Here is a 57,671-nt window from a genome sequence, read left to right as displayed (position 1 = left end):
CTCCGGCAGCGGCAGGGTCGACGGGACGACGACCGCGCGGCGGCAGAGGTCACCCGCGGTGGCCGTCGGGACAGCCTGCGCGGGTTGTTTTTTCAGCGCGTACGACCACTCGAGAAGGTCGTGGAGATGGACCACGCCGAGAACTTCGTCGTCACCGGCGACCGGGTACCGGGTGTGCCCGGTACTCATCAGAGCGAGTACCTCGGAGGCGGGCAGCGACGCGTCCACCTGATCGGTGTGCGGACGCGGGATCATCGCGTGTTCGGCTGTGCGTGTGGGGAACTCGAGCACGCGGTCGAGCAGCACGGACAGGTCTTCGGGAAGCTCACCGGCGTCGCGCGACTCGGCGACGATGTGTTCGAGGTCGCGGACCGACGCGGAGTGTTCGACGTCGTGGACCGGCTCGATCCGCAGTGCGCGCAGCAACAGGTTCGACGCCTTGTCGAACAACGCGATCAGCCAGCCGAACACGGCGAGGTAGATCGCTGTCGACCGGGCGAGCCAGAGCGCGACCGGTTCCGGCCGGGCGATCGCGAGGTTCTTGGGGAAGAGTTCGCCGAAGACCATCTGCACGACGGTGGAGAACAGGATCGCGATGACCGTGCCGATCGCGACACCGACACCCACCGGGATGCCGACGTTGCTCAGCAGGTCACCGACCCCGGAACCGATCAGCGGTTCGGCGACGTAACCGACGAGCAGGCCGGTGACGGTGATGCCGAGCTGGGCACCGGACAGCATGAACGAGGTTCGCCGGGTGACGGAGAGGGCGCGCTTCGCTGCGGCGTCACCGGATTCGGCGCGGGCCTTCAGGCGGGAGCGGTCGACCGCCATGAAGCCGAATTCCTGGGCCACGAAGTAGCCGGTGACGGCGGTGATCGCGAGGACGACCAGGATTCCCAGGAAGATTCCGAGAACGGTCAGCATGTCGCCATCCGATCAGCGTCGACGCCTGGGACGTCGGGATGGATCTCGCAGTGGACTGCGTGTCCGGAACGCGGGTCAGGGCCCGGTTCGGGGCAGGGTGCGGACGGGTGTCGTCGGCGTTTTCGGCGCTTTGCGCGTCTCATCGTCTCTCTCGCTGGTACTCGATTACCCCTACAGGGTGCCGAGTGTTCGGGGGTGTACGCAACCTCGTTGCGATGGGGTCACAACGAATCACCGTTCCGCGCGGTTCCGGGACGTGACCCACCACACGGCGTCGGGGACGCGTTCAGTCCCGCGTCGAACCGTAGTAGCGGCGCAGGAACTCGTCCCGGTACTCGACGTACGTGCCGTCCTCGATCGCCTGTCGTGCGCGGTCGACGAGCGTGACGATGAACGACACGTTGTGCAGGGTCGCCAGCGTCGGGCCGAGACCCTCCTTCGCCTTGAACAGGTGATGCAGGTAGGCGCGGCTGTACTGCGAGGTGTAGTTCTCGATCTCGGGATCGAGCTGCCGGAAGTCGTTGCGGTACTTCGCATTCGTGATGTTGTATCGACCGTCGAGCGAGTAGATCGCACCGTTGCGGGCGACGCGCGTCGGCGATACGCAGTCGAAGGTGTCCACACCGTTCTCGATGGCGGTGAAAATGTCGTCGGGTTCGCTGATGCCCAGCAGGTGCTTGGGCGCGTCCTCGGGCAGTTCGTCGTTGACCCAGCCGACGATGGTGCCGAGGTTGTGCTTCTCGAGCGCGCCGCCGATGCCGTAACCGCCGAAGCCCTTGCCGCCGGCCTCGCGATCGGCCTCGCTCAGCGCGACGAGATCGCGGGACGCCTTGCGCCGCAGATCCTCGTACTGGGCACCCTGGATCACACCCCACAACGCCTGCTGGGGCCGATGTGCACGCTCGACACTCAGTCTGTTGTGCTCGGCCAGGCACCGGATTGCCCACAGCCGGGTACGCTCCAGCGAATTCTCCTGGTACGCACGGGTGTTCATCAACGTGGTGAGCTCGTCGAAGGCGAAGATGATGTCGGCACCGAGCTGGTGCTGAATCTGCATCGACACCTCGGGGGTGAAGCGATGCGACGAACCGTCGAGGTGCGACTTGAAGGTCACCCCGTCGTCGTCGACTCGCGACAGACGTTCCTTGCCCTCGGCGATGAGCGAGTCGTCGGGGCTGACCTCCATCGCGATGACCTTCTTGAAGCCGGCGCCGAGCGACATGACCTGGAATCCGCCGCTGTCGGTGTAGGTCGGGCCCGACCAGTTCATGAAGGCACCGAGCCCGCCGGCCTGATCGATGATCTCGGGGCCCGGCTGCAGGTACAGGTGGTACGCGTTCGCGAGGACGGCCTGCGCACCCAACTCGGCCACCGACTCGGGCAGAACGGTCTTCACCGTCGCCTTGGTACCCACCGGCACGAAGGCGGGGGTCTGGATCGCGCCGTGCGGGGTGCTGATCACCCCGGTGCGGCCGCGGGTGCCGGGCAGGGTGGTGCCGACGGTGTAGGCGGGGTCGGCGACTTCGGTTCCGGTACTGCTCACCGGTGCATCCTCCCAGGTCGGTGGCCTCCACCCAAACCGACGACGCCGCCGTCGGCCCCGTCTGCGCCCTCGACGACCTATCGCTCCGGCGTTCCGGCATTCGATACGGTGGGGACCATGTCGTGCAGAACGCGCCGCGCCATCGCCTCCGGGGCCAGGGTCGCCACCACCGCACTCGGCCTGTCGTTGGCCCTGTTCACACTGTCCGCGTGCGGTTCGGAACAGGATGTCACCGACACCTCCGCGAGCGGCGGGAACGGCGCTGTCGCTTCGGCGGAGCAACCCGCCGACGCCCCGTCGACCTCCGCACCCGTCGTCCCGGGTCGCAAGCCCGCGTCGGCCCGTCCCAACTCGGTCACCTCTGGTGCCGACGCGGACGAATCGACTCAGGGCGGCCCCGGCACCACCTGCGGCAGCATCCCCGGCCCCGACGGCGCGCTGCGTGTTCTGGTCCTCGCCGGCGACGTCGACTGCGACCAGGCGAAGTCGATCGCCGACGAGTACGGCCCCAAGATCGTCACCGGCACGCAGCAGTCGGTGGGCGGCTGGACCTGTGGGCCGTCGGCGCTACAGGGCGTGCTCGCCGCCTGCCAGAAGGACACGACGGTCATCGGTTTCGCTCCCTGACCCCAACTCGCTTGACCCTCACGCGACGTCAGACCCCAAGGTTGCTCATGTGAGTGAAGAGAAGCACCACCCGCTCCGCACTCCTGCGTCGGACCTGACCGTTGGCGTCGTCGCGGGGATGGTCGGAGTCAGTGTCCGCACACTGCACCACTACGACCAGATCGGTCTGGTGACGCCGTCGCGCCGCACGCCTGCGGGATACCGCGTCTACGACGACGCCGACGTCGCACGGCTCTACCGTGTCCTCACCTATCGCGAGCTGGGCTTTTCACTCGGGCGGATAGCGACCCTGCTCGACGATCCCGATGCTGACGAACTGCATCAACTCCGCGCGCAGCACGAGCTGCTCACCGACCGGATCGATCACTTGCACCGGATGGTCGCAGCGGTGGAGGAGATGATGATGTCGAAGAAGCAGGGGATCCAGCTGTCGGCGGCCGAGCAACGGGAGATCTTCGGCGACGACTGGCGCGGCGAGGAGTACGCGGCGGAGGCCGAGGAACGGTGGGGCGAGACCGCCGCGTGGCAGGAGAGCCGCAAGCGCGTCGCCCGGTTCTCGAAGGAGGACTGGCGGCAGATCAAGGCCGACGCCGATGACCTCGAACGGCGCCTCGCCGACGCGATGCTCCGCGGACTCACACCCGGTTCCGCCGAAGCCGATGCCCTCGCCGAGGAGCACCGCGCACAGATAAGCCGGTTCTACGACTGCACCCACGAGATGCACGTCGGGCTCGCCGACATGTACGTCGCCGACCCGCGTTTCACCGCGCACTACGACGAACAGGCGCCCGGGCTCGCCGTCTATCTGCGCGAGGTCATCCGGGCCAATGCCGAGAAACGGATCTGATCGACGCCGCCCGGTGTCTGCTCACTCGTCCAGATAACGCTTCCGGAGCGCTTCCGGCACAGCGGGATCCAGTCCCAGTCCGTCGCGGAAGTAGCCCTCGATGTCGCCGAACTGTGCGGTCATCTCCTCGAACGCCCCCTCGAGGTAGTTCCGCTGGACGCCGAGGATCGGCTTCAACACCTCGGGGTCGCCGCCGGCCGCCTGGAACGCGGCGAAGACCGGGTGCAGTGCCGGGATGAGCTCGTCGTTGGTGAGCAGGTAGTCCTCGAACACCTCGTCACGTCCGACACCGAGCACAGAGAGGAAGGTGGCAGCGGCCCAGCCGGTCCGGTCCTTGCCGGTCGTGCAGTGGAAGAGTGCCGCACCCGGCTGCGCGGGCTCGGCGAGCGCAGTGAACAGCCGGTGGTACGCAGCATGGGCGCTGGGCAGGCTCAGGATCTGTCGGTAGGTGCCCTCCATCAGCTCCGCCGCCTTACCTCCCCCGAGTGCCTCGCTCGCTGCAGCGACCGCGGCCGGATCGGCGACCACCTCGTTGAGGCGTGCCGGGATCGCGGTCGACGAGTCGGCCAGCACGTCGAGGGGAACCTCCACGACACCGGGCAGGGCCGGGTCCGGCGCGGCCGAACGCTCGGCAACCGTGCGGAGGTCGTAGACGGCCGTGATCCCCAACGCGTCGAATTTCGTGAGGTCATCACCCGCCAACCGGTGGAGCTCGGTGGACCGGAACACCAGACCGGACCGCACACGGCGTCCATCGGCGGTCGTCCACCCACCGAGGTCCCGGAGGTTCGGAACGGTGGAAAGGGACACGGCGTGGGCGTGGGTGAGATCGGTCATGACGAAAGATTCTGACAGGCCGATCCGAGTGGCCCCCGACAACGACTGGGTCCAGTGACCGAAATGTGCCACCGATTCACATACGACAAACCTGATGAGGCACTCCGGTGGCGTCGCGACGACGAGAAGTTATCCCGATCTTTGGCGTTACTCGCAGGTAACGGCAATATCGTGCCGTCTTCGGGGATTGCCCTGGCCCAGCGCTTCTTTCCCCCGGAAATGGGACCACGAAACCCAGTCCGTGGGATTCAGGACACATCATGAGGATTACAGCCGTTCACCCCAAACGTGCTGTTCGCGGACCCAGCGGGCACCTCGAACCGGACCCGGAGCCGTTACAGGTTGCCGGGGCGAATTTCGTGCCAGATTCGCCCTCTGTGACCTGCGCGTTCGCATTGAAATGCCGGATATGCCTGAGCTAAGTTCCAATGTATGTCCAGCAAAGTGACTGTTCACGGTCGCACAATCATCCGAGACACTCGGGTATTCGACGGGACGTCCGAAGGACTGATCGAGGGCACAGACCCACTCATCGAGGGCGACGCCGCGCGAATCTTAAAGAACCTCTGAATTCACCCCCAGCCTGTCGTACTGCTCACCGGCGGTACGGCAGGCGAGTCGGTTATGCCGACACAACGACAGAAAGTTGGACGATGTGGTCTTCGGATCGGGCGGCAGCGATGCGTGATGCCCCGGAGCCTGGCGGCACCCCCTCTGACGCGACCCTGATCGAAGGCCACGGACTCTCCGTGGATGCTTCGTGGGGCCACATCTACGGCCCGGTCGATCTCCGGGTCCGCACCGGCGGGGTCACGGTCCTCGCCGGGCCGGAGGGCCGAGGCCGTACCGCACTGCTCCTCACCCTCGCAGGTCGCATGAAGCCGACGAAGGGTGAGCTGGTCGCCTTCGACCGCTCGAACGACGCCCACCACCTGTTCGAGAACGCGGCCGTCGCGTGGATCGACGAGGTCGACGGGATCGAACAGACCATCCGTGTCAGCGACGTCATCACCGAGCAGATCCGGTGGTCGGCGCCTTGGTACAAGTGGGTCACGCCCGCGCGCGAGGAAGACCTCGAGCGCATCTGCCGGCCCGTCTTCGGCCCCTACCCGCTTCCCGCGATGGAATCGTTCGTCGAGGAACTCCCCGAGCTGACCGCGGCTCTCTTCCGGATCGCCGTGGGCAACCTGCGCCGTCCGCCACTGCTGGTCGTCGGCGGAGTGGACAACCTGACCCGGCGCGAGAACCAGGTCCATCTCATGGAGCGCCTCGTCGACCTGGGCCGTACCCAGACGGTGATCACCGCCGACATCAACGCCGTGTCCCCGGCCGGCGGCGTCCGTGACGTCATCCCCGTCGACAACCTCACAGATGGCCAGTTCATCGGCCTCGAGCACGAAGATCGGACGTAGGAACATGTTTGCCGCATTCTCGCCGGGCAGCGACATCAAGCGCTACTACCGGGGCCGGATGCCCCGGCTGGCGCTCGTGGTCATCATGCTCATGCCGCTCCTCTACGGCGCGATGTACCTGTGGGCGTTCTGGAATCCGTTTGCCGCCGCCGACAAGATCCCCGTCGCACTCGTCAACGAGGACACCGGTGCAGTCGTCGAAGGGCAGAAACTCGACGCCGGCTCCCAGGTGGCGGCCGGACTGATCGAGTCCAAGCAGCTCGATCTGCACGAGGTCTCCGCCGCCGAGGCCGCCGACGGTGTCGCGCACGGCAAGTACTACTTCTCGATCACGCTGCCCGCCGACTTCAGCAAGGCGATCGCCTCGCCCACGAGCGACAAGCCGCGTTCGGCGCCGCTGGTGTTCACCTACAACGACGCCAACAACTACCTGGCGACGATCATCGGTCAGGACGCCGCCCAGCAGGTCGTCAACAAGGTCAGCGCACAGGTCGGCGCGCAGACGTTCGAGATCGTCCTCAACGAGGTCGGGGACCTCACGCCCAAGCTGACGGAAGCGGCCGACGGCGCGAACGAACTTGCCGCCGGTCTGAAGACCGCCGACTCGGGCGCTCAGGAGCTCGCGTCCGGTCTCGGCCAACTCGACTCCGCACTGATCAAGGCCACCGATCCCCTGCTCAACGCACTCGGCGCCGACCAGACCGGTCTGTCCTCAGCCGAGGTGAATGCGGCCGCAGATCGACTCGCCCGCAATGCCGGAGCGGCGTCGAACGAACTCACGACCGCCGCGAATCAGCAGTCGCAGGCCAGCAAGGGCCTCGACTCGGTCATCGCCCAGCTGAGTTCGTCGCCGGATCCCACGATGCGATCTCTCGCCAATGCCCTTTCCCCCGCACAACAGTTCCTGCGCACCAGCGGACTCGGACCGGACGCGAACAACCAGCTCACCCAGCTGAACAACGACGCCAACCTGCTCTCGCAGCAGCTCGGCAATCCGAACAGCCCCCTCCGCCTCGGACTCACCCTCGTCGAGAACGGCGGCCTTCGCAACGACATCCTCGCCGCACGCGGTGCCGCCAACGAACTGAAGAGCGGCTCAGCCGAACTCAGCTCTGGCCTCGGTGAGCTGAGCGCGGGTGCCGACGAACTGGCGTCCGGTCTGGAAGAAGGGGTCAAGGCCATCCCGTCCTGGACCAACCAGGAGAAGACGGAGATCGCCAAGACGTTGGCACAGCCCGTCGCACTGCAAGAGGACTACACACACGAGGCCCCGACCTTCGGTACCGGCTTCGCACCGTTCTTCATGTCCCTGGCACTGTTCGTCGGCGGCATCATCACCTGGATGTTGTTGACGCCGTTGCAGTCCCGCCCGATCGTCCAGGGCTTCTCGTCGCTGCGCGTCGTATTGGCCTCGTACGCACCCGCTTTCGCCATCGGCTTCATCCAGGCGACCGTCCTGTACACGGTGGTCACCTTCGCGGTCGGGCTGCGTGCCGAGTACCCGATAGCCACGTTCCTGTACCTGTTGCTCGTGGTCGCGACCTTCATGGCGATGATCCAGATGTTCAACGCGGTCTTCGACGTCGCGGTCGGACGTGTTGTGACACTGGCGTTCCTGATGATCCAGCTGGTGTCCGCGGGTGGTATCTATCCCGTGCCGACCACGGCCACGCCGTTCCAGTACATCCACTACGTGGACCCGATGACCTACACGGTGGAGGGCCTCCGACAACTCACGGTCGGCGGCATCGACTACCGACTGTGGCTCGCCATCGGTGTCCTCAGCGGAATCACCCTGGGCTGCCTGGCCATCTCGTCGTGGGCCGCCCGTCGAAACCGCCAGTACACGATGGACCGTCTGTATCCGCCGGTGGAAGTCTAGGGAGGTCGAGACAGGCAAGCCCCCGTGACTGTCGTCTACCTCGAGTAGATCGCTTCAACCGCCCCATTTCCGGTATTGAGCGCCTTAGCATCTGAACACCAGGAGGAATACATGACACCCAAATCGAACTCGCAGGCCCGCGCCACGACCAACATCGGCGACAACCTGAATCTGCGGACCGTCTTCACCCGCCCGGGCGAGGCCACCGATCTGCCCAAGTTCTCGATGGCCGACGACATGCTGCTGCCCGAGACCGCCTACCAGATCGTCCACGACGAGGCGATGCTCGACGGCAACGCGCGCCTGAACCTGGCGACCTTCGTGTCGACCTGGATGGACGACGAGGCGAAGAAGCTCTACTCCGAGACCGTCGACAAGAACATGATCGACAAGGACGAGTACCCGCAGACGGCCGCCATCGAGGACCGCTGCTGGAAGATCCTCGCCGACCTCTGGCACAACCCGAACGTCGACAACGCCATCGGCACCTCGACCATCGGTTCGTCGGAGGCCTGCATGCTCGGCGGCCTGGCCCTCAAGCGCCACTGGCAGGCCCGCCGCAAGGCCGAGGGCAAGTCCACCGAGACCCCGAACCTGGTGCTGTCCACCGCCGTTCAGGTCTGCTGGGAGAAGTTCTGCAACTACTTCGAGGTCGAGCCCCGCTGGGTGCCGATCAGCCCCGACCACATGGTCCTCGACGGCCACGAGCTCGAGAAGTACGTCGACGAGAACACCATCGGCGTCGTCGCCATCATGGGCCAGACCTACACCGGCATGTACGAGCCGGTGAAGCAGATCGCCGCCAAGCTGGACCAGATCCAGGCCGACACCGGCCTCGACGTGAAGATCCACGTCGACGGCGCGTCGGGCGCGATGATCGCTCCGTTCTGCCAGCCCGACCTGGAGTGGGACTTCCGCGTCGACCGCGTCGTCTCCATCAACACCTCGGGCCACAAGTTCGGCCTCGTCTACCCGGGTGTCGGCTGGATCGTGTGGCGCGACACCGAGGCGCTGCCGGAGAGCATGGTCTTCCACTGCAGCTACCTCGGTGGCGACATGCCCACCCTGGCTCTGAACTTCTCGCGTCCCGGCGCCCAGGTGCTGCTGCAGTACTACCAGTTCCTGCGCCTCGGCCGTGAGGGCTACCGCCAGGTCCAGCAGGGTTCGCTCGACGTCGCGCAGTGGCTGTCGTCGGAGATCGCCAAGATCGACGCCTTCGAGCTCGTCAGCAAGGGCGACACCATCCCGGTCTTCGCATGGCGCCTGAAGTCGGGCCACACCGACAACTGGAACCTCTACGACCTGTCTGATCGCCTGCGCATGAAGGGCTGGCTGGTCCCGGCCTACCCGATGGCCGACGACCTCGCCGACCTCACCGTCCAGCGCATCGTCGTCCGCGCCGGCCTGAGCCACGACCTCGCGCGTGCCCTCATCGCCGACATCCAGACCGAGGTCGACTTCCTCGATCGTCTCGAGGGCCCGATCCCGGCCGAGGGTGAGCGCTCGCACTTCCACCACTGATCGCCGAGATCGTCGCGATCCCCTGATGTGTCCCCGGCCTGGCATCCCTTCCAGGCCGGGGACGCATCGTCGCATTCACAGACAGGTAGAAAATGAGTATTGCCGCGTCAGCCCCCAGACGCAGCACGGTCTTCATCCCGACCCTGAACAAACAGTGTTGGGGCTTCATGATCGGATCCGCACTCTTCGCGTTGAGCGCGGCGCCGGGCTTCGGCAGCTCGGCTGGATCGTCGGCCGTCAATCTCTGCTGCTTCGTCGGGGCGTGGTTCTTCACCGCCGCCGGCCTGATCCAGCTGATCCTGAGCGGCCCCGTGACGACCAAGGTCGACTACGGCAGCGGCATCATGGTGCGCGCCGACTGGCTCGCGGCGTCGACCCAGTCGTTGGGAACGATCCTGTTCAACGTGAGCACCACCGCGGCACTCACCGCGCATTCGATCCCCTCCCAGAGAGAGTTCGTCTGGTCGCCGGATGCCGGCGGATCGATCCTCTTCCTCGTCAGCGGCTTCATGGCCGTTCGCGGCTACCGGCACGCACACAAGTTCTTCGACCCGGGTTCGGCCGGCTGGTGGTCGGTGCAGATCAACCTCATCGGATGCATCGCCTTCGGCGTCGCCGCGGTGGGCGCCTACGTGTCCCAGGGCGGAGTCACGGTCGACACGGCGATGGCGAACTGGGGAACCTTCATCGGAGCGATCTGCTTCTTCATGGCGTCCCTCGTGGTCCTCCCGGCCTGGAACCGGAACTCGTCGGGTGAGTCGGCATGACCGGATCACGTACACAACCGGATCCCGGCGGGGGCGCACCGGCACCGGGGAGCCGGGGATGACCGAGTTGTTCCGGAACGAGGTCTCGTCGGCACCCCTGCCCCCGAAGGTGATCGAGACGTGGGAGCGCCGTGTCGGCGTGCACCGCAGCAACATCCACGCCGAGCCGATCCGACTCACCGGACCCGACGGAATGCGCCACTACGGGCAGCACGTCGAGGTACGGACCGATGACCCCGGTTCGTTCGACTCGCTGATGTACGTACGTCAGCTCTCGATGATCGGCACGTTCTGCAGCCTGCACACCCCGCTCGAGGTGTCGCGGAACCCGCGCCTCATCTCCGAACAGCCCTCCGAAGACCTGGTCATCGGGGTGCACACCCTGGAGGGCAAGCACATCATCCGCCAGGGGTCACGCGATTTCGCCTACGGCCCCGGGCAACTCGCCTTCGTCAGCAATGCATCCCCCTACCTCGAGCGGACCTTCGAGATCAATGACCCTGCGGGCCTGGTGATCCCGCTCGAACTCCTCGGGAACCAGCGCCGCGTCGCCGAGCAGGCCCGCCGGCCGGTCGCCTCTCACACCCTGCTGGCGCGCGCCACCGCATCGTTCATCCTTCAGTTCGCGTCGGACACCGCGGTCGGCGTGACCGAACCCGGCCCGGACACGGAGATGGCCGCCATCGAATTGGTTCGCGCTGCACTCGGACAGCTCGACTACGACAATCGACAGATCACCGACAACGCCCTTTTCGTGCGGGAGGCGGTCTCCGACCTCATCGAGCGTCACCATCGCGATCCCTCGTTCACCCCGAACGCGATCGCCCGCTACCTGCACATCAGCCGCCGTCAGCTGTACCGGCACTTCGAGGACACCGAGGACTCGTTGGCCGCACGCATCGCCGACCGCAGACTCAAGACCGCCTGCGAGTTCCTCCGGACACGTCCGGACATGGCGGTCTCCGAGGTGGCCAGGATCTCCGGCTTCCCGTCGAGTCCCACGATGCGCAACCGCTTCCGGGCCGAACTCGGGATCGGCCCGAGCGAGTACCGCGCCCGCGCGGCCGCCGAGGCCGACCCCGTGGAGAACTGGGAATCACCGACCGCGTGACACGCGGCCGGCCCGGACCTCAGCTCAGCAGGGCCTGCGCCACCCGCTCCAGTGCGGCGACGCGACTTCCTTTGACCAGTACCGCATCTCCTCCGGCGAGGTCGCCGAGTGCGGCAACCGCTTCGTCGACGCCGGAGGTGTGGCGCGCGGTGTCGCCGTAGTCGGGTTCGTCGACCGCGATGACCTCGATGCCGAGTTCGTGTGCCTCGAGTGCGATCGCGTGATGCTGGGCCGGAGAGTCCGATCCGAGTTCTGCCATGGTGCCGAGAACGGCGACGCGTCGTCCCGCGGGCAGCGCGGCGAGCGACTTCAGTGCCGCCGACATCGACGTCGGGTTCGCGTTGTAGGCGTCGTTGAGCACGATCGTGCCGTCGGCGTTCTTCGCGAGTTCCATTCGCAGACCGGACAATTCGGCGGCAGACATACCATTGGCGATGTCCTCGACGGACACTCCGAGACCGCCGCCGGCCGCCGCGGCCGCGAGCGCGTTGGGGACCTGGTGCTCACCCCGCGCGCCGAGGCGCACGTCGGTCGAACCCCACGGTGTGTGCAGCCGGAACGATGCTCGCAGCTCGTCGTCGACGACGATGTCCGACGCGTACACGTCGGCGTCCGGCGACAGGCCGTACCGCAGCACCCGGGCCGAGGTGCGATCCGCCATCGCCGCGACGTACCGGTGATCGGCGTTCAGAACCGCGATCCCGTCGGCCGGAAGGGACTCGACCAGCTCACCCTTCGCGCGGGCCACCGATTCGATGTCCCCGAACAACTCGAGGTGGACACCTTCGACGCGCGTGATCACGCCGACGGTCGGGCTCGCGATGGAGCACAGCAGGTCGATGTGGCCGATCCCGCGCGCACCCATCTCGAGGACCACGGCTTCGACGTCGTCGGCCGCGCCCGCCAGGGTCAGCGGAAGGCCCAGTTCGTTGTTGAAGGACTTCTCGCTCGCCGCGGTGCGGTAGGTGGTCTGCAGGACCCCGGCCAGGAGGTCCTTGGTGGAGGTCTTGCCGACCGAGCCGGTGATGCCCACGACGCGGTCGGGAATACGGCCGCGGACCGCACGCCCGAGATCAGCGAGGGCCAGGGCGGTGTCGGGGACGCGAATGGCGGTGCCGCGAGAGACCTCCGCGCGCGCGGTGAAGTACGCCGCCGCGCCGCTCTCCAGGGCCGACGGGATGAAGTCGTGACCATCCCGCTCGGCGACGATCGGCACGAAGAGCTGACCCGGCCGGACATTGCGCGAGTCGATGCTCGCCCCGTCGATCTGCACGTCGGGACCGATCAACTCGCCGCCGACGGACGCTGCGACCTCACTCGCCAAGAAATGCACGACCTCACGCTAGCCGACGTCCGCGGACCGGCTTCCCGAGCCGTCTGCGCTGCTGGTCGAGCCGTGTCGAAACCCACAACCGGCCACGCCACCCCGAGAACTCGGTTGCCGGGGGCCGTATCGTGACATGCATGTCTTCGCGGCTCCTGCGTCTTGTGGTCCTCTATGGCGGGGTGTCCGCCGAACATGATGTGTCACGGGTCACAGCCGCGCATGTTCTCGCCGCCGCTGACCGGGCCAAATACGACCTGGTCCCCATCGGCATCGCCAAGGACGGCACCTGGCTGCGCAACGACAAGGCCATCGCCGCGATCGCCGACGGCACCCCGCTCCCGGACGTCCTGGAGGTGGCCGGCACCGTCGTCGACCCGCTGACCGAACTCCGCGGACACGCCGACCAGGCGATCACCGTCGTCCTGCCGCTGCTGCACGGTCCGCACGGCGAGGACGGCACCATCCAGGGGATGCTCGAGCTGTTCAAGCTGCCCTACGTCGGCGCCGGGGTGCTCTCGTCGGCGGTGTGCATGGACAAGGCAATGGCGAAGATCGTCGCCGCGCAGGCCGGCATCCCGCAGTGCCGCTGGGTCGAGTTCCGCGACGGCGTCGACGACCCGGACACGATCGTCCCGCGGGTCGTCGAGGAGCTGGGGCTCCCGGTGTTCGTCAAGCCCGCGAACCTCGGATCGTCGGTCGGCATCACCAAGGCGCACGACAAGCGTGAGCTGGACGCCGCGATCAACCTGGCCCTGCGCTACGACAACGTGGTGATCATCGAGGAGAACGTCACCGGTCGCGAGATCGAGGTGGCCGTCCTCGGCGACACCGCCCCCGAGACGTCGGTGCCCGGCGAGATCGAACCCGGCAGCGAGTTCTACGACTACGAGGACAAGTACGTCACCGGCGCGGCGAAGCTCGTCATCCCGGCGGTCCTCCCCGACGCCGCGATCGCCGAGGTCAAGGAGCTCGCGGCCCGGACGTTCACGGCGATGCGCTGCACCGGCATGGCCCGTGTGGACTTCTTCTACGAGGCCGACGGTCGCGGCTGGCTGCTCAACGAGGTCAACACCATCCCCGGGTTCACCCCCGGTTCGATGTACCCGAAGCTGTGGGAGGCCACCGGGGTGCCCTACGCCGATCTCATCGACCAGCTCGTCGCCTTCGCGCTCGAGGTCCACCGGCGCCGCGCCGGCTTCTCGACCGAGCACTGAGCCACCCGACGACCGACGCGCGGGTCAAGTCACCCGAACCGGACGTCGAACGGCGGTAGCATCGCACGCGTGACCCACACCCAGGCTGCCCGGTCGCTGCGCGTGCTGGTCTTTTCCGACGATTCGGAGACCCGGGCCCAGGTCATCGGTGCGCTCGGTACCCGGCCGTCCCAGGGCATCCCCGAGCTCAGCTTCATCGAAGTCGCCACGGCTCCAATGGTCTTCGCCCAGCTCGACGCCGGCGTGGTCGATGCGGTGATCGCCGACGGCGAGGCCTCCCCGGCCGGCGGGATGGGGATCGCCAAGCAGATGAAGGACGAGCTGGACCCGAGCCCACCGGTGCTCGTACTGCTCGGCCGCGCCGACGACCGGTGGCTCGCCGAATGGTCGCGGGCCGATGCCGTCGCCACTCTCCCGGTCGATCCGATCGCCCTCGCAGAGGCCTTCGTCGAGATGGTCGAGAAACGCCGAACTGCCTGAAACGGGTGACTCCCGCGGGACGACCACCTAGGCTTGTGGTGTAGCTCACAACCGCGTCGGGAGGTTCTGACCGAACCCCTGGCACGGGCAGGACAATCGCCGAGCCGGAATCGCCCACCAGGTGTTTCGGCCGCCCGGAGCGAGGAGGAGTCCACGCTTTGAACGCCTACGTCCCGATCATGATCCTCGGGGCAATCGGCGTGGCGTTTGCCGTTTTCAGCGTCTTCATCGGTATCGCGATCGGCCCGAAACGGTACAACCGCGCCAAACTCGAGGCGTACGAGTGTGGCATCGAGCCGGTCGGCCAGAGTCTCCTGACTCCCGCCTCCCGTCGCGGGGGCGAGGGCCCCACGTTCAGCGGCCCGATCCAGCGGGTGCCGGTCAAGTACTACCTCACCGCGATGCTGTTCATCATCTTCGACATCGAGATCGTCTTCCTCTACCCCTGGGCCGTCGCCTTCGACTCCTTCGGCTGGTTCGGCCTCGCGGCCATGCTCTTGTTCATCGTCAACGTCTCGGTCGCCTACGCCTATGAATGGCGTCGTGGCGGACTGAGCTGGGACTGAGGACTTTTCACCCGGTCACCGTCTGCAAGGAGGTCAGTCATGGGACTCGAGGAACGGCTCCCCAGCGGTTTCCTGCTGAGCACCGTCGAAGATCTCGCCGGCTTCATGCGCAAGGGTTCGTTGTGGCCCGCCACCTTCGGACTCGCCTGCTGCGCAATCGAGATGATGTCCACCACGTCGGGCCGCTACGATCTCGCCAGGTTCGGCATGGAGGCGTTCCGTGCGTCTCCGCGGCAGGCCGACCTGATGATCGTCGCCGGCCGCGTGAGCCAGAAGATGGCGCCGGTGCTGCGGCAGATCTACGACCAGATGGTCGAACCCAAATGGGTTCTGGCGATGGGGGTCTGTGCATCGTCCGGCGGGATGTTCAACAACTACGCGATCGTCCAGGGCGTCGATCACGTCGTGCCCGTCGACATCTACCTCCCGGGTTGTCCTCCTCGTCCCGAGATGTTGCTCAACGCGATCCTCAAGCTGCACGAGAAGATCCAGGAGATGCCCCTCGGGGTGAACCGCGAGGAGGCCATCTGGGCGGCGGAACGCGCTGCCCTGCAGTCGACTCCGACCATCGAGATGAAGGGGCTGCTGCGATGACCGACCTCGGCATGCCCGACCCGAAACCGCCCGATCCCGAGGTCATCGGCGTCCGGCACGGACTGTTCGGCGCACCGGGCACCGGCGACACCTCCGGATACGGGGGTCTGATCGATCCGATCACCCTGCCGCCCAGCTCTTCTCGACCCTACGGCAGCTACTTCGACGAGATCGCCGATCTCCTGGAGGCCGAACTCGGCGACTCCTACGACGCCGCGGTCGAGAAAGTGGTCGTCTTCCGCGACGAGATGACCGTCCACGTCGCGCGAGAGCACCTCCCCGCCGTCGCGCTGACCCTCCGCAACGCACCCGGATTGCGCTTCGAACTGTGCCTGGGCGTCAACGGGGTCCACTATCCCGGCGACACCGACCGGGAACTGCACGCCGTCTATCCCCTCGCCTCCCTGACCCACAACCGGCGCCTGCGCCTCGAGGTGTCGGCACCCGACACCGATCCGCACATCCCGAGCCTCTGCGACATCTACCCCACCAACGACTGGCACGAGCGCGAGACCTACGACTTCTTCGGCATCGTCTTCGACGGCCACCGATCACTGACGCGTATCGAGATGCCCGACGACTGGGAAGGCCATCCGCAGCGCAAGGACTATCCGCTCGGCGGAGTGCCCATCGAGTACAAGGGAACCCGCGTCGACCCACCGGACCGGAGGAGGTCGTACAGCTGATGACCGACACAGCCACCGGATCGTCGAAACCCCGTTCCACGAGGCCACGCGAGGAGACCCCGACCCGCACCTACACCGTCTCCGGACAGGACTGGGACTCCATCGTCTCCGACGTCCGCACCCGCGCCGAACAGCAACCCGGCGACGAGCGCATCGTCGTGAACATGGGCCCCCAACACCCGTCGACGCACGGCGTGCTGCGGCTCATCCTGGAGATCGAGGGTGAGACGGTCACCGAGGCGCGCTGCGGAATCGGCTACCTGCACACCGGGATCGAGAAGAACCTCGAGTATCGCAACTGGACGCAGGGCGTCACGTTCGTGACCCGGATGGACTATCTGTCACCGTTCTTCAACGAGACCGCCTACTGCCTGGGCGTCGAGAAGCTCCTCGGGATCACCGACGACGTCCCGGAGCGGGCCACCGTCATCCGCGTCATGCTGATGGAGCTGAACCGGATCAGCAGCCACCTCGTGGCCCTGGCCACCGGCGGAATGGAGCTCGGCGCCGTCACCGCGATGTTCCTCGGTTTCCGCGAGCGAGAACTGATCCTCGACCTCTTCGAGCTCATCACCGGCCTGAGGATGAACCACGCCTACATCCGACCCGGCGGCGTCGCGCAGGATCTGCCGCCCGACGGGCCGGAACAGGTCGCCGAGGTTGTCGCCCAACTGCCCGGCCGCTTGGACGAGCTCGGAGATCTGCTGACCGACAACTACATCTGGAAGGCGCGCACCCAGAGCGTCGGTTATCTCGACCTGACGGGCTGCATGGCTCTCGGCATCACCGGACCGGTGCTGCGGTCGACCGGTTATCCGCATGATCTGCGGAAGACGCAGCCGTACTGCGGGTACGAGACCTACGACTTCGACGTCATCACCACCGACACCTGTGACTCCTACGGCCGCTACCTGATCCGCGTCAAGGAGATGCGCGAGTCGATTCGCATCGTCGAACAGTGCCTGGAGAGGCTCCGGCCCGGCCCGGTCATGGTCGCCGATCGCAAACTGGCCTGGCCGGCCGATCTGGCCCTCGGTCCCGACGGTCTCGGCAACTCCCCCGAACACATCGCCAGGATCATGGGGACGTCGATGGAGGCGCTGATCCATCACTTCAAGCTGGTCACCGAGGGCATGCGGGTGCCGGCCGGACAGTGCTACGTCGCGGTCGAGTCCCCACGCGGCGAGCTCGGCGTCCACCTGGTCAGCGACGGCGGCACCCGACCCTATCGGGTCCACTTCCGCGATCCGTCGTTCACGAATCTGCAAGCGGTGGCGGCGATGTGCGAGGGCGGCATGGTCGCCGACGTGATCACGGCCGTCGCCAGTATCGACCCGGTGATGGGAGGCGTGGACCGATGACCGATCCCGTGTTCGTGGAGCTCTCCACCTCACCGCCCACCGAGGACGCCGCGCCGGTCCCCGGCACCCCGGCGCCGACCATCACCTTCGGCGGCCCGTCGGCGTACACGGCCGAGGTCACCGAACGTCTCGCCGAGCAGGCGGCACCGGTCATCGCGCGCTACCCGCAGTCGCGGTCGGCCCTTCTCCCCCTGCTTCATCTGGTGCAGTCCGAGGACGGCTACATCACCCGCGCCGGCGTCGAATTCTGTGCGGCGCAGCTCGATCTGACCGCCGCCCAGGTCGCGTCGGTGGCCACCTTCTACTCGATGTACCGCCGCTCACCGACCGGTGAATACCTCGTCGGGGTGTGCACCAACACGCTCTGCGCCACTCTCGGCGGCGACGACATCCTCCGCGCGGTCTGCGACCACCTCGGTGTCCGGCCCGGGGACACCACCGCGGACGAACGCATCACGGTCGAACACGTCGAGTGCAATGCCGCCTGCGATTTCGCGCCGGTGGTGATGGTGAACTGGGAATTCTTCGACAACCAGACCCCGGAGTCGACGATCGAACTCATCGAGGACCTCCGCGCCGGCGTCTCGGTCGAGCCCGCCCGCGGCACCGGGAGCGTGTGCTCCTTCCGTCGGACCGAGCTCGAGCTCGCCGGGGCCGCGCCCTCGCCGGCCGACCCCCACCTCCCGACGGACCAGACGACCAGCGAACCTGCTGAACCCGAACCCCCGGACACCCCGGTGCTGTCCCGGCATTGGCACGAACCCGAGTCCTGGTCCCTGACGAACTACCTGCGCCACAACGGATACCGCGGCCTGCGCACCGCGCTCGACACCCCACCCGACGACGTCATCGAGATGGTCAAGGCTTCCGGCCTCCGGGGGCGCGGCGGCGCCGGCTTCCCGGTCGGGATGAAGTGGTCCTTCATCCCGCAGGAGAAGTCCCCCGGCGCCGAGCCCTCGATTCCGCACTACCTCGTGGTCAACGCCGACGAATCCGAGCCCGGTACCTGCAAGGACATGCCCCTCATGCTCGCGACGCCGCACACCCTCGTCGAGGGGGTCGTCATCGCCGCGTATGCGATCCGCGCGCACCACGCGTTCATCTACGTCCGCGGGGAGGTCGCCTCGGTCCTGCGCCGTCTGCGTACCGCCGTGGACGAGGCTTATGCCGCAGGCTATCTCGGGAAAGACATCCTGGGCTCGGGCTTCGATCTCGAGCTCGTGGTGCACGCCGGCGCGGGTGCGTACATCTGCGGTGAGGAGACGGCGCTCCTCGACTCACTCGAGGGCCGTCGGGGCCAGCCGCGCCTCCGCCCGCCCTTCCCGGCGGTCGCCGGCCTCTACGCCAGCCCGACCGTGGTCAACAACGTCGAATCGATCGCGAGCGTGCCGTCGATCATCCGGAACGGCGTCGACTGGTTCCGGTCCATGGGCACCGAGAAATCACCGGGGTTCACTCTGTACTCCCTGTCCGGCCACGTCACTCATCCAGGCCAGTACGAGGCACCTCTCGGAATCACCCTTCGGCAACTACTCGAACGCGCCGGTGGCGTCCGCGCCGGACACGAACTCAAGTTCTGGACCCCGGGCGGGTCGTCGACGCCGCTGCTGACGCCGGATCACCTCGACGTCCCACTCGACTACGAGGGCGTCGGCGCCGCGGGATCGATGCTGGGCACCAAGGCTCTCCAGATCTTCGACGAGACGACCTGTGTCGTCGGTGCGGTGCTGCGCTGGACCGAGTTCTACGCGCACGAGTCGTGCGGCAAGTGCACGCCGTGCCGGGAGGGCACCTACTGGCTGGTGCAACTACTCCATCGGCTCGAGCACGAGGGCGGCACCGCCGCCGACCTCGACACTCTCTCCGATGTCACCAACAGCGTCGTCGGAAAGTCGTTCTGCGCGCTCGGCGACGGTGCGGGCAGTCCGATCGTGTCCTCGCTCGAGTACTTCCGCGACGAATACCTCGCCCATCTCGATCACGGTTGCCCGTTCGACCACTCGCTGTCGACCGTCCTGGGTTCCGAGCCGATGGGAGACGCCCGATGACCCTCACACACGGCAGTGATCCGGCGACCCAGGCCGACAACCTGGTCGGCATCACCATCGACGGCGTCGAGCTCCGGGTACCCAAGGGCTCCTTGCTGATCCGCGCCGCCGAACAGATCGGCATCACCATCCCCCGCTTCTGCGATCACCCGCTGCTCGACCCGGTCGGCGCCTGCCGCCAGTGCCTCGTCGAGGTCGAGGGTCAGCGAAAGCCCCTGGCATCGTGCACCACCACGGCCACCGACGGAATGGTCGTCCGGACACAGCTCAGTTCGCAGATCGCCGCGGACGCGCAGCGCGGCGTGATGGAGCTGCTGCTGATCAACCATCCGCTCGACTGTCCGGTGTGCGACAAGGGCGGCGAGTGCCCGCTGCAGAACCAGGCCATGTCGGCCGGTCGCAGCGAGTCCCGGTTCGACGGCGTCAAACGCACGTTCACCAAGCCGGTCCCGCTGTCCTCGGAGGTCCTGCTCGACCGGGAGCGATGCGTACTGTGCGCCCGGTGCACGCGGTTCTCCACACAGGTCGCCGGCGATCCACTCATCGAACTGGCGGATCGCGGTGCGCTGCAACAGGTCAGCATCTACTCCGACGAACCCTTCGACTCGTACTTCTCCGGCAACACCGTCCAGATCTGCCCGGTCGGCGCGCTGACCGGCGCTCAATACCGTTTCCGTGCACGGCCCTTCGACCTCGTCTCGACGCCGAGCGTGTGCGAGCACTGCGCGAGCGGATGCGCCCAGCGCACCGATCATCGGCGAGGCAAGGTGCTCCGACGCCTCGCCGGCGACGACCCCGAGGTCAACTCCGAGTGGAACTGCGACAAGGGACGGTGGGCCTTCGCCTATGCGACCAAGGCCGACCGCCTGACGTCTCCGCTGATCCGCGACCGGCACGGCGAACTGCGGGAGGCGTCGTGGGCCGACGCCATCCGCGTTGCCGCCGCGGGACTCTCGACGGCCATCGGCAACGTCGGCGTCCTCGCCGGTGGACGCCTCACCGTGGAGGACGCCTACGCCTACGCACGGTTCGCCCGAACAGTCCTGAAGTCGGACGACATCGACTTCCGTGCCCGGGTTCACAGCACCGAAGAGGCGTCCTTCCTTGCGAGCCGGGTGGCCGGGCGCGGTCTCGACACCACCTACGACGATCTGTCCGCCGCCCCGGCGGTACTCCTCGCGGGTTTCGAACCCGAGGAGGAGTCCCCGATCGTCTTCCTGCGTCTTCGCCGGGCGGTGCGGACGAACCGGCAGCGGGTGGCCACCCTGGCCCCGTTCGCGAGCCGCGGCGCACAGAAGCTCGATGCGCGACTGTTCCCCACCACGCCGGGCGCAGAGACGGAGATCCTCGCCTCCGACGAGGTGACCGACCATCTGCGCGAAGCGGGTTCGGTGATCATTGTCGGGGAGCGACTGGCCGGGGTTCCGGGGGGACTGCGGGCGGTCGCCGACCTCGCTGATCGCACCGGCGCGCGGATCGCCTGGATCCCGCGCCGGGCCGGTGAGCGGGGCGCACTCGAGGTCGGCGCGCTCGCCGGGCTGTTGCCGGGCGGTCGGCCGATCACCGACAGCGCGGCGCGCGGCGCGGTGTCGGAGGTGTGGGGCCCCGGCATCCCGACGCTGCCCGGTCGGGACACCACCGGAATCCTCGATGCGGCCCGCTACCACGGACTCTCGCTGATCGTCGCCGGCGTCGACCTCGATGATCTCCCCGATCCCGCGGCCGCGCAGGACGCACTGGCCGCCGCACCCTTCGTCGTGAGTCTCGAACAGCGGCAGTCGACGGTGACGCCGCATGCCGACGTGGTGTTCCCGGTGGGGACGGTCGCCGAGAAGGAGGGCACGTTCGTCGACTGGGAGGGCCGTCCGCGCAGTTTCACCGCCGCGCTGACCGAGTCGGGACAGATTCCCGACCATCGGGTCCTGGACGCACTCGCACGGCGGCTCGGCGTCGAACTGCGCTGCGATGGACCGCAGACCATCCACATGGACCTGCGCCGCATCGGAGCGTGGTCGGGTGAACGCCCGGCCGTCGTCGCCCATGAGCGTCCCCAACGCGCACCGGAGTCCGGCCAGGCCGTGCTCGCCACGTGGCACATGCTGCTCGACCTGGGGCGTCTGCAGGACGGTGAGCCGCACCTCGCCGGGACCGCACGCCCGCCGGTTGCGCGCATGTCTCCGACGACCGCCGCCGAAGCCGGGGTCGCGGTCGGCGGTCGCGTGCGGATCAGCACCGCCGACGGGGAGATCGCTTTGCCCGTCGAGTATGCCGAGATGCCCGACCGCGTCGTGTGGGTCCCGCTCAACTCCCCCGGCTCGCGAGTGCACGCCGACCTCCGGGCCCGGGCGGGCGATCTCGTCGCGCTGTCGCCGGCCTCGTCGGCGGACGTCGCCGGAGGTGTTCGATGACAACTCTCGCCACCGATTTCCCCGACCTCGCCGACTTCGGCCACGACCCCATCTGGCTCATCGTCGTCAAGGCTGTCGCCGTCTTCGCGTTCCTCGTCGTCAACCCGCTGGTCGCGATCCTGCTCGAGCGCAAGATCATGGCGCGCATGCAGACCCGGATCGGACCCAACCGCGTCGGGCCTCGCGGAATTCTCCAGAGTCTCGCCGACGGTGTGAAACTCGCACTGAAGGAGGGCATCATCCCGTCCGGCGTCGACAGGGTGATCTACCTCCTCGCACCGATCATCGCGGTAGTGCCCGCGGTGATGGCGTTCGCGGTGATCCCGTTCGGGCCGATGGTGTCGGTGTTCGGCCACGAAACCCCGTTGCAGCTCACCGATCTGCCGGTCGGGGTGCTCTACGTCCTCGCCGTGACCTCGGTCGGCGTGTACGGAATCGTGCTGGCCGGTTGGTCATCCGGCTCGACCTATCCCCTTCTCGGCGGACTCCGTTCCACCGCCCAGGTGATCTCCTACGAGATCGCGATGGGACTCACGTTCGCGGCGGTGTTCCTCGATGCCGGGACGATGTCGACCTCGGGAATCGTTGCGGCGCAGGAGCACCATTGGTATTTCCTGCTGTTGCTCCCGTCGTTCGTGATCTATGCGATCTCCATGGTCGGCGAGACCAACCGCGCTCCCTTCGACCTGCCCGAGGCCGAGGGCGAGCTGGTCGGCGGCTTCCACACGGAGTACTCGTCGCTGAAGTTCGCGATGTTCATGCTCGCCGAGTACATCAACATGGTGACGGTCTCGGCCCTGGCCACCACGATGTTCCTGGGGGGTTGGCAGGCGCCGTGGCCGCTGAGTGCCTTCGACTGGGCGAACTCCGGTTGGTGGCCCGTCCTCTGGTTCACCATCAAGGTCTGGGCGTTCCTGTTCGTGTTCATCTGGCTCCGGACCAGCCTGCCGCGGTTGCGTTACGACCAGTTCATGAACCTGGGCTGGAAGGTGCTCATCCCGATCTCGCTGACGTGGGTGATGGTCGTGGCGATCATCCGCGCCTCCATCGGCGACGACGCAGGCCTCATCCGGCCGCTCGTCTCTGCGGGCGCAGGTCTCGCGGTGACGGCACTGATCGCCTACGCGATCTGGCGGATGATGCGGGTACCGGATCTGCCGGAGGCCCCGGCCGAACCGGAGAGCCCGGCCGAGTTCGATCCCATGGCCGGAGGGTTCCCCGTACCGCCCATGCCGTCGACGGATTCCAGATCCCAGCCCGTCCGTATCGATCCCGAGCCGCCCCTTCCCGCCGATCAGACGCCGAGCAGGGAGACCACCGATGCCTGATTTCCTCAAACCGGTCAGTGGATTACGCGTCACCTTCGGTGGCATGTTCCAGCCGAGCATCACCGAGCAGTATCCCGAGGAGAAGCGGCCGACCGCGCCTCGCTATCACGGTCGGCACCAACTCAACCGTCATCCCGACGGCCTGGAGAAGTGCATCGGCTGCGAGCTGTGCGCGTGGGCGTGTCCGGCCGATGCCATCTACGTCGAAGGGGCCGACAACACCCCGGACGAACGGTACTCGCCCGGTGAGCGGTACGGCCGCGTCTATCAGATCAACTATCTGCGTTGCATCGGCTGCGGACTCTGCATCGAAGCCTGTCCGACCCGTGCCCTGACGATGACCAACGACTACGAGCTCGCCGACGACAACCGAGCCGACCTCATCTACGAGAAGGACCGACTGCTGGCGCCACTGGCACCGGACGTCGAACCACCACCGCACGCCATGGCGCCCGGTTCGACCGAGGAGAACTACTACCGCGGTGAGGTCACCTCCGACGGCCGGGTGACGCCGCTCCCGACACCGACGGTTCGCGAGGGTGCCCGGGAGCCGCGACCATGACGCCCGGGCCGATGACCACGACACTGGCCGACGAGGTGATTCGCACCTCGACCGGTGAGGCCGTGCAGTTCTGGGTGCTCGGAGTGATCGCGGTGGCCGGCGCGCTCGGCGTCGTCTTCGCCACCAAGGCCGTGTACTCGGCGATCTTCCTGGCCACCACGATGATCGTCCTCGCGGTCTTCTACGTGGCACAGGGTGCGCTGTTCCTCGGCGTGGTGCAGGTGGTCGTCTACACCGGCGCGGTGATGATGCTGTTCCTCTTCGTGCTCATGCTCATCGGCGTCGACTCCTCCGACTCCCTGAAAGAGACCCTGCGAGGGCAACGAGTCGCCGCGATGATCATCGGGGTCGGGTTCGGCGTCCTGCTGATCGCCGGGATAGGCAACGCCACCATCGCGGTCACCACCGGCGCGACCGCCCCCGGCGCGCTGGCCGACGACAGCGACTACGGTATCGAGGCCATCGCCGAGCTCATCTTCGTCCGGTATCTCTGGGCGTTCGAGCTCACCGGGGCACTGCTCATCGCCGCGACCCTCGGCGCGATGGTGCTGGCCCACCGGGAGAAGTTCGGTCCACGCCTCACCCAGAAGGAGCTGTCGCAGGCGCGATTCCGCAGCGGCATCAACATCACCCCGCTCCCGAGTCCCGGTGTCTACGCCCGGCACAACGCGGTCGACGTCCCGGCACGACTGCCCGACGGCAGTCCCTCCGACCTCTCGGTGAACGCCATCCTGGCCGCCCGCACCCTGCGCCAGAAAAATCCGCAGGCTCCGGAGAACCCGGGTGGGGCTCGATCATGAATCCGGAGAACTACCTCTACCTCGCGGCACTGCTGTTCACCATCGGGGCCGCCGGAGTGCTGCTGCGACGCAACGCGATCGTCGTGTTCATGTGCATCGAACTCATGCTCAACGCCGCGAATCTCGCCTTTGTCACCTTCGCCCGGATGAACCAGTCCTTCGACGGGCAGGTGATCGCCTTCTTCACGATGGTCGTCGCCGCGGCCGAAGTGGTCGTCGGGCTCGCCATCATCATGACCATCTTCCGATCGCGCCGCTCGGCGTCGGTCGACGACGCGGATCTGCTGAAGCGGTAGAGGAGGATTGGTGAACGCCGAACTGACCGCGTCACTGCTCTGGTTGGTCCCCGCGCTCCCGCTCGCCGGTGCGGTGATCCTCCTCCTCGGTGGTCGGACCACCGACCGCTGGGGTCATCTGCTCGGTACCGCCGCGGCGATCGCATCGTTCGTGGTCGGGCTGGTGATGTTCGCCGGGATGGTGTCTCGTCCCGCCGACGACCGCGGCGTGACCGACACCCTTTTCAGCTGGGTTCCGGTGGGAGAACTACAGGTGGACTTCGGTTTCCGCCTGGACCAGTTGTCCATGTGCTTCGTCCTGCTCATCACCGGCGTCGGATCGCTGATCCACGTCTACTCGATCGGCTACATGGCCGACGACCCCGACCGTCGACGATTCTTCGGCTACCTCAACCTGTTTCTCGCAGCGATGCTCGTCCTCGTCCTCGCCGACAACTATCTCGGCCTGTACCTCGGTTGGGAGGGCGTGGGCCTCGCGTCGTACCTGCTGATCGGCTTCTGGCAGTACAAGCCGACCGCGGCGACCGCGGCCAAGAAGGCCTTCGTGGTCAACCGCGTCGGCGACATCGGGCTGGCCGTCGCACTGATGATCATGTTCGCGACCTTCGGGTCGGTGGCGTTCACCGCGGTCTTCGACGGCGCTCCCCAGGCCGGCGAAGGAACCCTCACCGCACTGGGTTTCGTGCTCCTGCTCGCCGCCTGCGGCAAGTCGGCCCAGGTACCGCTGCAGTCGTGGCTCGGTGACGCCATGGAGGGTCCGACCCCGGTGTCCGCGCTGATCCACGCGGCGACGATGGTGACCGCCGGCGTGTACCTGATCGTGCGCTCCGGCCCCATCTTCGACCTGGCACCCACCGCCCAGGTCGGGGTCGTGGTCGTCGGTGCCGTGACGCTGCTGTTCGGCGCGATCATCGGTTGCGCCAAGGACGACATCAAGAAGGCGCTCGCGGCGTCGACGATGAGCCAGATCGGATACATGGTGCTCGCCGCCGGCCTCGGCCCGGCCGGTTACGCATTCGCGATCCTGCACCTCCTCACCCACGGCTTCTTCAAGGCCGGTCTGTTCCTCGGCGCCGGATCGGTGATGCACGGGATGAACGACGAGACCGACATGCGACGGTACGGCGGACTCCGCACACTCATGCCCGTCACCTTCGTGACGTTCGGGGTCGGCTACCTCGCGATCATCGGTGTCCCACCGTTCGCGGGCTTCTACTCCAAGGACCACATCATCGAGGCCGCCTTCGGCGCGGGCGGCGCGAAGGGTCTGATCCTCGGTGGTGCAGCGCTTCTCGGCGCGGGCATCACCGCGTTCTACATGACCCGCGTGATGCTGCTGACCTTCTTCGGCGAGAAGCGCTGGCACGACGGCACCGATGCCCCCGCACCGCACCCGGACGAGTCACCCCGGGTGATGACCGGGCCGATGGTCCTGATCGCACTGGGTTCGGTGGCTTCCGGTGGCCTGCTCGCGATCGGCGGTTCGCTCGAGCGCTGGCTCGAACCGGTGGTCGGCGAACACACCGCCCACCACCTGATCCCGGTCTGGGCGATGACCGCGATCATCCTTCTGGTCGTGGCGGTCGGCGTCGCGATCGCCTACCGGCAGTACGCCACCCGGCCGGTTCCCGTCGTCGCACCCGAGGACGTGTCGGTGCTGACCGTCGCAGCACGACGCGATCTGTACGGCGACACGATCAACGAGGAACTACTGATGCGTCCCGGGCAGCGCGTCACCGCCGGCCTGGTCGCCGTGGAATCCGACGGTGTCGACGGGCTGACGAGCGGGGTCGGCGAGACCGTGACCCGCGCATCACGCCGAATACGCGGGTGGCAGAACGGTTATGTACGGTCCTACGCGCTGTCGATGTTCGCCGGGACGACCCTGATCGTCGCACTCGTGATGGCGGTGAACGTGCTGTGAACATCCCCTGGCTGACGATCCTCTGGCTGGCCCCCGCGGTGGGCGCGGCCCTGGTCCTCGCGATTCCCGCGAGCCGTCCCGCGGTGGCCCGCTGGTTCGCCTTCGCGGTCACCGTCGGTGTTCTCGTCCTGGCCGTCGGTCTCGCGGTCGGTTTCGATCCTGCCGGGCAGCGATACCAGTTCACCGAGGACGTGAGCTGGATTCCGGCCCTGGGGACCCGGTATGCGTTGGGGCTGGACGGAATCGGATTGGTCCTCATCCTGCTGACCGCAGCTCTCCTGCCGTTGCTACTGCTGGCCGGCTGGCACGACGCCGACTCCGACGGTTCCCTGGACCATTCGGGTAGACGGGCACAAAAGGGCCCGCACATCTATCTCGCGCTGTTCCTCGCGACCGAGGCGATGGTGCTGATGAGCTTCGTCGCCCTGGACATCCTGCTGTTCTACATCTTCTTCGAAGCCATGCTCATCCCGATGTACTTCCTCATCGGCGGCTTCGGCACCGGCCCCAACCGCTCCGGTGCGGCGGTGAAGTTCCTGCTGTACAACCTGTTCGGCGGGCTGCTCCTGCTCGCCGCGGTGATCGGCCTGTACGTCGTGTCCGCACAGAACGGCGTCGGGGCCGATGGCGGCGGGACCTTCGCACTGGGAGACATCGTGGCCGCGGTGTCGAGCGGACAGATCGACGACACCACCGGCCTCGCGAAACTGCTGTTCCTCGGCTTCATGTTCGCGTTCGCGGTGAAAGCCCCGCTCTGGCCGCTGCATTCGTGGCTTCCCGACGCCGCGGTCGCGGCAACCCCGACGTCGGCGGTGCTCATGATGGCCGTGATCGACAAGGTGGGGACCTTCGCGATGCTGCGGTTCTGCCTACAGCTGTTCCCGGATGCGAGCCAGTACTTCGCCCCGCTGATCTGCGGGCTGGCGGTCGTCAGCATCATCTACGGCGCGGTCCTGGCCATCGGGCAGACCGATGTGATGCGTCTGATCGCCTACACGTCCATCTCCCACTTCGGTTTCATCATCCTCGGCATCTTCGTGTTGACCGACCAGGGACAGACCGGGTCGACGCTGTACATGGTCAACCACGGACTCTCCACGGCCGCACTGTTCCTCATCGCGGGGTTCCTGGTGTCGCAGCGGGGCAGTCGCCTCATCGCCGACTACGGCGGTGTCCAGAAGGTCGCCCCGGTCCTGGCCGGGACCTTCCTCGTCGCGGGTCTCGCGACCCTGTCGCTGCCCGGACTCGCCCCGTTCATCAGCGAGTTCCTGGTCCTCATCGGCACATTCACGCGCTACCCGATCGCGGCCGTCCTCGCGTGCTCGGCCTTGGTGCTCTCCGCCATCTACATCCTGTGGACCTACCAGCGGATGATGGGCGGACCGGCCAGGCCCGACGACGAGCGGTCGACGCCGATACGCGACCTCGCCGGCCGCGAGCTGGCCGTCGTCGTCCCGCTTCTCGCCCTGCTCATCGCCCTGGGGGTCTATCCCAAGCCGATGATCGACCTGATCGATCCGGCCGTGCAGAGCACGCTGACGACGGTCGGGGTCACCGATCCCGAACCCGCGGTGGCGGACCCCGCCCATGACCGGCCCGCCGGCTCGACCCCTGTCGCGGAGGCTCACCGATGACCACGTCTCTCGTCGCCCTGAGCACGACGCCGCTGGCCGCGATCGAAGCCCCGAGCGTCGAGTATGCGGCGCTGTCCCCCATGCTGATCGTGTTCAGTGCGGGAGTCATCGGGGTCCTCGTCGAAGCCTTTGCCCCGCGCAGGTTGAGGTACGCACTGCAACTGGCACTTTCGCTGGGCGGCCTCGTCGTCGCTCTCGCCGCGCTGGCCACCGTCACAACCGCACAGACCGCGGACGGCGCGAACGGTCAGTTCGCGATGTCGGGGGCCGTCGTGATGGACCGCCCGACACTGTATCTGCAGGGACTCCTGCTGATCATCGCGATCATCGCGGTGGGTTTCATGGCCGAACGGCGGCTCGAGCGGGTCGTCGCGCCGGTCACCATGCGTACTCTCGCCGGCGCCGAGGTCGGCGACGATCAGTCCGGCAGGACAGGTCTGAACGGCGGTGGAGTAGACGCGGACATGTTCACGCCGTCCGGTGCGTCGGTGCCCAACACCGACGCCGAGTTCGAGGCGACCCGTGCCGGGGCCGTGACGACCGAGGTGTTCCCGCTGGCCCTTCTCGCGGTCGGCGGCATGATGCTGTTCCCCGCCTGCGGCGATCTGCTCACCATGTTCATTGCGCTGGAGGTCTTCTCGCTGCCGCTCTACCTGCTGTGCGGACTGGCGCGGCGTCGTCGGCTCATCTCGCAGGAGGCGTCGCTCAAGTACTTCCTGCTGGGCGCCTTCTCGTCGGCCTTCTTCCTGTTCGGTGCGGCATTCGTCTACGGCGCGACCGGCTCGCTGAACCTGTCGACGATCGGAGCGTCGCTCACCGATGTCGCCGGTACCGGCGGCGACACCACGCTGGCGCTGATCGGGCTCGCGATGCTGGCCGTCGGGCTGTTGTTCAAAGTCGGTGCGGTTCCGTTCCATTCCTGGATTCCCGACGTCTACCAGGGCGCCCCGACCCCGGTCACCGCGTTCATGGCATCGGCGACCAAGGTCGCCGCATTCGGTGCGCTACTGCGCGTCTTCTACGTCGGTTTCGGTGCGCTGCGCGATCAATGGGAGCCGGCGCTGTGGGCAGTGGCGATAGCGTCGATGGTCATCGCGTCGGTGATGGCGGTGACCCAGAACGACATCAAGCGCATGCTCGCCTACTCGTCGATCGCGCACGCCGGTTTCATCCTGCTCGGCCTGATCGCCTTCGACGACGCCGGTCTCGGCGCAACGCTCTTCTACCTGGCGGCCTACGCGTTCACGACGCTCGGCGCCTTCCCCATGGTGGCGGTGATCCGCGAACCCGACTGTGACACGACAACTTCGGACACCAGCACTTCGGCACGCACGGCCGCGATCCACGGCACCGCGGCGACGGTCCGCAACCCGCACTTGTCCGGCCGCGAGGCCACCGACCTCACCCAGTGGTCGGGTCTCGGCCGTCGGTACCCCTTGGTCGGCGCCATGTTCGCGGTCTACCTGCTGTCCTTCGCGGGCATCCCGCTGACAAGCGGTTTCATCGCCAAATTCGACGTCTTCGCCGCAGTCGCCGGCAACGGCGGCGGAGTCCTGGTGGTCATCGGCGTCATCAGCAGCGCGATCGCCGCCTACGTCTACATCCGCATCATCGTCGCCATGTTCTTCGACGACGTCCCCACCCACGACGCACCGCACGTCGTGAAGCCGAGCATCCTCACCACCACGGGCATCGCGATCTGCACCCTGGCCACCGTCGTACTCGGCATCTTCCCGCAACCGCTGCTCGACCTCGCCGACGCGGCCGCGACGTTCCTGCGCTGACCGTCGCAGCCTCTCCCCTTTTCCGTATACCCGCCCCCGCTCGACGGGGTGGGTATACGGAAAAGGGGTGGGTTGCGAGGCCGGTCGACGCCGCCGTGCCATCCTGGAACCCGTGGATCTCGTCAGGCACCTGCGGTTCTTCGTCGCCGTCGCCGAGGAAGGCCACTTCGGGGACGCGGCTGCTCGGCTGGAGATGACGCAGCCACCGGTGTCGCAGGGGCTGAGACGCCTGGAGAAGGAGCTCGGGGTCCAGCTGATCCGACGCACCTCCCGCGGCGCCGAACTCACCGACGCGGGCCGCGACCTGCTGCCCCGCGCACGTCTTCTCATCGACGACGCAGCGCGGTTCCTCGGTGAAGCCCGACACCTTCACGACGGATCCGAGGTGCTGCGTTGGGGTGCAGTGCCTCTCGCCGGTGCCGCGGCAATTGCGGCAGTCGCACAACGTCTCGGTGACGTGTCCTCCGGCCAGGAGATGCTGAGCGCAACTGCGGTGAGTCTGGTCGAGCAGGTATCCGCGGGCACGCTCGACCTCGCGATCGTCGACGCTCCCTGTGTCACTGGCACTCTCACCACCGGTCCGATCGTCGTGTTTCGGCGCCACGTGGTCGTACCCGCAAACCATCCGGTGACCACCACGGTGCGTCCGCGGTTGCGACAACTGGCCGGACTCGACCTCTGCCACCAATCGCGCGCGGCGAATCCACCCGCACATGATCAGCTGATCGACCGCCTCCGCGAATCCGGGCTCGATCCACGCATTCTGCCCATCTCGTCGTCCGAACACCTGGTGGCCGCCGTCGCCGGCAGCGGAGCCTTCGGTCTGACCGCCGACGCGCAACGCCTTGCATCGCTGGACTCCATAAGCTGCCTGCCCATCGGGCGTGACGCAACAGCACTTCGACTCCGCGTCGTCTACCGGGAGTCTGCGCTCGGCGAGGTGGCCGACGTGGCGACGGCCGCACTGTGGAAGATCAGCAAGGCGACCGGGTGACCGTCGGCCCGGGTGAGCTGCCTGCCCACGTGAGAGATCGGATCGACCGCAACGTCGCCGAGATCCTCGCCGACGCCGGCTGTTCCGGCTGGCTTCATGCGACGACGATCGGCTCGCCCCAGATCAGCTACTCCTACGACGCCGACGCACCGGTCGTTCTGGCATCGGTCTACAAGCTCGCTGTCCTGATCTCGTTGTGCCGCAGCGCAGATCGCGGAGAGATCGACCTGACCTCGCCGGTGACCGTCGATCCCACCCGGTGGGCGCAGGGACCGACGGGCCTGGCCACGCTGCGCGACCCGATCACCCTGAGCCGACGCGATCTCGCCACCTCGATGATGACCGTCTCCGACAACGTGGCCGCCGACGTCCTCCTCGACGAGATCGGGCTCGACCGCGTCCGAGAGGACCTCATCGGCCTCGGTGCCACGAGCACGCGCATCGTCGGAGGGGTCGCAGAACTGCACGAAAGACTCCAGCGCGAGACCGGAACGAGCACGGTGGCAGAGGCTTTCGCCGCACTCGCCGACCCGGACAGCGACACCACGGTGAGCGCCTACGACGCCGCCTATACGAGTTCGTCCACGCCCCGGGACTGCTCGACGGTCCTGACCGCCGTGTGGACCGACCGCGCGGCGTCGGCCGAGATGTGCGCGTTCATCAGGGACACCATGCGTCGTCAGGTCTTCACCTCCCGACTGGCGTCGGGCTTTCCGTTCCGACGGGTCACGGTCGCGGGCAAGACGGGCACTCTGGTCGCGATCCGCAACGAGGTCGGCGTCGTCGAGTTCCCCGGCGAGCTCCCGGTGGCCGTTGCGGTCTTCACCAGGAGTGCACGGTCGGAGCCTGCATTGCCGCAAGTCGACCGCGCGATCGGCGAGCTGGCCCGGACCGTCGTCACGGAGCTCCGCATTCCTCGGGAATGACGCCGTCCACCCGGTGTGATCTGGGCCGATACTGGTTCGCTATCGCTTGATCGCGCGTTGTGACTTTGCATCGGGGCACTCCGGTCGGTTGTCTGACCACATGCGTCGGTGGTTGGTGATCCTGAGCGTTCTCGCGGTTCTGGTCGGCACGTTGTCCGGGTGTTTCCTGTCCCAGGACTCGCCGGACGACACCCTGCGGTCGTTCGCGGAGGCACTCCAACGGGGTGACGTCGACGCGGCCGCCGGACTCACCGACAACCCGGCCGCCGCGCGCACCACCATCAAGTCGATCTTCGACGGCATGGGCTCCACCCCGAAGCTGTCGGTCACCCCCGACCTCGTCGATGACAAGAAGGTCACCGGGACTCTCGACCACCAGTGGCAGATCCGGAACGGGAACACCGCCTATCAGACGTCGGTCATCCTCACCGAGACCGATTCGGGCTGGCGTGTGCGGTGGCAGCCCTCCGTGATGCACCGGCAGCTCCGCGACGGACAATCCTTCTCCTACAGCGACGACCGCGCCTACCGCACCCCCGTACTCGACACCAACGCCCGCCCGCTGATGACATGGCAAGCCGTGACGCTGATCGATCTCGAACGGGCACAGCTCGCGTCGGCCGGTCAACTGGCGCGCGCGCTCCGGCCGATCGAACCGTCGATCACCACGGCAACCATCCGAAAACTGTTCGACGGCAACAAAGCCCCGAGCCAGACCGTGATCAGGTTGCGCGACAGCGATCTCGAACGTGTCCAGCGCAGCATCAGGTCGATCGCCGGCATCACGACCACCGAGCAGGGCGCGCTCCTCAGTGCCACCAAAGCTCTCCACTCCCCCGCGATGGCCGGCCTCGAGGACATCTGGCGAAGCGCGATCGACGCCACGGCCGGCTGGTCGATCCAGATCGTCGACAAGGACGGCGCACCAACGCATCTCGTTGACTCAGCTCAACCTGGCGAGACGTCTCCGGTCCGCACCTCACTCGATCGCGACATCCAGGCCCAGGCGCAGCGGGCCGTCGACCGGGAACGACGCCCCGCGATGATCGTCGCGATCACCCCCTCGACCGGTGGAATCGTCGCCGTCGCCCAGAACGACGCCGCGGACCGCTCCGGCGCAGTCTCCCTGACCGGGTTGTATCCGCCGGGCTCGACCTTCAAGACCATCACCACCGCCGCAGCCCTGGCGTCCGGCGGGGTGCAGCCGACATCGCAGGTCCCGTGTCCGGGACGGACGACGATCGAGGGGAGGACGATCCCCAACGAGGACGAATTCGACCTCGGAACCGTCCCTCTACCAACGGCTTTCTCGCGCTCCTGCAACACCTCCATGGGTGCGCTCGCAAACAAGCTCCCCGCCGACGCGTTGACCTCGATGGCCCGCCGGTTCGGCATCGGCGCCGACTACACCGTTCCGGGCCTGACCACCGTGACCGGTTCCGTACCGAACGCCGACACCCCCGCCCTGCGCGTCGAGAACGGCATCGGCCAGGGCACAGTCACCGTCAGCCCGTTCGGCCTGGCACTGGCCGAGGCGAGTCTCGCGCGAGGTGAGACCGTCACCCCGACGCTGGTCGAGGGACGAGGAACCACCGGCGACACCGAACCCCAGCCGATTCCCGACGATGTGGTGCGCGCGCTGCGAAGCATGATGCGCGACACCGTCACCCGCGGAACCGCCACCGCGCTGCAGGACATTCCTGGCCTGGGTGGCAAGACCGGGACGGCTGAGTACGGCGACAACAAGAACCCGCACGGCTGGTTTGCCGGCATCGTCGGCGACCTCGCCTTCGCTACGCTGGTCGTCGGCGGCGGATCGTCGGCGCCCGCAGTTCAGGTCAGCGGCGAGTTCCTGCGGCCGCTGAGCAACTAGTTCAGCTTCTTCCTTGACCGATGCATCCCGATCGGTTCAGATGAACACATGAGCGACGAACTGTTCGAACACGAGACCAAGACCACGCTGACCCGCGAAGAGGCGGCGCAGCGGCTTCACGACCTCGCCGATGCGATCGCCCGGCACAACGAGGTGTCGTACGTCGAGAACAACAAGACCGTGCGTATCGACATCCCGGCGCAGGTGAAGCTGAAGGTCGAGTTCGAGCGCGGCGAGGACAAATCCGAGATCGAGATCGAGATCTCCTGGTAGTTGGATCTACAGGAACCAAGACGCGGGCCGGTGACGGGTTGTCACCGGCCCGCGTTCTTCGTCAGATCTGGCCGAGCTTCTCCATCACATCGAGGGCGACGTTCGACGTCTGGAACAGAGCATTGATCTCGGCCACGGTCACGCCGCGGGTTGCCGGGTTCTGCAAGCCGAAACTGTTGACGAGTGCAGCGGTCCGGGTCGACTGGAAGAGGAGCGTCGTGGCCTGGCTGTCGCCGATCAGGTCGCCGACGAACCATGCGGTGAAGAGCGGCCCGAGGTCGACACCGTAGGTGCGCTTGACGTGCTTGACGATTGCCGGCGTGGCGTCGACCAGCGCACCGCCGAAGGTGTAGAAGTCCCGGGTGTGGCCGACGGTCGTGTCGATGTTCTCCAGCGCGTACGGGAAGTCGACGAGGAGATGGGCGAGGATCTGCCCGAGCAGGACCCGTCCCGGGCTGCGGTCGCACGCGGTGGTCAGAGCGAACGCCTGCGCCCAATGCGCCTGCGGCTTGCCGCCGATGACGTACTCGTGGAGGTTCCCGACGTAGAGGCGGACTACCTCCACCGCGAGATCCGAAGCCCACTCCGGGTGCTCGTAGATTCCGGACTCGATGCTGGGTCCGACGAGCTCGAGGATGTTGTCGAAGGCGATCGGGAACGTGCCGAGATAGTTGTTCGACTTGCTGAGCTCACTACGCAGGTCTCGCTGATCGTGGAGCGTGCATCGTCAAAGGTCTTGATCTCGGACGGATCGGTCAGTTCCGAGAGCCGCTGCGTCGTCTCAGGGGTCGAGGCGGGGGCACAGCGACTCGCGGGAGCAGCGTTCGCCGCCGGGGCCAGTACTCCGGCACCACCGACGAGGACAGCGACTGCTGCGAGGCCCGCACAGAGGGCGCGTCTGGCATTCATGCCGACGGAGCGTAAGGAGCTTCTCAACCGAACCAAACGGCTGTGAAGCCGGTGGACTCAAATCTTCTCGCCTTAGGTAACCAGGTCCCGGCACCCACACGCCATAAGTCCACTTATCCTCGGGACCAAAGTCCCATAGGGCGCGCGATCTCGTGCCAAATTAGGGCAAACGTCCTGGTCGGCGGCTTCTGTTTGCCTTGTCGAAGGCCGTCGTTCACCGCTGCCATCGTCTGTACGGGTCGGTTAGGCGATGCCGAGTTGTCGGGCGACCTGGGGTCCGCCGACCTCCCGCACGAACTCGGGATCACCGCAGACCACCAACTCATCACGGGCCCGCGACAATCCGACGTAGAGGCGTTCGCGAGACCGGTCCCACGCCTTCGTCTCGTTGAGCGCCAGCACCACGACGCGCCGTTCCAGCCCCTTGAACCCGAGGACGTGACCGTAGAAGACCTGCTCGCCGTCCCAGAACGACTCCCAGTACTCCTTGGTGCCCTCGGCCTGGCGCGCCTTCTGTTCGGCGTGGCGACTCCCGGTGGTCAGCAGCGCGATGTCCTCGGGACGCCATCCCTTGTCGAGCAACGGGTCGATCTGGTCGTCGGCGACGTCGACCGCCTCTGCTGCCGTGCACGGCACGAAGGTCACCGCCGGACCATCACCGCCGTGTAACTGCATTCGCTGTCCGACAAGCGGTTTGAAGGTCTGGGCGATCTGTTTGGTGTTACGCAGATTATGGTCGAGGACCAGCGGCACCAGGTCCACCGGCGGCGATCCCTGCCGGGCGAAGACACGTTGCGCCTCGTCGCTGAACACGTAGATGCCGCCGGACTCGGTGTCACGCAGGCACGCGAGCATCGGTTTCCACCAGTCGTCGGCGAAGTCCTGTGCCTCGTCGACGACGATCGAGTCGAAGCGCTTCCCCGGCGGGAGTTCCTGTGCGAGTTCGTCCATCAGTTGCGGCAACGTGTGTTCCCAGAAGTCCTGCGCCGCTTGGGTTCGTTCCTGTTCGTCGGGGCCGGTGGGCGCACCCCATTCGATGCCCAGCTCGTGGAACTCGCCGACGTACGCGGGCCGTTCCTTGTGTTTCCACGTGCCGGTGAGTCGACGGAGGAACGACGCCAGCCCGTGTGAGTAGCAGACGAGGGCAACCCTCTGCCCGTCCTTCGCAAGGCGTCGTGCCTGTTCGACGGCAAGGAATGTCTTCCCGCTGCCGGCACCGCCACGCACCTCGACGCGATTGAGCTGATGGATCGCACGGAGGATCACCGCCTGGTGGGAGGTGAGCGTGTCGGCGACGCTCTCGTTCTCCAGAGCACGGGCGACAACATCTCGTTGCGGTAAACCCCTGCCGCTCAGCGCGAGTCGAAGTCGACCGATCCCCTCGGCATCGATCCCGGGAACCTCGACGTCCTTCTTCAGCAGGACGTTCCGGATCAGGGGCATGAGCTGGTGGAGTTGGGTGCGGTCGACGACCTTCCATCGCGGGCACTCGGGAAGTGCGAAGGTCGGATCCACCTTCGAATGCGGAAACACCACCACGTGATCCCATCGCACCCGCCCCTGCGTCCACCGGGGATCGTGTTCGACGAACTCACGCAGCGCGTAACAGCCGTCCCTGACCTGTGCGACCGGGTCGATCCGCTTCGGGGCCTGCCCGGAACGCTCCTGCCACCACGACTCCCCGTCGTGCCACACCGCGCCGCCCTTGACCTCGACACACACGACCCCGGCGCCCTCGATCGCGACGACGAAGTCGATCTCGTGATCCTTCGAGTGGTCGGTGACCCGCTGCCCTACGACGAGCAGGTCCTCGTCCAGGAGCTGCTCGTTCAGCGCGTTGAAGACGACTTCCTCGCTCGCCGCCGCGAACCGCGGGTTCTCGGGGATCACGCTCGGCATGGCGGGATCTTTCTTCCCAAGCTCCCACCAGGGGTGTCGTCCGTAGTCACTGGTCAACCTCGTGTCGTCGGTAGCCGGCCTTGCCGCAGGCTACCGCGCGGTCGCGACATGCCCGCCGCACGACCGGCAGGCAGATCTCGATTCCTTCGTTCGAACCAACTGAACGCATAGGTGGGCGCGGGTGCCCCTACGCGCCCAATCGTTCGGGGAGCGCCAGGCCGTTCGCTCCGCCGTGAAGATCGGCGAACCGAACAACTGCTGACCGGCCGGGCCGATCATCATGCTCCGGTTGCGGACCGCCGCCAAGACTTCGGCTCAGGATGACGCTGACTGGTGATCGCGGCGTCGTCGCCGGATAGCTTCGGCGAAGATCGACATTCTTCGCGAAGGAGCACCATGACCGAGACCGCCACCCGCCTCAACGACGTCGACATCGCAGCTGTCGGTCAGCTCGTCGAAGCCATCCGGGCCGACGACACCAAGGCTCAGACGACCTGGGCTGCTCACGTCCAGTGGAATGGCGCGTTCGCTTCCGAAGCCCGTGTCCGCAACTTCTCGCCGGTGGCATCCGACGAGCCGGCCGCGCTGGGCGGCGGCGACACGGCACCCAACCCGGTCGAGCAGCTCCTCGGTGCGCTCGGCAACTGCCTCGCGGTCGGTTACGCCGCCAACGCCACGGTGGCCGGCGTCGAACTGAAGGATCTCCGCATCGACCTCAAGGGCGACATCGACCTTCGCGTCTTCCTCGGCCTCGCCGAAGGTCACGCCGGTTTCAACTCGATCACCGCGAACGTCACCATCGACTCCGACGCCCCGCGCGAGAAGCTCGACGAACTGCACGCAAAGGTTCAGGCGAGCTCTCCCGTCGGCCATACCCTCGGCAGCGCAGTGCCGGTCGAGATCGTCTTGAGCTAGTTCCCGCGGCCTCGGGCTCGGCGACCGTTCGGCCGGGACCTGAAAGACGTTCGGCGAGCGCGCTTCTGCGTGTTCGCCGACCGTTCCTTTGAGTGGCTTCCAGATCACGTTGCGATCGGTGCCGCTTTCCGCGACAAGACGCAATCTGTAATTGCAGACCCGTCGCCCAAAGTGAGCGCAACTTACACAGTCAGTCACTCCGGGGTCGCCTGCTCGTCGAATAGAATGCGACCGTGCCGCATCCCACCGACCCGCTCGCCCTCGGGCAGCAACTGGTGGCGATCATCGAGGGTGGCCGGCGCACAGCAACGTACAAGCTAGCCGTCCTGATGGCTCTGCTCGACCTAGCAGTTGAATCCGTGCCCGACAACCCGGACGCGGCTGTCGACGTCGACCTGGATGATCTGACCAGCCGAGTCATCGAGCTGTACTGGCGCCAGATGCGACCCCTAGACGGCCATCTCCTGCGACAGTCCGCCGACGGGCGAGGAGTCATCTTCGACGCAGTCTCGGATTTGCGGGCCAAGGCCACGACTCACCGGACTCAAGGCCTCGATCTCGTTGTCGCATACGAGTCAGAGCGCTACAGGGCGACGCATGCCGTCGTCAAACGGACGCTGGTGCGGTATCCGTTGAAACTTCTTCAGAACCTCACCTCGGGCGGCGAGCAGGATCGCTTCCTGTACGACGACTCCTGGATGGGTACGGACTCGCAGGGAAGAGTGGCTGACCACGGCAACAAACTGACGCTGTTCCCCGGCGTATGCGTGACTCTCGCGCGCCTTGCACCGTTGCTGAAGCCGGCCTTCCAGCTGGCGTGGGTCGATGACGTTCGAAGGATGAACAAGAACCTCCTCGACGAGGGTCCCGATCTCGCCCACCACCTGTTCGGTGCGGATCGTGTGTCCTTGCAGCGAGCCGGTGACGCGCTCACGGACCGGTTTGGCCGTGCCTGCTTCTACTGCGACACAGTGCTCTACCGCCAACGCCACGTCGACCACGTTCTGCCGTGGTCGCGGGTCGGCATCGACGGGCTCGCGAACCTCGTTGTCTCGTGCCAGGGCTGCAACTCGAGCAAGTCAGACCGGTTGCCCGCGCCCGCGCACGTCAAACGCGCACTCAACCGAGGCCGGGATACGCTCGACGGTCTCGCCGCCGAGATCAATTGGCCCAGTCAGTACGACCGAGTGCTCGCTGCCGGTCACGGACTGTACTCGACCCAACCAGCCGGAACGCCGATCTGGCAGGGACGCAACCACATAACGTCACTCGGCCGCGTCGACATCAACTGGCTCGGGTAACCCACCGGAACCCGCGGAGGCGAGCACGTGCCCGCACACCACCACGACGGCGCTGACTCCCGCGGCCACCGCGAAGACAGACCAGAGCGCAACCTTCACCAACAGCGCACCGACCAGGGCACCCACCAGAATCGTCACGATCGCAGCCAGCCGGCGGTTCAGGATCGTGGCCCGGCTGGGCCGGGCGAACATGTCGATCGCCCAAGCGGTGATCGTCGAGGTGACGACGACGGTGGTCACGTCTGCGACACCGATGTTGCGCGCCACGGCGGCCTGCATGCCCATCGCACCCGCCGTCATCCCGATCGCGAACATCACTGCGACGTGCTCGGTCGGCTGCAGCCAGACCAGGAACGAGGTGCCGGCGACCAGCGATGCCGACACCACCAGCACCGCGGTCAACCGCGGACTCCATCCACGCCGCCCCGAACGTAGGAACAGGCTCGCGATCCCGGCGCCGACGATGAACGCAATCAGGGCGAGGGCCAGCGAGAAGACCGGCAGTCCGTCGGCACCGGCCGCACCCATACCGAGGATCAGCACGTTGCCGGTCATGTTCCCGAGGAACACGGTGTCGAAGCCGAGAAAACCGCCCGCGTCGACCACGCCGGTCGCGAACGTGAGCACGAGCATCAAGGCGAGATTGCGCGTCGCCTCACGGTCGACGCCGACATCGGGGGGCCTCTCACTCATCGCCACGCGCGGCTCCTTCGGGCCCGGACTTCCGCCGGCGACGCTACGCGGAACGTTCGTGACCAGCGCTGTTGATCGCCCGATCGTAAGGCCGAGATGGTCCATGTGTCCTGCGTAGGCCGTTTCCCGCGCGAACTCGACCCGACCCGGTCCGCACCGCCGGGTATCGTCGTCGTGTGGTCGGAAACGTCGACGAATCCGCGGGCGGGACAAAACGTTCCGACCACACCCCGCTCGACAACCCGGCCCGGGCCGCCCTGGCCGGCCCGCATGCGCGGTTCGCCGAAGGAGTCGGCACCGCCCTGCGGTACCACCCCGACGTCTGCCCGATGGCTGCCCTCCCCGACGGCCCGACCGCCCAGGACTGGGCCGACGCCGCCCGTATGGTCGGACCGGGAAATTCGCTCTTCATCCCGGTCGTCGCCGACACCCCACCCGCCGACTGGCAGTCGAAGATGCATCTGCCCGGAGTCCAGATGATCGACGCCGGGGTGCCCGCGAGGCCCGACGACGCCGCGATCCGCCTGACCGCCGACGACGTCCCGCAGATGACCGACCTGGTCAGCCGCACCCGTCCCGGGCCGTTCCGGAAACGGACCATCGAGATGGGCACCTACCTCGGGTTCCGACGCAACGGCCGGCTGATCGCGATGGGCGGCGAACGACTCACCCTCCCGGGATACACCGAGATCAGCGCAGTGTGCACCGACCCCGATCACCGTGGTGAGGGCCTCGCGTCGCGGCTGGTTCTCGCACTCGCGCAGGGTATTCGGGACCGGGGCGAAACCCCGATCCTGCACGCGGACGCGACCAACGTGAACGCCATCCGCCTCTACGAGCAGCTGGGATTCGAGGTCCGGAAGGAGGTCCTGTTCCAGGTGGTCACCACACCCTCGTAAGAGGTCCTACGATGCGTCACTCCGCTTGAGCGACTTCGCCAGCGGGGCGATCTCATCCAGGTAGATCGAGGCGAGGACCTCGGATTCGTCGGCCAGGTTGCGGACGCGGTCGCTCTCGGCGCGGTCCCACTCCGCGTCGACGACGTGCTCGAATTCGTCTATCGCACTGACCCTGTCGAGCCAGGCCTGCTTCTCCTGGCGCTGTTGGATGCGGGCGACGATCTGCTCGTAGCCGGCGAATGCCTCCAGACGTTCGACGAGGCCGTCGAGTCGCCCGGACAGCACCCGCGACTTCTCGGCGAAGGTGGCGATAACCTCGTCGTCGACGCCGAGGTGTCCCTCGGGTTTGTCGCCGAGGATGTCGAGCTGGTCGCGCAGTCCGGCGGCGGCGGTGGCGATGGAGGTGACCTCGCCGCCGAGGTCGACGCGGACCGCATGGCGGTCGAAGAAGTCCAGCTGCCAGGCCGGTTGACGGGCCACGCTGTCGGCGACCATCGCCGTCGTCCAGACGATCTGTCCGACGCGGTCGCCTCTGAGTTTGTCGAGGTCGCCGCCACCCCAGATGTCGAGAGCGAGGGAGACGTACTCGGATGTCTCGTTCACCTCGTCCTGCAGACGGCTCTGCACGGACTGGCACGACGCCCATCGGCGGGCCTGTGCCAGCCGCATGTCGTCGGCGAGCTCGGCGAGCGGGTCGGTCGAGTTCGACGCGACGGGGTCTGACACCGAGATCGGCGAATCACCGCGCCCAGCGCGCCGACGCGCGGAGTCGGCCTTCATCTCGCTGAACATCGCCGAGAAGGCACCGATGGCCATGGACATCAGCAGGACGAGCGCCACCGCGACCACCACCACGAAGACGGCCACCGCGACGAGCATCATGCTTCCAGTGAACCACTCCGCGCTGGTCCCGTCGCCGGTTCGAACGCAGGTCTGCGCACGCCGGGGATTGTCGGACCCGACCTCTAACGTCGGTGACACACATCAGCACCAGCCGGAGGCCGCACATGTCCCCCACCGTCACCCGGAACCAGTTGGAATTCGCTTTTCCCGATGTCCACCCCGACGCCCGACTGCACATCCGCGTGCATCGCACCCTCCGCGTTCCCGACGACGAGACCACCTACGGGCTGCCGCCCGGAATCGGCTCGTTTTCCCTGATCAATGCGGGCACCGTTGCCCACCGGCCTCGCACCTGGGCCGGCTCTGACGTACTCCTCCCCATGTGGCAGGCCGAGGCCGCCTGGTTCAGCTTCAACTCACCCGAGGACTACCCGTTTCTCGTCCGGATCTCGGTCGGCGGGATCAACGCGGTCACCGGCGACGACTTCTCCGACGCCGTCGACTTCCTGGGCGAGGACTACTTCGAGGTCCCCGAGCAGCCCTGGCTCGACGGCTTCCGGGTGGACGAGAAGACCGTCCGGCAGTTCGTCGCGATGCCACTCGGCGGCGGCTACACCGCTGCGGAACAGCTCAGCGGGGCCGACGACGGAAGAGTCCGCATCCAGGTCACCCCGCTTCGCTCGTCGACTTGGAACGAACGGGTCGCCGCACGACGCGTGGCGCTGCCTCTGCCCGCTCCCGACATGATGAATTTGTGCGCAGAGGCACCCGAAGCCACCGGCGCGATGGGCATGGGCGCAGGTGGATCGATCACGCAGACCATCGCGACGCCCGTCGAACCACGCACCAACTGGGACACCGACGCCACCGGCGCGGCCGTCCTGCGGATCATCAACAGCGCGGACTGGGAGGGACTGACCGGAACGGCTCCGCACCACGCGCCTCCCACCATCGAGGAGTATCTGCAGTACGGCTATCCGTGGTTCGAGTGGTACGACGACTCGCTCGCGCGGCGCGGCGGCTCGAAGCTCACCGACCTGAAGACAGTGAAGGAGATCGGTGACTCGAAGGGCGAATCGCCTCTCCCCGACAACCCGAGCTTCGATCCGCCCGCACCGCACATCGTCACGGCGTGATCACCCACCGACCCCGACCACCCGGCTTCGCCGCGGCCTTCTGAGCGTCGGCGACCCAGTCGAGCGGAAAGGTTCCCTCGACCCGGATCGGCAGGTCACCCACCGCGGCGAGTTCCAGCAGCCGCGCGAGGCGGTCGTCCGCGTGAGAGTCGACCACGTCGACCGTGATCCCACGTTCGGCGGCCGGGGCCCGACCGGGCATCACCCCGACCAACCGACCGCCGTTCTGCACCAGCGCGAGGGCGTCTTCCTGCATCGCGGCGGCATCGGCGACCGCGAACCAGCCGCCCAGCGGCCAGTCGAGGAAGTCCGCACCGAGACCCCGCACGAAGTCCTCGTCGGCCGGTCGGGCGAGCCCGGCCACGTCCCACCCTCGACGCCGGGCCAGAACCAGGAGGTATCCACCGACCACCCCGGCCGCACCGGTCACGAGTAGTCGGTCGCCGCCGGGCCCGGGCTCGCCGAGAAGGTCGAGGATCTGCTCTGCGGCAAGGGCATTGATGGCAACGGTCGCCGCGGCGACGAGGTCCAGCGATTCCGGCACGACTGCCACCGCGTCAGCCGGGACCACGACCTCGTCGGCGTAGGCGCCCGTCGAATGGTCGAAGCCGGGCAGGACCCCGGCGACCCGGGTACCCGGTGCGAGGTCGACGCCGACGCCGGACTCGAGGACCGTGCCCGCGAAGTCCATACCCAGCCCGACGGGCGTGTCGCCGCTGATCACCCCCACCGAGTGGAAGAACCCGGACGAGACCGCCAGGTCGACCGGATTGATCGACGCGGCAGCGACGGCGACGCGCACCTCACCGTCCGCGGGTTGCCGCACCGGGATGTCGACGATCTCGATCGAATCGGGTCCCGACGGCGTGGTCACGACGGCGGCGCGGAAAGTGTCTCGGTATGTGTTCATGACGTTCTCCTCCTTGTGTGTAGCCCTCCTATGAACCACCATGAGAGAGCAACTCTCTATTGGGAAGTACGCACTTCGAAGTGCGTTACGCACCGGAACGAAAGGTGCCACCATGCCGACACAGACCGCGGCGGACAGACGGGCGGAAGCTCGCGCGCAGTACGACGCATTCCTCGCGCAGTGCCCCAGCCGCCAACTCCTCGACCGCATCTCCAACAAGTGGGTCGCGCTCATCCTCGCCGCGCTCGGAAGCGATGGTCCCGCGCCGGGCAACGACTGCCCGGGCGGCCCGCGGGCGATGCGCTACTCCCAACTCGCACAACGCCTGGCCGGCGTCAGCCAGAAGATGTTGACGCAGACGCTGCGGTCGATGGAACGCGATGGACTTCTCACCCGCACGGTGACTCCCACGGTTCCGGTCACCGTCACCTACGAACTCACCGACCTCGGGCTGTCCCTGCACGGCGTCATGGCGTCGATCAAGACCTGGGCCGAAGCCCACATGGACGAGGTGCACGCGTCCCGCGACAGATACGACACCGCGCACCAGTGACCCGGCCGCTCTGCCGCTCGCACGCCGCCGAGCCCGATCCGACCCCAAGCAATCGCTTGGTTTGTTACGTTCAGCGACGATGGGATTCCTGAAGCAGACCACGCCGGACATCGATTTTCCGACCTGGAGCCAGGGCACGCGGGCGGAGAAGATCCGACCGATGGCGCGACACTGGGCCGAGGTCGGATTCGGGACCCCGGTCGCCTTGCACCTGTTCTACGTCGGAAAGATCCTCGCCTACATCCTGATCGGCTGGGCGATCGTCATCTCGACACCCGGCATCGACGGCTTCTTCGCCGTCACCGACTGGTACAACGAGCCGATCGTCTTCCAGAAGGTCGTCCTCTACACGATGCTGTTCGAGGTCGTGGGCTTCGGCTGCGGGTTCGGTCCGTTGAACAACCGCTTCTTCCCGCCCTTCGGTTCGATCCTCTACTGGTTGCGCCCCAAGACGATCCGCCAGCCCCCGTGGCCGCGCATCCCCTTGACCACGGGCGACACCCGAACCCCGGTCGACGTCGCGCTCTACGGCGCGCTGATCGTCGTCGTGCTGATCGCGCTGTTCAGCCCCGGGTCCGGCGCCGTCCCCGCTCTCGACACGACCGTCGGAGTTCTGCCGGTGTGGCAGATCTGGACGATCCTCGCACTCCTCGCCGCGATCGGGCTCCGCGACAAGACGGTCTTCCTCGCAGCGCGCGGGGAGGTGTACGGCGCACTCACGGTGACCTTCCTGTTCAGCGGCGTCGACATGATCATCGGCGCCAAGCTCATGTTCCTGTGCATCTGGCTGGGTGCGGCGACATCGAAGCTGAACAAGCACTTCCCCTTCGTGATCGCGACGATGATGTCGAACAACCCGATCTGGCGGTCGCCGAAGATCAAACGCAAGTTCTTCGAGGACTTCCCCGACGACCTGCGCCCCGGACGACGGTCGCGCTGGATCGCCCACTTCTCCACGGCAATCGAGGGACTCGTCCCCATCGTGCTGTTCTTCTCGCACGGCGGTTGGGTCGGCGGGATCGCCGCCGCGATCATGCTCGTCTTCCACTTCGGCATCCTGTCGTCGATCCCGATGGGGGTCCCGCTCGAGTGGAATGTCTTCATGATGTTCGGCATCCTGGCGATCTTCGTGGGACACCCGGGCATCGGCCTCACCGATCTCGAATCACCCTGGCCGATACTGTTTTTCGCAGTGTCGGCGACGACAGTCGTCGTCGGCAATCTGATGCCGCGCAAGGTGTCCTTCCTGCCGGGCATGCGGTACTACGCCGGCAACTGGGACACGGGGCTGTGGTGCATCAAACCGTCGGCGTCGGCGAAGATCGAAGCCGGTATCGTCGCCATCGCCTCGATGCCGGCCGCTCAGCTCGAACGCTTCTACGGCAGTCCCGAAGCCGCCCAGATCCCGCTGTACATGGGATATGCGTTCCGCGCCTTCAACAGTCACGGTCGGGCACTGTTCACATTGGCGCACAAGGCGATGGCCCCCACCCCGGAGGAGCAGTATGTCCTCACCGACGGTGAGCGGATCTGCAGCACCGCGATGGGCTGGAACTTCGGCGACGGCCACCTCTCGAACGAGCAGCTGATCGAATCACTACAGCGGCGTTGCCACTTCGAGCCGGGTGAGGTCCGGATCGTCCTGCTCGACGCCCAGCCGATTCATCGCCAGACCCAGGAGTACCGCCTTCTCGATCCGGCCACCGGCATCTTCGAACGCGGGTACGTCCGGGTCGCCGATCTCGTCACCCGCCAACCCTGGGACGACGAGGTCCCGACGACGGTCACGTGGCGCGCCGACGGGACCCACACCGGCGTGCACAGCTAGGTCTGCGCACCTAAGTCGACGCCAGGTAGCTGTGGACGAAGGTGACCGCCATCGCCCCTTCGCCGACGGCGGATGCGACGCGCTTCACCGAGTTCCGGCGGACGGCGCCGGTTCTGGTGTCCTCGACACGAATCGACGTCAATCCCTGCGCTCCGCGGAGGCCGGCCACCCGGGTGTTCGTCCTGATCTCGACATTGGGCTGTCGGACGACCCGTTCCTCGAGATAGGCGGACAGCGTCGCTGACAAGGACGGCCCGCGGACCAGCATGGTGACGCGCTTGGCGTACGCCGACAAGTTCATCACCGCCTGGCCGGCGGAGTTGCCGCCGCCGACGACGAACACCTCGAGGTCGGAGCACGTCGGCGCCTCGCTGGTCCCCGCCCCGTAGAAGCGCACGCCGGCACTGGCTGCGACCGTAGACGCTGACGAGGTCGGTGGCGTGTGAGGTGAAGGCGGTGGACATGAGGGGCTCCGTGGTTCGTGAAGTGCGGTGGCGGGGAGGGTTTCGGGATTCAGCGGGCGTGCGCGTGGTTCAGCTGCCGGACCCAGTCGTCGGGCACGCGACCGTGTCGATCGATGTGTCGTTCATGGTGAGAGCCCCTCTCGCGCAGTGTCACCGCGGCGTCGGATTCGTCCTGGTGAGTCCTTGAATCGGTGACTACAACACTCGTCCGATGGGAACCAGATGTCGTCGATGCTGACCGCCAACCCGACCGGAGGCTGCCCGGTGACGGGATTACCGGTTAGCCGGTATCAGTGCTCCCCCGAACGAACGAGAACGGCGTGTCCGAGGTGCGGAGGCGCGGGTGTTGAGCCATGATCGGTGCACACGACGAGATCGCGGTCGAGCACCCGATCGTCGTTCGCGTCGGATCGGCGCCGGCTCCAGCGTGTGCAATCCAGTACGCATGTATCGTCAATTTTGTTGCTGTTCAACATTTTTCCGCCGCGTCGAGGTGCACAGCGCCCGGCCATCGGTCACACTGGGAGAACACAGTCCTTCGCCGAGAGGGGTCAGAAGTGACCAGAACCTTCGATGCATCCACCTGGGGAGCCCCGCTCAGCGCCGCCGGCGACGACATCCTCGCGGGCGAGGTCTCGTTGCGCGAGCAATCCCTGCGGCGCAAGGTCGCCTTCTACCTCGACGCCGACGGACTGCCGGTGAGCCAGTCCTCGTGCGAGCCGTCGGAGTGGTACTCGACGCTGGTGACCCGGATGACCTCGGTGGTCATCTCCCATGGACGCGCGGTCGTTTCCATCGATGCCGCGCTTCCCCTTCACTCGTCGATCCTCGATGTCGCGTTCCCCGGGTCCGGTTCGACGGGATCGATGCTCGACATCACCGTCGTCGATCTGTCCCGGCACCGCCGCACCCTTCATGCCGCGATCCCGTCGCACCTGGTGGTGACCGGCACCATCGCCGTCGCACTGTCTCCGGTCGTTGCGGCACGGAAGACCACCGCGCAGAGTCACCGGCCCGCGATCGGCTGACCTCGGCTGCTGCCGGACAGTCGCTCAGGTACCCGACTCGGCGGCGCGCGAGACGGCTGTCGTCCCAGCGGGCGTCGCCGGTGCGTCGGCGATCCCGGACAGCAGTTGAAGCGCGTGCCGCGACGCGGACCGCGGCTCGGTCCGATAGACGAAGATCGTCTGCTCGGGATCGTCCCCCGGGGTCAGGGCCTGATAGGCGACCGTCAGGTCACCCACCAACGGGTGGTGATACCGCTTGGTGCCGACACTGCGTTCATGCACGCGGTTGCGTGCCCACAACTTGACGAACTCTGGGCTGTGGATCGACAGTTCACCCACCAGGGCACCGAGTTTCGGATCGTCGGGGTGCTTGCCCGCGTCCATGCGAAGCATGGCGGCGGTGTCTGCGGCGACGCCGCCCCAGTCGGCGTACAGGTCGCGTGCATGCGGGTCGAGAAAGACGAAGCGTGCCTGATTCCGTTGTGCTGCAGGCATGTTCTCGAAGTCGGCGACGAGCAGACCGGCAAGCCGGTTGTGTCCCAGCACATCCAGCCGACGTCCGAGCACGAACGCAGGTTGTAGCGCCGCGTCGAAGGTCACGAGCAGTTCCCGTGTCGACTCGTGAAGACGCTGTGGCCTGTCCGCACGTCGTCGGGCCGGTTCGCGGCGGGCGATCGTGTGCAGATGTGAGCGTTCGCTGTCGTCGAGCTGAAGGGCGTCGGCCAGGGCATCGAGCACTTCCAGGGACGCACTCTTGCTCCGCCCCTGCTCCAGTCGCGTGTAGTAGTCGACGCTCACCCCGGCGAGCATCGCCAGCTCCTCGCGTCGCAGACCGTTGACCCGGCGCCTCCCGGTGTCGGATATTCCGGCGGTCTCGGGCGTCAATCGGCCGCGGGCAGCGCGGAGGAAATCGGCGAGCGACGGTTCCAGCTGATCGGCCATGTCTCCATCCTGGGGATTCGGCCGACGTGCGTCAAAGGATGTGGGTGGCCCAGTTTGTCCCAGGAAGAACTCTCTCTTCACCGGTGCTCGCGGCATCGCAACCATGGATGTCATCGCCTCGACGGCGATTCACCACCATCCCAACGAAAGTGAGCACGAACATGTCTGTCTGGATGATCACCGGAGCCGGCCGCGGACTGGGCCTCGAGATGGCTCGGGCCGCACTGCAGGCCGGCGACCGAGTCGCGGTCTGCGCGCGCCGCACCGACTCCATCCCCGAGGACGTCCGAGCCGACGCCGATGTCCTACCGGTACCGCTCGACGTCACCGATCCCGACCAGGTCGCCACCGCCGTCGCCCTGACGGTGGAGCGGTTCGGAACCATCGACGTCCTGGTCAACAACGCCGGACGCGGTCTGCTCGGTGCGGTGGAGGAGGTCACCGACGCCGAGGCGCGGTCGGTGTTCGACGTCAACGTCTTCGGACTCCTCAACACCACTCGTGCGGTCGTGCCGCTGATGCGGGCCGCCGGTCGCGGCAAACTCGTGCACATCGGATCGCGCGGAGGCTTCGAGGGCGAGCCGGGCGTCGGACTCTATTCGGCCACCAAGTTCGCGGTCGCGGGCATCAGCGAATCCCTCGCCGGCGAGCTCGCGCCGTTCGGCATCCAGAGCACCGTCGTCGAACCCGGTGTGTTCCGCACCGACTTCCTCGACGCCAGTTCGCTACAACTCCCGGCGAATCAGATTGCGGCGTATGACGGCACCCCCGCTCACGCGACACTCGACTGGGCCGCGGAGACCAACCACTCGCAGCTCGGCGATCCGGTCAAGGGCGCCGCGTTCATCCACCGGATCGTGTCGTCGGACGGTCCACTGCCGCTGCATCTTCCCGTAGGCCAGGACGCGCTCGACCGGCGGGTGGCGATCACCGAACGCATCGAGAAGGAGATCGCGCCGCTGCGCGAGGCGTCCGCAGCCACCGCGTGTGACTGACGGTCAGCGGTCGAGCACCGTCGGGCCGAGGAACTCGCAGACCTTGAGGGCCAGGGCGAGGTCGAGGCGGTCGCGGTCGCGCGGCACCTCGGCCAGCGCCTTCCCGACGCGGTACTTCACCGTGTTCCGGTGCAGGTTCAGGCGTTCGGCGGTGTGGAGGTGACTTTCCTTCGTGGCGAAGTACACCGACAGCGTCTCGCGCAGCATCGCCGCGTTCGGGGTGTCCTCGGCGAGTCCGCCCAGTACTTCGTGGACCCAGGCACGCGTCGAATCCAGTTCGCGGGCAAGTAATGACACGACGGCGACACCCCGGTCGCCGAAGCCGACGACCTGTCCGGCCGAACTCCCCGGCGTCGTGGCGACCGAATAGGCGGCGCGGGCCTGCTCGTGTGTGCGCCGGAAACCACGCGCACCCGACGCCGGGAGGCCCCAGGCGACCCTGACCCCCGGCGGCACCGTTGCCTGCGCAACGCTGTCGTCGTCGCCGCGAACTGCCAAGGGAATCCAGGCCCAGACGGTCGACCGGTCGATCGCGGTGACGATCGGGTCCCCTCCGCCACCGATCTGTACGGCCAGGTCTCGCGCCGCGCGGGTGAGCGCGCCCAGCTCGCGCGGATCGTCGTCGGCCGACCACACGATCAGCGCGAGATGCCGCCGTTCCAGGCGGTATCCGGTCTCGCTCTCGAAGTCGCGGTCGTCGGCGTCGAGGCTGTCGAGGAACGTGTGGATGGCGGCCGACTGCACGTTGCCCTCGACGCCGAGCCACCGGCGGCGCTCGTCCTCGTAGGCCTCGAACACGTAGAGCGTTATCCAGTCGATGTAGCCGAAGACGACATCTGAGATGTGCCGGATGAGCGCCATGGAGGCCTCGGCATCGAGGTCGAGTTCCTCGACCAGCCGGTAACAGCGGTGCATCATGCTGTTCTGTCCCATGTGGTACGCCCGGACGAGTGAGTTCGACGGCACGTCGCGCTGCGCCAGCCTGAGCGCATATTCCACTGCGGCAGTTGCCGGTTGGAGATGCTCGATGGGGATGTCGTTGGCCAGGACATGGATGATCGTCGACACGTTGCCGTGAACGCTGGCCGCGAGCAGTTCGATCAGCTTGGGGTCGGTGTCGAGTTGGTCGATGCCGCGGGTCATCATCGAGCTCAGCTCGGCGACGAGCTCGGACTCGCCCTCCCGCAACATCTTCGCGACCAGCGCGGCGTCTTCGAGCAGTTCGGAGCCGGCCGCGGCGGGCACCCCGGCCAGCCGGTCGCGGGCTGCGTCGCCCGCGGCCGTCGACATCGAGCGAAACGCACCCGAACCGGTCACCGGGCCGAACCCACCCGGGCGTGACGCAACGCCGACTCCGCGGCGTGGTACCCGCACAACCCGTGCACACCGGCTCCCGGCGGACTGGACTGCGAGCAGATGTACACGCCCGGGACGCCTGTCGAGTACGGATCGACCGCAAGGCGGGGACGCAGGACCATCTGCAGCCCGTTGTTGGCGCCGCCGATGATGTCACCGGCCGCGAAGTTGGCGTTGCCCTGGTGCAGAGCCTCGGTTCCCAGGCTCGTCGTGGCGACGATGCGGTCGCGGAAACCGGGGGCGAATCTCTCGATCTGCGCCACGATCTGTTCGGTGGCGTCGCCGTCGAAACCCCGCGGGACGTGGGCGTAGGCGTAGATCGGATTGATGTCACCCGCACTCCGACTGGGATCGGCGACGTACTGCTGACCGAGCAGGACGAAGGGCCGAGCCGACATGACCCCCGCCGCGCGTTGCTTCTCCGTGTACGCGACCTCGTCGAAGGCGCCGCCGAGGTGCACGGTTCCGGCCCGAACACAGTCCGGATTGGTCCACGGGATGTCACCGTCGATGGCGAAATCGACTTTGAAGGCCGACGACCCGACGCGGTACCGCCGGTAGGAGCGACGGATTCGTGCGGGCATGGCGTCGCCGTAGATCGAAAGCACCTGCGCCGGAGACAGATCCAGCAGGACGAGGTCGGCGGTGGGGATGTCCGCACGGGAACTGACACGGACTCCGGTCTCGATCTTGCCGCCGGCGTCGAGCAGCGCCGCTGACACCGCCGCGATGATGGCGCCGGAACCGCCCTCGGCGACGGGCCATCCGTATCGATGCCCGCTCGCGGCGATCATCAGACCGAGAGAAGCCGTCAGCGGCCGGTCGAGGCGGGAGAACAGGTGCGCGGCGATCCCGCCGTAGAGCGCACGCGCCCGTCCGGTTCGGAACCACCGCGCGAGCACGGTCGCCGGCAGCACCGCACGAGGACCGAACGCCGCCAGACGGATCGGGTGTCCGGGGACGTTGACGATCGGCCGCAGCAGGTCCTCACCCAGGTCGTCGAAATGTTCGGCGAGGTCGCCGAACATGGACCGCCAGCGGACTCCGTCGTCGCCCAGACCGGCGGCGGTCTCGGCGATCGACTGGTACAGCAGCGCGGCGTCGCCGGAGTCCAGCGGGTGGGCGCAGTCGATCTCCGGCCACTTCCACACGAGCCCGTACTTCTCGAGTCCGACCTCGGCCCAGAACGGCGACCCCACCCCGAGCGGATGGAACGCCGAGCAGTGGTCGTGGATGACGCCCGGGACGGTCAGTTCGCCGGATCGTGCGCCACCCCCGACCGTGTCGGCGGCTTCCAGTACCTGCACCTGCACGCCGTTGCGGGCCAGGTGCAGGGCGGCGGCGAGCCCGTTGGGCCCGCCGCCGACCACGACAGCAGTGGTCACTGCTGCACCTGATCTGTCGCCTGCACGGGCGACGTGCCGCTGTCGTTGCGGCGCATCCGCGGTTCACGCACCACCTCAGGATCGGTGACCGCGCGACGAGCGTCAACGTCGAGAGTCCACTCGACGTCGAACGGGATCGGCCCGTTCGGGAGCCACGGCTGCTCGTTGATCGCGTCGACGACCCGGTAGGTGCCGGTCTCGATGACACCCAGCGCGGCGTCGATCACCTTGTAGGCCTGCGTGCCCTTGTGGATCGGCTGCGACTCGATCCACGCGACGGTGAACTCACCCGGCGCGAAGTTGCAGCGTCGCTGCAGGGCGGCGATCAGCTTCTCGTCGTGGAGGTGTCCGTCACCGAAGTTGAAGGCCACCAGTGAGTTACAGGAGAACTCGGCCTCGCGCAGGGTGTAGGTGTCGATGTCGGAGCCGAGATGGCGCATCATCAGCGAGTACAGCGCGCGGCCCTGGCTGTGCAGCGACCGCCACGCCAGCAGCTGGTGCATCACCACGTCGGCGACCTCCGGCGGGTACGACTCGAGCAGCTGCGTGCGGGTGTTCTTGGCCGGTCGCACAACATACTTGTCGAGCTTCTCCTCGGCGCCCGGCGCGAACGCCCAGGTCGCCGACGCCCAGTTGCCGGCGTACTGACGCATCGACGGCAGGAAGGAGACGAGGTCGGGCCGCAGGTTGCCCAGGATCGGGAAGAAGCAGAGCGCCGCGACGATCAACACCATGCCCCACGGGGTCGAGGTGTCGGTGAGGGCGTAGCCGTCCCAGGCCGGGAACCCGAGGAACAGGAACACCGACGCGTAGGCGAACAGCATGTTCCATTCGAGCGGAACGGCCAGCGGGAACGTCGACAGGATGAACAGGTGGAAGCACACCATGAGCACGACCGCGGCCACGGTGAGCGTCTTGTTGGTGGAGAAGAGCAGCACCAGGGGCGTGACGATCTCGACGATGGTGCCCAGCACGTGCCCGACGCCGCCGGCCAGCTTCGACGGCCGCATGTCCTCGGGGAAGTTGCGGTAATGCGCACGCTTGACCGTCTTGCTCGGCAACCACGGGGTGTTCGACAGCATCGGCGGGATCACCATCGAGAAGTGATGCCCCATCTTGGAGATTCCGGCACCGACCCAGACGGTCACGATCAGCAGCTTCAGCGCGAGGATCATGTCCACGAACGGCAGGATTCCGAAGAAGATGATCGCGGGCAGGTACTGCTCGGATCGTCCCGCGAGGAAGATGACCTTGTCCCGCAGACCCATGACGACGAGCAGAGCGATCAGCGGGTACATCAGCGTCGGGTTCACCAGGCCCTGGTTGTCGGCCATCGCGGCGTCCAGCGAGTCCGACGTGACACCCGGAAGAGCGATCGCGACAACGAGATTCGTGAGGATCAGGGCGTACACCGCGACGTCGAAGGGGGTGCGGGAGTCGCCCTTGGTGGAGGGCACCTTGCCGGGCCACGGTGGGAGCCGGATCGTCTTGGGGCGCAACCAGTACAGGATGCCGCCGGTCATCGGCTTGAAGTGGCCGGCCAGCGGACCCCACGAGCCGCCGATGCCGAGGATCTCCACCAGCACCGTCCACAGGATCGCCTTCTGGTAGACGATGGGTTGGTTCCACCACTCGGTGACGTGGAGCGGGTTGAGTCCGGACGTCAGGGTCGCGAGCGTGATCCCCACGCCGACGTAGAAGACGAAGACCTTCACCAGATAGATGATGTGCACCATCTTCGGTGTGCCGAATCCGTAATCGGCCCAATGGGCGCCGAGTGTGCGGATTCGGTCGAAGAACGGTCTCTGGAGGAATGTCTCCGGGTCCACTTGGGGGAAATCGGGTTGGGTGAGTCCCATTGCTGTGCACTCCTTTTCCGGTGGAATATCACCGGATTCGGGCGTCGCGGGGGTCCGTGGCGCGTGGGATGTCGACTCGGCAGCCGGGACGGCTGCGAGGTGGTGGATCGTGTGGGGTCGTCAGATGGGCGCGGGGCTGCGCAACTCGTTGCGCAGGGTCGGCTTGTCGATCTTGCCGACGGGGTTGCGCGGCAAAGCGTCGATGACGTGGATCACGCTGGGCTGCTTGACCTTCGCGAGTCGGTCGGCGATGTGGTCGGCGAGTTCCTCGACCGACGGGTTCCGCTCCGGGTAGGCGACCACGAAAGCGACCGGCAGCTCGCCGTAGAGCTCGTCGGGGGCGCCGACGACGGCGCATTCGAGGACGTCGGGGTGGGTGGCGAGCGCGTTCTCGATCTCCTTCGGGTAGATGTTCTCGCCGCCACGGATGATCATGTCCTTGATCCGGTCGACGAGGGTCAGGTAGCCGTCGGAGTCGAGACGGCCGACGTCACCGGTGTGCAGCCGGCCGTCGACGATGGTCGAGGCGGTGGCATCGGGACGATTCAGGTAGCCGCGCATCACGTTCGGTCCGCTGATGACGACCTCGCCGATCTCACCGGTCGGCACCTCGGCGCCCGTGGCGTCGACGACGGCGATGTGCTGGCCGGGCAGCGCAGGCCCGACCGTGCCGAGTTTGCGCACACCGTCGACCGGGTTGCAGGCCGACGCACACGTCCCCTCGGTCAGGCCGTAGCCCTCGACGATCGGGATGCCGAAGGCCTGCTCGACCCGGTCGAGCAGTTCCTTGGAGATCGGGGCCGCCCCGCAGACCGCGAATCGCAGTGAAGCGACCGCGTCCGGGGTCAGACCGGGCTGCGAGACGAGGAGCGCGTAGATGGTCGGGACTGCGGAGAAGTACGTCGGCTTCAGTCGCTCGACGTCGTCGAAGAATCGGCTCGGCGAGAACTTGCCGGTGATGCTCAACTGCCCGCCGACCAGCATCGGCGCCAGGAAGCTCACGCAGATGGCGTTGACGTGGAACAGCGGCAGCACGAGTAGTGCGTGGTCCCGATCGGTGAGCGAGAAGTGCTGGGCCATCGCCGAACCCATGTGGTGCAGGTTTCCGTGGCAGAGGCGCACGCCTTTGGGACGGCCGGTCGAGCCGGATGTGTAGATGAGCAGTGCGTCGTCGTCGAAGCTCGGCGTGGCCGGGGCGCGCCAGCGCTGGGGCGGCGACGTGGCGAGGTCGTCGACGGGGAGGAAGTCACGATCGGGATCGGTGCCACCCGCGGTGAGCCCGACGACGAGGCGTGCGCCCGAGTCCGCGAGCTGGTACTCGGCCTCATCGGGCGTGAAGGCGGGATTGACCGGCGTAGCGACCGCGCCCAGCCGCCAGGCGGCCATCAGCGTGATCAGCAGTTCGACGCGGTTCGGCAGGAAGGTCGCCACCACATCGCCCCGGCCGACACCTCGACCGGCGAACTGCTCGGCCGCGGCGTCGACGCGCTCGGCGAAGCCCACGTAGTCGAGTGCGGTCGCGTCGTCGCGAACACACGGTGCGTCGCCACGCTCGGTCAGGTCCCAGGCGAAGTAGGAACTGGTCACGGGTAGGCCTCCAAGGCAGATCACGTTTGTCCTCCGGTATGTGATTCAGAACACTAAGCAACCGCAAAGTGATCTGAAACGGCCCGGGAGGCCAGACTTGGCAGAGGCGTTTGTCCTCGGAGCACAAAAGCCTCTGCCGGGATCGCGACGCAGCATCCCCGCTGCCGACGTGGGCGTCAGCCGTCCACGTCGGCGAGGAAGTCGGCGACCGCTGTCGCGAGCCGATCCGGGGCCTCGAGCGCGACGTGGTGGCCCACCTCGTCGAACTCCACCGCGGACAGCGGCCCGCCGGAGATCTGCGCGAGCGTCTGGACGGTGAACGCCCCTCCGGAGGATCCGACCGCGAGCATCGGCACGGCCAGCGGCACGGCAGCCCTGGCCCGGAACTCCTCCCCTTCGGCGAGCATGGACCGGTACAGACCCGCTGCCCCGCGCCAACCGCCGTCTCGGGCGAAAACCCGGACGAACTCGTCGAGATCCTCCTCGCCAACCGCCCCCTCGACAGTGGTCATCGTCGGAAAAGCCCACTCGCCGAGCACTTCCCGCTCGCGGCCAGCGATGAGCAGGTCGGGTATCCCCGGCGCGGCCAACGCACCGATGTGCCACGAACCACCCTGGGTGACATCCCCGAATCCCTCGAGTCCGAATCCGGCCAGCCCCATCTCCACGCCGACAAGGCTCCGCACGAGTTCGGGATGCCCCGAGACGAACCGATAGACCGCACCGCCCGAGATATCCTGCGCGAGAACATGTACGGGGCCGGCCGCGAGGTGTCTCACGAACTGGTGGATGTCCTCGGCGGCCATGGAACTGGTGAAGTCGTCGCCGGCGACAGCAGAATCGCCGAAACCGCGGAGGTCGAGGGCGAACACCCGATGGGTCCCCGCCAACAGCGGGATCAGCTTGTGGAACGCCCACCACGACTCGGGGAACCCGTGGACCAGGACGATCGGCGAGCCCTCCCGCCCCGCCGAGACGTAGTGCAGCACCGTTCCGTTCACCGCTGCATCGTGATGCTCGACGCCGGGGATCGTGGCCCGGACCGGGATCTGCGTGCCCATGATCATGATCGACTCCTTAGATTGACAACTAGGTTGTCAACATACGGTAGGAGTATGACAACTAGGTTGTCAACATCTCGGGGCGCGCAGTAATCTCCCGGCGTGGACGTTTCTCATGGCGCACAGTTCGCCCGCATGCTGGTCGAGACCTTCGACGCGATGACGCGCGAGGTCACCGAGAAACTGACCGAGGCCGGGCATGCGGGCCTCACGGTTTCCAATGAGCTCGCCATGGAGGCCATCGAGGAGGGGGCGGGCAACGCCGCTTCCCTCGCCCGGCACCTCGGCGTCTCCCGCCAGGCGGCCGCCAAGACCATCAGCACGCTCGAGGGACTGGGCTACGTGGAACGAGCGGCAGACACCGACGATGCGCGCCGCAAGAGTCTGCAGATCACCGCGCACGGTCGCGAGGCGATCGCGATCGGGAGTGCTGCGTTCGAGCAGATCCGTGTCCGATGGGAGGCGGCTGTCGGCGCGCACCGGGCCGCCGAGACCGAAGACGCCCTGCGAGCACTTCGGGACGACGTCGCCGGCAACTTAACGGCTCCCGGAGAAATGAAATGACCCCCTACCTGAA

Annotated in this window: 51 protein-coding genes (1 of these 51 running past the window's edge); 35 read left to right on the top strand and 16 right to left on the bottom strand. The window is 67.0% G+C overall.

Features of this window, described 5'->3' with window-relative positions:
- Together GOALK_RS11285 and tgt are read right to left on the bottom strand one after the other, a co-directional pair.
- On the bottom strand, positions 1–927 hold the 5' portion of the coding sequence (locus GOALK_RS11285) for a hemolysin family protein (protein ID WP_006358949.1). It extends 495 nt beyond the left edge of the window; the window shows 927 of its 1,422 coding nt (coding positions 1–927); it begins with the start codon at positions 925–927; the stop codon falls past the left edge of the window.
- 286 nt (positions 928–1,213) lie between these two features.
- Complete coding sequence (tgt, locus tag GOALK_RS11280) at positions 1,214–2,470, bottom strand: tRNA guanosine(34) transglycosylase Tgt (RefSeq protein ID WP_006358948.1); 1,257 nt, start codon at positions 2,468–2,470, stop codon at positions 1,214–1,216.
- A gap of 117 nt (positions 2,471–2,587) precedes the next feature.
- Between tgt and GOALK_RS11275 the strand changes: the two genes are divergently transcribed.
- Both GOALK_RS11275 and GOALK_RS11270 read left to right on the top strand, forming a co-directional pair.
- The gene (locus GOALK_RS11275) at positions 2,588–3,097 is read left to right on the top strand and encodes a hypothetical protein (protein ID WP_006358947.1); all 510 of its coding nucleotides are present in this window, start codon (positions 2,588–2,590) and stop codon (positions 3,095–3,097) included.
- A gap of 49 nt (positions 3,098–3,146) precedes the next feature.
- Complete coding sequence (locus tag GOALK_RS11270; RefSeq protein ID WP_040004148.1) at positions 3,147–3,944, top strand: MerR family transcriptional regulator; 798 nt, start codon at positions 3,147–3,149, stop codon at positions 3,942–3,944.
- Positions 3,945–3,965: 21 nt separating this feature from the next.
- Here GOALK_RS11270 and GOALK_RS11265 read toward each other — a convergent pair whose 3' ends face one another.
- Positions 3,966–4,781 carry a tyrosine-protein phosphatase gene (locus GOALK_RS11265; RefSeq protein WP_040004157.1) on the bottom strand — a complete coding sequence of 272 codons (816 nt, stop codon included), beginning with the start codon at positions 4,779–4,781 and terminating at the stop codon, positions 3,966–3,968.
- Between the two features lie 680 nt (positions 4,782–5,461).
- Here GOALK_RS11265 and GOALK_RS11260 point away from each other — a divergent pair.
- The 5 genes from GOALK_RS11260 to GOALK_RS11240 all read left to right on the top strand — a co-directional run bounded on the left by GOALK_RS11260 (position 5,462) and on the right by GOALK_RS11240 (position 11,474).
- Positions 5,462–6,193 (top strand): ATP-binding cassette domain-containing protein, encoded by a 732-nt coding sequence (locus GOALK_RS11260; protein WP_006358944.1) that lies wholly within the window; start codon positions 5,462–5,464, stop codon positions 6,191–6,193.
- Positions 6,194–6,197: 4 nt separating this feature from the next.
- Positions 6,198–8,075, top strand: coding sequence for a YhgE/Pip domain-containing protein (locus GOALK_RS11255; protein ID WP_006358943.1), 1,878 nt, complete (start codon positions 6,198–6,200; stop codon positions 8,073–8,075).
- Positions 8,076–8,186: 111 nt separating this feature from the next.
- Positions 8,187–9,596: a glutamate decarboxylase gene (gad, locus tag GOALK_RS11250; protein ID WP_006358942.1), complete on the top strand. Its 1,410-nt coding sequence runs from the start codon at positions 8,187–8,189 to the stop codon at positions 9,594–9,596.
- A 92-nt stretch (positions 9,597–9,688) separates the two neighbouring features.
- A complete protein-coding gene (locus GOALK_RS11245) occupies positions 9,689–10,363 on the top strand; it encodes a hypothetical protein (RefSeq protein WP_006358941.1) in 675 nt (224 codons plus the stop codon).
- Positions 10,364–10,421: 58 nt separating this feature from the next.
- Positions 10,422–11,474, top strand: coding sequence for a helix-turn-helix domain-containing protein (locus GOALK_RS11240; protein ID WP_040004147.1), 1,053 nt, complete (start codon positions 10,422–10,424; stop codon positions 11,472–11,474).
- A gap of 19 nt (positions 11,475–11,493) precedes the next feature.
- Here GOALK_RS11240 and GOALK_RS11235 read toward each other — a convergent pair whose 3' ends face one another.
- Positions 11,494–12,807 (bottom strand): UDP-N-acetylmuramoyl-tripeptide--D-alanyl-D-alanine ligase, encoded by a 1,314-nt coding sequence (locus tag GOALK_RS11235; RefSeq protein ID WP_040004146.1) that lies wholly within the window; start codon positions 12,805–12,807, stop codon positions 11,494–11,496.
- Between the two features lie 131 nt (positions 12,808–12,938).
- Between GOALK_RS11235 and GOALK_RS11230 the strand changes: the two genes are divergently transcribed.
- The 19 genes from GOALK_RS11230 to GOALK_RS11140 all read left to right on the top strand — a co-directional run bounded on the left by GOALK_RS11230 (position 12,939) and on the right by GOALK_RS11140 (position 34,552).
- A complete protein-coding gene (locus GOALK_RS11230; RefSeq protein WP_006358938.1) occupies positions 12,939–14,015 on the top strand; it encodes a D-alanine--D-alanine ligase family protein in 1,077 nt (358 codons plus the stop codon).
- A 69-nt stretch (positions 14,016–14,084) separates the two neighbouring features.
- Entirely contained in the window at positions 14,085–14,495 is a 411-nt protein-coding gene (locus tag GOALK_RS11225; protein WP_006358937.1) for a hypothetical protein, read from the top strand.
- 158 nt (positions 14,496–14,653) lie between these two features.
- The gene (locus GOALK_RS11220; protein ID WP_006358936.1) at positions 14,654–15,061 is read left to right on the top strand and encodes an NADH-quinone oxidoreductase subunit A; all 408 of its coding nucleotides are present in this window, start codon (positions 14,654–14,656) and stop codon (positions 15,059–15,061) included.
- A gap of 39 nt (positions 15,062–15,100) precedes the next feature.
- The gene (locus GOALK_RS11215) at positions 15,101–15,655 is read left to right on the top strand and encodes a NuoB/complex I 20 kDa subunit family protein (protein WP_006358935.1); all 555 of its coding nucleotides are present in this window, start codon (positions 15,101–15,103) and stop codon (positions 15,653–15,655) included.
- The gene (locus GOALK_RS11210) at positions 15,652–16,341 is read left to right on the top strand and encodes an NADH-quinone oxidoreductase subunit C (protein WP_006358934.1); all 690 of its coding nucleotides are present in this window, start codon (positions 15,652–15,654) and stop codon (positions 16,339–16,341) included. Before GOALK_RS11215 ends, GOALK_RS11210 begins: the two co-directional genes overlap by 4 nt.
- The gene (nuoD, locus tag GOALK_RS11205; RefSeq protein WP_081474338.1) at positions 16,341–17,702 is read left to right on the top strand and encodes an NADH dehydrogenase (quinone) subunit D; all 1,362 of its coding nucleotides are present in this window, start codon (positions 16,341–16,343) and stop codon (positions 17,700–17,702) included. Before GOALK_RS11210 ends, nuoD begins: the two co-directional genes overlap by 1 nt.
- Positions 17,699–19,750 (top strand): NADH-quinone oxidoreductase subunit NuoF, encoded by a 2,052-nt coding sequence (gene nuoF, locus GOALK_RS23460; protein WP_006358932.1) that lies wholly within the window; start codon positions 17,699–17,701, stop codon positions 19,748–19,750. Before nuoD ends, nuoF begins: the two co-directional genes overlap by 4 nt.
- A complete protein-coding gene (locus GOALK_RS11195; RefSeq protein ID WP_006358931.1) occupies positions 19,747–22,158 on the top strand; it encodes an NADH-quinone oxidoreductase subunit G in 2,412 nt (803 codons plus the stop codon). Before nuoF ends, GOALK_RS11195 begins: the two co-directional genes overlap by 4 nt.
- Complete coding sequence (gene nuoH, locus GOALK_RS11190) at positions 22,155–23,486, top strand: NADH-quinone oxidoreductase subunit NuoH (RefSeq protein WP_006358930.1); 1,332 nt, start codon at positions 22,155–22,157, stop codon at positions 23,484–23,486. Before GOALK_RS11195 ends, nuoH begins: the two co-directional genes overlap by 4 nt.
- Positions 23,479–24,048 carry an NADH-quinone oxidoreductase subunit NuoI gene (gene nuoI / locus GOALK_RS11185; RefSeq protein WP_006358929.1) on the top strand — a complete coding sequence of 190 codons (570 nt, stop codon included), beginning with the start codon at positions 23,479–23,481 and terminating at the stop codon, positions 24,046–24,048. The genes nuoH and nuoI overlap by 8 nt, the downstream gene beginning before the upstream one ends.
- Entirely contained in the window at positions 24,045–24,848 is an 804-nt protein-coding gene (locus tag GOALK_RS11180) for an NADH-quinone oxidoreductase subunit J (RefSeq protein WP_006358928.1), read from the top strand. The genes nuoI and GOALK_RS11180 overlap by 4 nt, the downstream gene beginning before the upstream one ends.
- A complete protein-coding gene (nuoK, locus tag GOALK_RS11175; RefSeq protein ID WP_006358927.1) occupies positions 24,845–25,144 on the top strand; it encodes an NADH-quinone oxidoreductase subunit NuoK in 300 nt (99 codons plus the stop codon). The genes GOALK_RS11180 and nuoK overlap by 4 nt, the downstream gene beginning before the upstream one ends.
- Positions 25,145–25,154: 10 nt before the next feature.
- The gene (gene nuoL, locus GOALK_RS11170; protein WP_006358926.1) at positions 25,155–27,068 is read left to right on the top strand and encodes an NADH-quinone oxidoreductase subunit L; all 1,914 of its coding nucleotides are present in this window, start codon (positions 25,155–25,157) and stop codon (positions 27,066–27,068) included.
- Positions 27,065–28,702 carry an NADH-quinone oxidoreductase subunit M gene (locus tag GOALK_RS11165; RefSeq protein WP_006358925.1) on the top strand — a complete coding sequence of 546 codons (1,638 nt, stop codon included), beginning with the start codon at positions 27,065–27,067 and terminating at the stop codon, positions 28,700–28,702. The genes nuoL and GOALK_RS11165 overlap by 4 nt, the downstream gene beginning before the upstream one ends.
- Complete coding sequence (nuoN, locus tag GOALK_RS11160) at positions 28,699–30,486, top strand: NADH-quinone oxidoreductase subunit NuoN (protein ID WP_006358924.1); 1,788 nt, start codon at positions 28,699–28,701, stop codon at positions 30,484–30,486. Before GOALK_RS11165 ends, nuoN begins: the two co-directional genes overlap by 4 nt.
- A gap of 112 nt (positions 30,487–30,598) precedes the next feature.
- The gene (locus GOALK_RS11155; protein WP_035754480.1) at positions 30,599–31,480 is read left to right on the top strand and encodes a LysR family transcriptional regulator; all 882 of its coding nucleotides are present in this window, start codon (positions 30,599–30,601) and stop codon (positions 31,478–31,480) included.
- Positions 31,477–32,406, top strand: coding sequence for a serine hydrolase (locus GOALK_RS11150; RefSeq protein ID WP_006358922.1), 930 nt, complete (start codon positions 31,477–31,479; stop codon positions 32,404–32,406). Before GOALK_RS11155 ends, GOALK_RS11150 begins: the two co-directional genes overlap by 4 nt.
- Positions 32,407–32,506: 100 nt before the next feature.
- Positions 32,507–34,279: a penicillin-binding transpeptidase domain-containing protein gene (locus GOALK_RS11145; protein ID WP_040004145.1), complete on the top strand. Its 1,773-nt coding sequence runs from the start codon at positions 32,507–32,509 to the stop codon at positions 34,277–34,279.
- A 48-nt stretch (positions 34,280–34,327) separates the two neighbouring features.
- On the top strand, positions 34,328–34,552 hold the full coding sequence (locus GOALK_RS11140; RefSeq protein ID WP_006358920.1) for an amphi-Trp domain-containing protein: 225 nt from the start codon (positions 34,328–34,330) through the stop codon (positions 34,550–34,552).
- Between the two features lie 61 nt (positions 34,553–34,613).
- Here GOALK_RS11140 and GOALK_RS11135 read toward each other — a convergent pair whose 3' ends face one another.
- Entirely contained in the window at positions 34,614–35,204 is a 591-nt protein-coding gene (locus tag GOALK_RS11135; protein ID WP_232283165.1) for a DUF5995 family protein, read from the bottom strand.
- A 500-nt stretch (positions 35,205–35,704) separates the two neighbouring features.
- Positions 35,705–37,360 (bottom strand): nuclease-related domain-containing DEAD/DEAH box helicase, encoded by a 1,656-nt coding sequence (locus tag GOALK_RS11130; RefSeq protein WP_006358917.1) that lies wholly within the window; start codon positions 37,358–37,360, stop codon positions 35,705–35,707.
- A gap of 396 nt (positions 37,361–37,756) precedes the next feature.
- Here GOALK_RS11130 and GOALK_RS11125 point away from each other — a divergent pair, with 396 nt between their 5' ends.
- Together GOALK_RS11125 and GOALK_RS11120 are read left to right on the top strand one after the other, a co-directional pair.
- Positions 37,757–38,275, top strand: a complete 519-nt coding sequence (locus GOALK_RS11125) for an OsmC family protein (protein ID WP_006358916.1) — start codon at positions 37,757–37,759, stop codon at positions 38,273–38,275.
- 233 nt (positions 38,276–38,508) lie between these two features.
- On the top strand, positions 38,509–39,576 hold the full coding sequence (locus GOALK_RS11120) for an HNH endonuclease (protein WP_006358915.1): 1,068 nt from the start codon (positions 38,509–38,511) through the stop codon (positions 39,574–39,576).
- Here the strand turns inward: GOALK_RS11120 and GOALK_RS11115 are convergent.
- Positions 39,541–40,275 carry a YoaK family protein gene (locus GOALK_RS11115; RefSeq protein WP_006358914.1) on the bottom strand — a complete coding sequence of 245 codons (735 nt, stop codon included), beginning with the start codon at positions 40,273–40,275 and terminating at the stop codon, positions 39,541–39,543. The genes GOALK_RS11120 and GOALK_RS11115 overlap by 36 nt on opposite strands.
- Before the next feature lie 170 nt (positions 40,276–40,445).
- Between GOALK_RS11115 and GOALK_RS11110 the strand changes: the two genes are divergently transcribed.
- Positions 40,446–41,168 (top strand): GNAT family N-acetyltransferase, encoded by a 723-nt coding sequence (locus tag GOALK_RS11110; RefSeq protein WP_006358913.1) that lies wholly within the window; start codon positions 40,446–40,448, stop codon positions 41,166–41,168.
- Between the two features lie 6 nt (positions 41,169–41,174).
- On the opposite strand, the gene GOALK_RS11105 is transcribed toward GOALK_RS11110, so the two are convergent.
- Positions 41,175–42,050 carry a hypothetical protein gene (locus GOALK_RS11105; protein ID WP_006358912.1) on the bottom strand — a complete coding sequence of 292 codons (876 nt, stop codon included), beginning with the start codon at positions 42,048–42,050 and terminating at the stop codon, positions 41,175–41,177.
- Between the two features lie 125 nt (positions 42,051–42,175).
- Here GOALK_RS11105 and GOALK_RS11100 point away from each other — a divergent pair, with 125 nt between their 5' ends.
- Positions 42,176–43,147, top strand: coding sequence for a hypothetical protein (locus GOALK_RS11100; protein ID WP_006358911.1), 972 nt, complete (start codon positions 42,176–42,178; stop codon positions 43,145–43,147).
- Here the strand turns inward: GOALK_RS11100 and GOALK_RS11095 are convergent.
- Positions 43,137–44,057 carry an NADP-dependent oxidoreductase gene (locus GOALK_RS11095; RefSeq protein ID WP_006358910.1) on the bottom strand — a complete coding sequence of 307 codons (921 nt, stop codon included), beginning with the start codon at positions 44,055–44,057 and terminating at the stop codon, positions 43,137–43,139. The two genes, GOALK_RS11100 and GOALK_RS11095, sit on opposite strands and share 11 nt — an antisense overlap.
- Before the next feature lie 112 nt (positions 44,058–44,169).
- Between GOALK_RS11095 and GOALK_RS11090 the strand changes: the two genes are divergently transcribed.
- Both GOALK_RS11090 and GOALK_RS11085 read left to right on the top strand, forming a co-directional pair.
- Positions 44,170–44,610, top strand: coding sequence for a winged helix-turn-helix transcriptional regulator (locus GOALK_RS11090; RefSeq protein WP_006358909.1), 441 nt, complete (start codon positions 44,170–44,172; stop codon positions 44,608–44,610).
- Between the two features lie 79 nt (positions 44,611–44,689).
- Positions 44,690–46,438 (top strand): DUF3556 domain-containing protein, encoded by a 1,749-nt coding sequence (locus GOALK_RS11085; protein WP_006358908.1) that lies wholly within the window; start codon positions 44,690–44,692, stop codon positions 46,436–46,438.
- Between the two features lie 10 nt (positions 46,439–46,448).
- Here the strand turns inward: GOALK_RS11085 and GOALK_RS11080 are convergent, their stop codons facing one another.
- Complete coding sequence (locus GOALK_RS11080) at positions 46,449–46,835, bottom strand: NAD(P)/FAD-dependent oxidoreductase (protein ID WP_006358907.1); 387 nt, start codon at positions 46,833–46,835, stop codon at positions 46,449–46,451.
- Positions 46,836–47,459: 624 nt separating this feature from the next.
- Here GOALK_RS11080 and GOALK_RS11070 point away from each other — a divergent pair.
- Positions 47,460–47,930 (top strand): hypothetical protein, encoded by a 471-nt coding sequence (locus GOALK_RS11070; protein WP_006358906.1) that lies wholly within the window; start codon positions 47,460–47,462, stop codon positions 47,928–47,930.
- 24 nt (positions 47,931–47,954) lie between these two features.
- Here GOALK_RS11070 and GOALK_RS11065 read toward each other — a convergent pair whose 3' ends face one another.
- The gene (locus GOALK_RS11065; protein WP_006358905.1) at positions 47,955–48,851 is read right to left on the bottom strand and encodes a helix-turn-helix transcriptional regulator; all 897 of its coding nucleotides are present in this window, start codon (positions 48,849–48,851) and stop codon (positions 47,955–47,957) included.
- Between the two features lie 161 nt (positions 48,852–49,012).
- Between GOALK_RS11065 and GOALK_RS11060 the strand changes: the two genes are divergently transcribed.
- Positions 49,013–49,846 carry an SDR family oxidoreductase gene (locus tag GOALK_RS11060; protein WP_006358904.1) on the top strand — a complete coding sequence of 278 codons (834 nt, stop codon included), beginning with the start codon at positions 49,013–49,015 and terminating at the stop codon, positions 49,844–49,846.
- 3 nt (positions 49,847–49,849) lie between these two features.
- Here GOALK_RS11060 and GOALK_RS11055 read toward each other — a convergent pair whose 3' ends face one another.
- The 5 genes from GOALK_RS11055 to GOALK_RS11035 form a co-directional block, all read right to left on the bottom strand.
- Positions 49,850–51,136, bottom strand: a complete 1,287-nt coding sequence (locus tag GOALK_RS11055) for a PucR family transcriptional regulator (RefSeq protein WP_006358903.1) — start codon at positions 51,134–51,136, stop codon at positions 49,850–49,852.
- A gap of 23 nt (positions 51,137–51,159) precedes the next feature.
- Positions 51,160–52,587: a phytoene desaturase family protein gene (locus GOALK_RS11050; RefSeq protein ID WP_006358902.1), complete on the bottom strand. Its 1,428-nt coding sequence runs from the start codon at positions 52,585–52,587 to the stop codon at positions 51,160–51,162.
- A complete protein-coding gene (locus GOALK_RS11045; RefSeq protein ID WP_006358901.1) occupies positions 52,584–54,446 on the bottom strand; it encodes a DUF3556 domain-containing protein in 1,863 nt (620 codons plus the stop codon). Before GOALK_RS11045 ends, GOALK_RS11050 begins: the two co-directional genes overlap by 4 nt.
- Positions 54,447–54,566: 120 nt before the next feature.
- Positions 54,567–56,033 (bottom strand): class I adenylate-forming enzyme family protein, encoded by a 1,467-nt coding sequence (locus tag GOALK_RS11040; protein WP_006358900.1) that lies wholly within the window; start codon positions 56,031–56,033, stop codon positions 54,567–54,569.
- A 176-nt stretch (positions 56,034–56,209) separates the two neighbouring features.
- Positions 56,210–57,100, bottom strand: a complete 891-nt coding sequence (locus tag GOALK_RS11035) for an alpha/beta fold hydrolase (RefSeq protein WP_006358899.1) — start codon at positions 57,098–57,100, stop codon at positions 56,210–56,212.
- 129 nt (positions 57,101–57,229) lie between these two features.
- Here GOALK_RS11035 and GOALK_RS11030 point away from each other — a divergent pair, with 129 nt between their 5' ends.
- Positions 57,230–57,658: a MarR family winged helix-turn-helix transcriptional regulator gene (locus tag GOALK_RS11030; protein WP_157139150.1), complete on the top strand. Its 429-nt coding sequence runs from the start codon at positions 57,230–57,232 to the stop codon at positions 57,656–57,658.
- The last annotated feature ends 13 nt before the right edge of the window (positions 57,659–57,671 follow it).

The sequence above is a fragment of the Gordonia alkanivorans NBRC 16433 genome (assembly GCF_000225505.1).
Taxonomy (GTDB): Bacteria; Actinomycetota; Actinomycetes; order Mycobacteriales; family Mycobacteriaceae; genus Gordonia; species Gordonia alkanivorans.
This window is presented reverse-complemented; position numbering and strand designations above follow the sequence as displayed.

What these genes read in the sequence shown, in the direction of transcription:
- GOALK_RS11275 (WP_006358947.1), top strand. Translation starts at nt 2,588, where the DNA reads ATGTCGTGCAGAACGCGCCGCGCCATCGCCTCCGGGGCCAGGGTCGCC.
- GOALK_RS11265 (WP_040004157.1), bottom strand. Translation starts at nt 4,781, where the DNA reads ATGACCGATCTCACCCACGCCCACGCCGTGTCCCTTTCCACCGTTCCG.
- GOALK_RS11260 (WP_006358944.1), top strand. Translation starts at nt 5,462, where the DNA reads ATGCGTGATGCCCCGGAGCCTGGCGGCACCCCCTCTGACGCGACCCTG.
- GOALK_RS11255 (WP_006358943.1), top strand. Translation starts at nt 6,198, where the DNA reads ATGTTTGCCGCATTCTCGCCGGGCAGCGACATCAAGCGCTACTACCGG.
- gad (WP_006358942.1), top strand. Translation starts at nt 8,187, where the DNA reads ATGACACCCAAATCGAACTCGCAGGCCCGCGCCACGACCAACATCGGC.
- GOALK_RS11245 (WP_006358941.1), top strand. Translation starts at nt 9,689, where the DNA reads ATGAGTATTGCCGCGTCAGCCCCCAGACGCAGCACGGTCTTCATCCCG.
- GOALK_RS11240 (WP_040004147.1), top strand. Translation starts at nt 10,422, where the DNA reads ATGACCGAGTTGTTCCGGAACGAGGTCTCGTCGGCACCCCTGCCCCCG.
- GOALK_RS11230 (WP_006358938.1), top strand. Translation starts at nt 12,939, where the DNA reads ATGTCTTCGCGGCTCCTGCGTCTTGTGGTCCTCTATGGCGGGGTGTCC.
- GOALK_RS11215 (WP_006358935.1), top strand. Translation starts at nt 15,101, where the DNA reads ATGGGACTCGAGGAACGGCTCCCCAGCGGTTTCCTGCTGAGCACCGTC.
- GOALK_RS11210 (WP_006358934.1), top strand. Translation starts at nt 15,652, where the DNA reads ATGACCGACCTCGGCATGCCCGACCCGAAACCGCCCGATCCCGAGGTC.
- nuoD (WP_081474338.1), top strand. Translation starts at nt 16,341, where the DNA reads ATGACCGACACAGCCACCGGATCGTCGAAACCCCGTTCCACGAGGCCA.
- nuoF (WP_006358932.1), top strand. Translation starts at nt 17,699, where the DNA reads ATGACCGATCCCGTGTTCGTGGAGCTCTCCACCTCACCGCCCACCGAG.
- GOALK_RS11195 (WP_006358931.1), top strand. Translation starts at nt 19,747, where the DNA reads ATGACCCTCACACACGGCAGTGATCCGGCGACCCAGGCCGACAACCTG.
- nuoH (WP_006358930.1), top strand. Translation starts at nt 22,155, where the DNA reads ATGACAACTCTCGCCACCGATTTCCCCGACCTCGCCGACTTCGGCCAC.
- nuoI (WP_006358929.1), top strand. Translation starts at nt 23,479, where the DNA reads ATGCCTGATTTCCTCAAACCGGTCAGTGGATTACGCGTCACCTTCGGT.
- GOALK_RS11180 (WP_006358928.1), top strand. Translation starts at nt 24,045, where the DNA reads ATGACGCCCGGGCCGATGACCACGACACTGGCCGACGAGGTGATTCGC.
- nuoK (WP_006358927.1), top strand. Translation starts at nt 24,845, where the DNA reads ATGAATCCGGAGAACTACCTCTACCTCGCGGCACTGCTGTTCACCATC.
- nuoN (WP_006358924.1), top strand. Translation starts at nt 28,699, where the DNA reads ATGACCACGTCTCTCGTCGCCCTGAGCACGACGCCGCTGGCCGCGATC.
- GOALK_RS11145 (WP_040004145.1), top strand. Translation starts at nt 32,507, where the DNA reads ATGCGTCGGTGGTTGGTGATCCTGAGCGTTCTCGCGGTTCTGGTCGGC.
- GOALK_RS11140 (WP_006358920.1), top strand. Translation starts at nt 34,328, where the DNA reads ATGAGCGACGAACTGTTCGAACACGAGACCAAGACCACGCTGACCCGC.
- GOALK_RS11130 (WP_006358917.1), bottom strand. Translation starts at nt 37,360, where the DNA reads ATGCCGAGCGTGATCCCCGAGAACCCGCGGTTCGCGGCGGCGAGCGAG.
- GOALK_RS11125 (WP_006358916.1), top strand. Translation starts at nt 37,757, where the DNA reads ATGACCGAGACCGCCACCCGCCTCAACGACGTCGACATCGCAGCTGTC.
- GOALK_RS11105 (WP_006358912.1), bottom strand. Translation starts at nt 42,050, where the DNA reads ATGATGCTCGTCGCGGTGGCCGTCTTCGTGGTGGTGGTCGCGGTGGCG.
- GOALK_RS11100 (WP_006358911.1), top strand. Translation starts at nt 42,176, where the DNA reads ATGTCCCCCACCGTCACCCGGAACCAGTTGGAATTCGCTTTTCCCGAT.
- GOALK_RS11095 (WP_006358910.1), bottom strand. Translation starts at nt 44,057, where the DNA reads ATGAACACATACCGAGACACTTTCCGCGCCGCCGTCGTGACCACGCCG.
- GOALK_RS11090 (WP_006358909.1), top strand. Translation starts at nt 44,170, where the DNA reads ATGCCGACACAGACCGCGGCGGACAGACGGGCGGAAGCTCGCGCGCAG.
- GOALK_RS11085 (WP_006358908.1), top strand. Translation starts at nt 44,690, where the DNA reads ATGGGATTCCTGAAGCAGACCACGCCGGACATCGATTTTCCGACCTGG.
- GOALK_RS11065 (WP_006358905.1), bottom strand. Translation starts at nt 48,851, where the DNA reads ATGGCCGATCAGCTGGAACCGTCGCTCGCCGATTTCCTCCGCGCTGCC.
- GOALK_RS11060 (WP_006358904.1), top strand. Translation starts at nt 49,013, where the DNA reads ATGTCTGTCTGGATGATCACCGGAGCCGGCCGCGGACTGGGCCTCGAG.
- GOALK_RS11055 (WP_006358903.1), bottom strand. Translation starts at nt 51,136, where the DNA reads ATGTCGACGGCCGCGGGCGACGCAGCCCGCGACCGGCTGGCCGGGGTG.
- GOALK_RS11045 (WP_006358901.1), bottom strand. Translation starts at nt 54,446, where the DNA reads ATGGGACTCACCCAACCCGATTTCCCCCAAGTGGACCCGGAGACATTC.
- GOALK_RS11035 (WP_006358899.1), bottom strand. Translation starts at nt 57,100, where the DNA reads ATGATCATGGGCACGCAGATCCCGGTCCGGGCCACGATCCCCGGCGTC.
- GOALK_RS11030 (WP_157139150.1), top strand. Translation starts at nt 57,230, where the DNA reads ATGCTGGTCGAGACCTTCGACGCGATGACGCGCGAGGTCACCGAGAAA.